Source organism: Psychroserpens sp., from assembly GCF_047633235.1.
In the GTDB taxonomy this organism is placed as follows: domain Bacteria; phylum Bacteroidota; class Bacteroidia; order Flavobacteriales; family Flavobacteriaceae; genus Psychroserpens.
Window position 1 is genome coordinate 1 of the sequence record NZ_JBLIET010000008.1, and the last position, 57,671, is coordinate 57,671.

Sequence of the window (57,671 nt, forward strand, 5' to 3'; positions counted from 1 at the left end):
ATCAGTAACACAAGATTCAAGAGTAGCAATGTTAATCGCATTCCAGTCATTGGCTAATTTTTCGTTGTCGTCACCAGAACATTCAATAAACTCATCTTTTACAGAACAGTTATCTAAGTTAGGAGCTTTTGTGTCTTCTAAAGTTAATGTTACGTTTAAGGTAGTTGTATTGTCACAATCGTCAGTAATAGTATAGATAACAGCAATCGTACCAACTTGACCACACGTAGAAACTAGGTTATTGTAGGTATAATTCGAAGTCACTTGACCGCTAAAGTCTGCATCACAAGTATCAGTAACACAAGATTCAAGAGTAGCAATGTTAATCGCATTCCAATCATTGGCTAATTTTTCGTTATCATCGCCAGAACATTCGATAGATTCATCTATTACAGAACAGTTATCTAAGTTAGGAGCTGTTGTGTCTTCTAAAGTTAATGTTACGTTTACGGTAGTTGTATTGTCACAATCGTCAGTAATAGTATAGATAACAGCAATCGTACCAACTTGACCACACGTAGAAACTAGGTTATTGTATGTATAATTCGAAGTCACTTGGCCGCTAAAGTCTGCATCACAAGTATCAGTAACACAAGATTCAAGAGTAGCAATGTTAATCGCATTCCAATCATTGGCTAATTTTTCGTTGTCATCGCCAGAACATTCGATAGATTCATCTATTACAGAACAGTTATCTAAGTTAGGAGCTGTTGTGTCTTCTAAAGTTAATGTTACGTTTAAGGTAGTTGTATTGTCACAATCGTCAGTAATAGTATAGATAACAGCAATCGTACCAACTTGACCACAAGTTGAAACTAGATTATTGTAGGTATAACTCGAAGTCACTTGACCGCTAAAGTCTGCATCACAAGTATCAGTAACACAAGATTCAAGAGTAGCAATGTTAATCGCATTCCAGTCATTGGCTAATTTTTCGTTGTCGTCACCAGAACATTCAATAAACTCATCTTTTACAGAACAGTTATCTAAGTTAGGAGCAATTGTATCAACTACAGATATAGTTTGCGTGTCTGAAATTGAATTACCGCACTCGTCAGTTGCTGTCCAAGTTCTAGTAATTGTTTCTGTAGATCCGCAAGCATCAACAGAATTATCACTGAATGTTATCGTTACACTTCCACAGGTATCAACAGCTGTTGCACTTCCCGTATCTGCTGGGTCTGTACTTTCGTTACATTCTACGATGACATTTACTGGCATACTCAATGTAGGAGCTTCATTGTCTTCAATGATAATAGTTTGAATTTCTGATACTGAATTCCCACAGTCATCTGTGGCAGTCCAAGTTCTAGAAATAGTTTGAGTGCTACCACAATTTGTAGTAGAAGTATCTGTATAAATTAAGGTGACACTTCCACAGGTATCTAAAGCGGTTGCTGTTCCCGTATTAGTAGGATTAGTGTTTTCTCCACATTCTCTAACTTTATTTGGAGGAATTATAATCGTTGGAGGTGTTGTATCTACAACAGTAATAATCTGGGTGTCTGTTGACGTGTTTCCACAATCATCTGCAGCAATCCAAGTTCTAGTAATTGTTTCTGTAGATCCGCAAGCATCAACAGAATCATCACTGAATGTTATCGTTACATTTCCGCAGGTATCAGTAGCAGTTGCACTACCAGTGTTTGTAGGGCTTGTGTCATCATTACACTCAATATTTGTATTTGATGGTACTGTTAGGGATGGAGGTGTTGTATCTTGAATAACGATACTTTGTACATAAGAATCTATAGTCACTCCACATTCGTCTGTAAATGACCAAGTATTTGTATAAGAACCATTACTAGGACAATTTGTCTCTGAAACAAATGGCCCAGAAGTTTTAATTAATGTAAAATCACACTTATCAGTATTGGGTTCTAGGTTTTGTGCGTCATTGATAGCGTCAGTAGTAGAACAATCAATAATAACATCTAAAGCATTAGGTATAGTTGCCCAATTGACTTCAGGTTGAATTACATCAATAATTAAAGGTAATAGGTCTCCTTGATTACAATCTCTTATAGATGCAGAACTAAGGGTTGTTTGAACATTTGGATTTTGAACACCTGTATACGATGCTATAAACTGAATCTCAAAATCTAAGTTACAATCCGTTTGTAAAAAATAGCAGTCGTCTTGAATTTGAAGATCGAATAGAACTTCCAATATATTATCACCTACATCTAGCATGCCATCATCAAAAGAAAACACAGCTTCTCTTGTATTAGTATCATAGTCAAGTGTAATACCCGATGGTAAGTTATTTGTAGTGATACTCGTTATTTGTGGAGGTAGAATACCTGAAACTGTTAGGTTTTGAGCACTATCATTTCCTCTATTGTACATATCAAAACTAAAACCTAGAGTTGAACCTGGTACTGCAGGACTACTCCCAGACTCTAAAACTAAATCAATTGGAGCAAGATCAGGAGCCCACACTTCAATAGATAGACCTAAAAGGTATAAGCCATAAGTTTCTTGGTCTGATGTTAATCTAAATGTTGCTGAAGATTGATTGTTAGCAATTGCTGTATTTAGAGTGTTGTCTAAGTTAAATATGCTCGCATCAAAGCCTAAAGTATTTAAACTTGCTGGATTTCTGTTAATAAAATTGATTCCTCTATCAGTGATTTTACTATTAAAGAAGTTTGTTGAAAGTCGTTGAGTAGTAGAAATATCTTGGTAGACTCCTAAAACATTTCTTATTTGCAGCATGTCTCCACCTAAATCCCTATCTCCTTCTAAAGCGCCAATTAAAATATCTGCATCGACATTGCCATTTGGTACAGTTTGAAAACCGTCAAAGACAATATCAAAGTTATTATTTGATGCTGTAACTTGAGCATAACCGTCGTATAAACTAATATTTTTTGAAGGTAATTTTGGGCTTTCATAAACAAAGACAATTTGCCAACCACCAGAGGTGCCAATGTTTGTGAAATCATGACCTGTAAGACTACCAGTTTTGGCTTCTACGTTTGCAACCTGATATTTACCATATGCAGATCCTAAGTTTTGTACTTCGTTAGTAATATCTTTAAAACAAATATAGGGATCGTTATCAATATGAGTAGCTCTATCTCTTCCTCTATACACAATCTCGTCAGCTGTAATAGTAGTATATGTGTTTTGTCCTGGTAACATTAACTTCACATCGTTATAGTTCCAGTTAGGTTGATTTTCAGAATTAATATTATTAGTAGGTTCTCTATCGGCAGCAGCCCAATATAAATAGACTTTATACATTGATAAACATGCGAGATGAGGCTCAGGATTAACAAGGTTTGCACTACTAGAATTAAATGTAGTATTGTCATTATCAATATCTACAAATACATTATTGTTAAAAGAATGATTTCCTGAATTACCGTTATAGTTTTGTGTAGAAGTTCTAGAAAGCACATTGTTAGCAATCATGCAAACATCACCTTTAACAGTTTCATTGAGACGCGCTTCAAAAGAATCTAACACTTGCGCATTTGCAAAAAGACCAAAGCATATAGTAAGTATAGCAATGAGATTTTTGAAGGTATTATGATTAATAGCAGTTTTCATAAATACATTTTTATTTTACTTAACCATCTCTAGTTAAATTTGGGACTTAGTTTTAATATTTTTGTTACATCGTTCATAATTTTCACAAACGATTATATATGACTTTGTAATTTACTTTTGACGCTTACTTGACTTCATTACATTTTGTAACTCTACAAGTTAGTGCTTTACCGTTGGTACCGAACATCATTAAGATGTTAAAATACGCTGTCATGCGATTTAAAAAATAAATATAACTAATAGGAGCCTTATCGGCCATAATTAGTGGTGTAAAATATTTTGAGGGAAGAACATTGTTAATCAATGCGTGTTAAATGGATATATTAATATATTTTTGATTTGGGTTTAATAGAAACTAATTTAACTCTACAAATGAACTAAATACTAATTCGTTTGACAAATTTAAATGATAAAGGTGGCAAAATACTCGTTAAAACGGAATAACACAACATTTTATCGATAAAAAATGTATTTAATCGAATATAGATGAAAACACTTATACTAGTTAGGCACGCCAAATCATCGTGGAAACATAACGTTGACGATAAAGAGAGACCACTAAAGAACAGAGGGAATACTGATGCAGAATTAGTGTCAATAGCTCTCAAATATAGAGATTTAGAGCTAGATCAGATTTATTCAAGTCCTGCCAATAGAGCTCTCTCAACGGGTAAAATATTTATCAATAATTTGAATATTGAAAATGATAAAATTATAATTGAAAATAATTTGTATGATTTTGGAGGAGATCAAGTCATTAGTTTTATTAAAGAGTTAGACCAAAATTATCAAAATGTTATGATTTTTGGTCATAACCACGCTTTCACATCTATTTGCAATATATTTGGTGACTCTTTTATTGATAATCTTCCTACAAGCGGATTAGTCGTCATTGATTTTGATGTTAATTCATGGGCTGATATTAATAAAGGATGTACTAGATTTACAATTTTTCCAAGAGATTTAAAACAATGACAAAAGATAAAAACAGTTATATAAATAGAGAGTTAAGTTGGCTTCAATTTAATGATAGAGTATTACAAGAAGCTGCTGATGAAAGTGTCCCTCTAATTGAACGTTTTCGTTTTTTAGGGATTTTCTCTAATAATTTAGATGAATTTTTTAAAGTACGTTATGCAACCGTAAAGCGAATTGACGAAGCAGGAAAAGGCGGTAAAAGCGAGTTAGGTATGAAAGCTTCTGAACTTCTTGAAATTATCACTCAAGTTGTTATAAAACAACAAAGTACAAGTTTAGATATACTGGCTAATATTGGTGAAAAGCTAGAAAAGGAAAGGATTTTTATTGTTGACGAAAAAACAATTAAAAAACACCATCACGACTTTATAAAAGACTATTTTATTCAACAGGTGAGTCCTGCGTTAGTTACAATAATATTAAATGATTTATTAGAACTTCCGGTACTTAAAGATATTTCTGCTTATTTGGCAGTAAAAATGGAGCTTACCAGTGGAAAAAAACAATATGCTCTTATTGAAATTCCTAAATCAATGGACCGTTTTATTGTTTTACCCTCTGCAGGAGATAATAGCTACATAATGGTTCTGGATGATTTATTGAGGTACTGTATGGATGACATTTTCAATATCTTTAATTATAATAGTATTACTGCTAATATGATTAAAATAACAAGAGATGGTGAGTTAGATTTTGATAGTGATTTGAGTAAAAGTTTTATTGAAAAATTATCTGATAGCGTAAAAGACAGACAAATTGGTGATCCAGTTCGCTTTGTTTATGATAAAACAATTGATGAAGAAACATTAGTATATCTTATGTCTAAAATGGGTATTGAATCTAAGGATAGTGTTATTCCTGGAGGTCGTTATCATAACAGAAGAGATTATATGGGGTTTCCTAGTCTTGGAAGAACAGATTTACTGTATGATAAAATAATGCCTTTACCAGTAAAAGGGTTAAGTATTCAAAACAGTATTTTTAGTTCTATTGCAAAAAAAGATTATTTGCTCCATACTCCTTATCAAACATTCTCTTATGTTGTTAAGTTTTTACGTGAAGCAGCTCTTGATCCTCAAGTTAAATCTATTAAAATTACTATTTATAGACTGGCACAAATCTCACATATTGCGAGTTCTTTGATTAATGCTGCAAAAAACGGAAAAAAAGTAACTGTTGTTATAGAATTAAGAGCACGTTTTGATGAGCAAGCCAATATTGATTATGCGGAGCAAATGCAGGATGAAGGTGTTAATTTACTATTTGGTGTTCCAGGATTAAAAGTTCATAGTAAAATTTGTGTTATAGAGCGAGAGGAAGAAAACTCTATAAAACGTTACGGATTTATAAGTACAGGTAACTTTAATGAATCTACATCCAAAATTTATACTGACTTTACTTTATTTACAGCGAATCAAAAAATATTAAAAGATATTAGTATGGTGTTTAATTTTTTTGACACTAATTATCGCATATATAGATATAAACATATTATAACATCTCCTCATTATACAAAATCAAAGCTATTTACACTTATTGATACAGAAATTGACAATGTAAAGGACGGAAAACCAGCATTTATTAAACTTAAATTAAATAGTATTTCAAGTTATAAAATGATTGATAAGTTATACGAAGCAAGTAGAGCGGGTGTTAAAATTCAAATGATAGTGAGAGGTATTTGTTGTTTAGTTCCTGGTGTTACAGGAATGAGTGAAAACATTGAAGTTATTAGTATCATTGATAAATTTCTAGAGCACACTAGAATGTATGTTTTTTGCAATAATAATGATAACAAAGTTTATATTTCTTCTGCAGATTGGATGACACGTAATATAGAAAATAGAGTAGAAGTAAGTTGCCCAATTTATCAAGATGATATTAAAAAAGAATTGTTAGATGTTTTTGATATTTGTTGGAGTGATAATGTAAAGGCTAGAGTAATTGAAAGTTCTCAAAGTAACGAATATAGAAAAGATAGTAAAGTTAAAGTTAGAGCACAATTTGCGCTTTACGATTATTTTAAAGAAAAACTGAATTCATAGTATGTTAACCATTAAAAAATATGCAGCAATAGATATAGGATCTAATGCCGTTAGACTTTTGATTGCGAGTATTATAGAACAAAAAGGACAACCAGTTAAGTTCAAGAAAACATCTCTAGTTCGTGTTCCAATTAGACTTGGAGCTGACGTGTTTTTAAATGGAGAGATTTCCGAAGACAATCAAAAACGCATGTTAGATACCATGACAGCCTTTAGGTTATTAATGCAATCACATAAGGTTATTACCTATAAAGCATGCGCTACTTCTGCAATGCGGGAGGCAGATAATGGAGTTGAACTTTCTAAACTAATCTCAAAAAAAGCAAAGATTCATATTGATATTATTGGAGGAGAGGAAGAAGCAGCTATTATCGCTGCTACAGATTTAAATTCATATATAAAAGAAGATAAAACATATTTATATGTAGATGTTGGTGGCGGTAGTACAGAGTTTACTGTGATTCACCTTGGTAAAACAGTGGCATCAAAATCATTTAAAATTGGAACCGTAAGGCTGCTAAATGATATTGTTAAAAAAGAGACTTGGCAAGAGCTTGAGAGTTGGATCAAAACAAACACAAAAGGTTATGATGTAGTCGATTTAATTGGTTCTGGTGGTAACATTAATAAAATATTTAAAATTTCTGGTAAAGCAATGGGTAAACCGTTAACTTACTTTTATTTAACGTCGTATTATAATAAACTTCAAACGTATTCTTACGAGGAACGTATTACTGAGCTCGAACTTAATCCTGATCGTGCAGATGTTATTATTCCTGCTACAAGAATCTATTTATCTGCTATGAAGTGGAGTGGAGCAAAGGATATGTATGTGCCTAAAATCGGGCTTTCAGATGGAATAATAAAAAGTGTTTATTTTAAAACAGTATCAAGTATTGATTTATAAATAAGTTGACCTTGAAACCATTTTAAGCCCTGAAAATAAATATTTATTTTTTATTTTTAAATTTCATCCTATATTTACAGTCTCAAATCTTTGCTAAAAGCTAGCCTAATTTTGAGGTTATTCTCTTAAAAATGAGAAGCCTAATTAAAATATTTATGCAAATGAAATCATTATTACTTACTCTATTATTTGTGACAGTAACAACGTTATCTTTCTCACAAGAAGTTAGTTATGGTATAAGGGGAGGATTAAATATCTCAAATTTAGATTTTGATCCCGATCCAACATTTAGTAACCAGCATAGAAACGGATTTGCCTTTGGAGGATTCGTTGATTATGGTGTGACTGAGCAGTTTTCTATTCAATTAGAGGTGCAATATTCCGGAGAAGGAGCAAAAGCAGATGAGTTAAGAGCAGATTATATTCAAATGCCAATCATGGCACGCTTTAGTTTGGGTGAGAAATTCACTGTTGGTATAGGACCCATGGTAAGTTTAAAATCTTGGGAAGAGCAAGACGTTTTCTCAACGTTTACTTTTTCTGGTGTTGGAGGAGTAGAGTATATGATTACAGATGAATTATTCATAGATGCTCGTCTTCATTATGGCTTAAGTAATATTCTTGATAAAGATTTAACAAATCTAGAAGCACAAAATACAACGATACAATTTGGATTCGGGATTAGAATTTAACTACAATATCATACAATAATAAAAAAAGCTTCAATACTGTATTGAAGCTTTTTTTATTATCCATGTATGGTCTCTGTTTTACTCAAATCCTTCATAATATCTGCTTCATAATCAAGTAGCTGTTGCCATTTTTCATCCACGTCTTTACGGTCGCCATATTGTCTAGCAAATCCTAAAAACATCGTGTAATGATTAGCCTCACTTACCATTAATTTCCTGTAAAATTCTGCGAGTTCTTTGTCTTTAAGCTCTTCAGATAGCAGTCTAAAACGCTCACAACTTCTTGCTTCAATAAGTGCCGCATATAGAAGTCTGTGTACCAATTGCGTTGTTCTACTGCCGCCTTTTGGGAAAAACGTAATTAGTTGAAGCACATAATCATCTTTACGATCACGTCCTAAAACCCAACCCTTTGCTATAATTTTATCATGTACCATTTTAAAATGACTAATCTCCTCCTTTACGAGCGCAGTCATCTCAGTAACGAGATCTGAATATTCTGGGAAGCTTACAATTAATGAAATCGCTGTACTTGTGGCCTTTTGCTCACAATACGCATGATCTGTGAGGATCTCTTCAATGTTTTTCTCGACGATATTGACCCAACGTGGATCTGTAGGTAATTTTAATCCTAACATAATTAACTGTGGTCTTTTATTAACGTTAAATGTTCGTTTCCTGATCTGTCAATCAAGATTTCATATAATTTAAAGGCATTATTCTTTGGATTCACTATAGATATACCCAGAGATAATCTTTCAGTATCAGACTGTTCTTGATTCACCCAAACATGTTCTAGTGTGGCATTATTCCAGAAATCTGTGGATTCAAAATCTCTAAATTTTTCTACGGAAATGTGCTTACTATAAATAATTTTATTTGCAACAGCAACAACGATATCAGATGCGAAAACACGATGAAATTGAGATGTTTTATTTAAGTTTTTTATAGACTGGTGGATTAATATTTGGTGATCCATCAAAGTATAATTCTTAACACTGACTTTAAATGTTTTATAAATTATAGAATCAGTTTTAATTTCAGTATAACTTTCTGGATAATAATATTTTAAGTCAATTAACTTCTCTTTTTTATTAAAGTTTGAAACGGCATCATTTATACAGTCAATTTTACTTTTTCTACGATCACAAGACGTTAAGATGACTAGTAAAATTAAAGGAATAAAAAGAACTATTTTTTTCATGTTGAATGTTCTAGATATCTAAGCCAAAAGTTTGTCTTAGTAATTCAATATTTGGGTTTTTTTCTTTGAGTTTTTCGTATTTATCTTCGGCTGTAAAGGCATATTTTTTAGAGATCTCTTCGTTAACAGTAATGACTATTTTTAAATCGAAATTCCGCAGTGTTTTCTTCACAAATTCCATTAAAGGATATTGAGATCTCTCTAATTCTATTTTTAATGTTTCATTAGGATAAGCCAGATGTATATCTGTGCCTTTTAGTTTTGGTGTATCCATTTCTAATATGGAAGCCATTATTTTTTCCCCTTTTTTATGAAGTGTGGCAATGTAAGTATTCCAAGTTTCAAGAAACTGTTCTTCTGTAAATTCTTCAGTAGGTAAATCGTCAACGTCAATAACGACTTCCATTTGTCGTATTTGATGTTCTTTTTTTGCTCTAATACTTTTTAATGATAATCCAGATGTGCGATGATCTTTCTTTAAATCAGTTTTAGCTCGAGGTTCTTCAGCTAAAACAGGAGTATTAACAACTTTTTTATCTTCCTTTGGACTGCTTTGCTCTGTAGATCGGTCCTGAGAAACTTTTGAAACGTCAATAGACTTTTCTTTATGGATCGTAACAGGAATAGGAGTAATCCCTTTTGCCTTGAAGTAAGATGCCGGAATTATGTAATGTTTGCTATTTTTTTTTTCTCCATCAAAAGTGATAGAGGCAAGCTGCATGAGACAAAGTTCAACCAGAAGTCGCTGGTTTCTACTGCCTTTATATTTTAAATCGCAATCATTTGCGAGTTCAATACCTTTTAGAAGGAAATTTTGGGATGATTTTTTAGACTGCTCTAAATATTTAGCTTTTGTGTCATCGCCAACTTCAAGGAGTTCTATAGTTTTTTCATTCTGGCAGACTAGCAAATCTCTAAAATGAGACGCCAATCCTGAAATATAATGATGACCATCAAATCCTTTTGAAAGCGTCGTATTAAATTGAACTAATAACTCAGGGATCTTATTTTCTAAAATATAATCTGTACTTGTAAAGTAAGTTTCGTAATCGAGAACGTTTAAATTTTCTGTTACAGCTTGTCTAGTGAGCTCTTTTCCGGAGAAACTAACCACACGATCAAAGATAGAAAGTGCATCGCGCATGGCACCATCTGCCTTTTGAGCAATAATGTGTAAAGCATCATCTTCTGCATTGATGCCTTGCTCTTTAGCAATATATTTTAAATAGTCTTTAGCATCTTTTACCGTGATACGTTTGAAATCAAAAATCTGGCAACGTGATAAAATAGTTGGGATGATTTTATGTTTTTCTGTTGTTGCTAAAATGAAAATACAATGTTTCGGTGGCTCTTCCAAGGTTTTAAGAAACGCATTAAAAGCTGCTTGTGACAACATGTGAACCTCATCAATGATATAGACTTTGTATTTCCCTACTTGTGGCGGAATACGAACTTGGTCTGTTAAACTTCTAATGTCATCAACAGAGTTATTTGATGCAGCATCGAGTTCAAAGATGTTAAAAGCAAAATCTTCATCTCCAGTTTCATTACCATCACTATTAATCATTTTTGCCAAAATACGAGCACATGTTGTTTTACCAACACCTCTAGGGCCAGTAAATAAAAGGGCTTGCGCCAAATGATTGTTTTCAATAGCATTCAATAACGTATTCGTAATAGCTTGCTGCCCAACAACATCCTTGAATGTTTCGGGTCTATATTTACGAGCGGATACTACGAAGTGTTCCAAATTAGCTGAATTAATTGTAACATCAATTTGATGTTCATTAAACTAACAACAAAGTTAAAAAATCAGTCCATAAAACAGAAATACTGAGGTCAGTTTTGAAATTAGTTATTAACAAAAAAGAGGCTCTTAGGGCCCTTTAAAATTAGTTTTAGCACTTTATTTTAAGTAACTAATCAAATCTTTAAATTCTTTTAGTTTTAATTTAGAGGCTTTAAACATATCTATTGGTGTGGATACTGTGATTTTTCCTTTAGGTTGAATAAATTGAAGTACCATATCTCCTGTATCTGCATTAAAAACTATACCGCCATGGATATAAGAAATTGACTCATCATTATTCGTTACAGCATTATCAATTTCTTCTTTTGAGACCAATTTGTATTCATATTTATAAATAGAAGAAATTTTATCTTCTAATTTTTTTTCAATATTGTCTTTATCAATATACAATGTTTGTGTTTTTAGAATTTTGGCTTTCTCAGTTTGTTGGCCATAAGCAGCTTTTATATCCTTCATTGACATTTTTTTGTATTCGTAATTTGCCATTGTAGAAATAAAATTATTGGCCTTTTGTATTTTTTTAAACATATCTCCTAATGTAGTTGAATTAGTGAACTCAAAAGATTCAGAAAACACAGCGTATTTATCCTCAAAACAGCCTACAATTATACCTTCAACAAAACTATAAGTATCATTTATGTTATCTTGATTTATTTTTGTTAAATGAACTATATAAGCATAATCTTTACTGTTTTCCTTTTTTAAGGATTTGTAAGTTTTAAAGTCTACATATTCAATATCAATATTGATTGTCCACTCACTTACTATTGCCTTCTTAATATAGTCATTATAGGCTTTGTTTTTATCATTTGTTTCTTTTTTCAAGACTACAGCTAATTTTTTCTGTATGATGTGTTGAGCTTGAGCTTTTAGCTTTTCCATCTGCTTCTTTTGAGCATTGGCTGTAGAGAAACAAAAAATAAAAATTATTAATACCGATACTATATTCTTCATGGTTTATATTTTTAATTGAATTACAATAATAATAATAATAAAATATAAGTTTAATAATTATAACTTTGCCTTCAAGTAAATCGCCTTATCGCTGTTTCGATTTATCGAGATGGAGGAAAGTCCGGACACCATAGTGCAATCATAGTGGTTAACAGCCATCCATCGCGAGATGAGGAAAAGTGCAACAGAAAGTATGTACAGGTCATGCTGTAGTGAAACCAGGTAAACTCTATGTGGTGCAATGTCATGTAAACTAGTGCTTGAGCGTACACGCGCGATGCTAGAGGGTAGGCAGCTAAAGTTTGCTGGTAACAGTAAACGTAGATAAATGATAAGGATGCTGACATGATTTATCATCGTTAGTATACAGGATCCGGCTTATAGATTTACTTAAACATAAAAAACCCTTTACAAGTTGTAAAGGGTTTTTTGCATTTATAATTGATTGGTTAGTTACATAAAACGTTAGTTAGATATAGTTTCCTCTGCTGCTGCTGCTGCTGCTGCTGCTGCTGCTGCCAAAGCTTCCATTTCCTTATTCATTTCTGTTCCATCGAAATAGATATGTTCTTCTACAATTTTGCCTTCTATAAATTGCACAGCTAAATGCACAGGAAAAGATATGTCTTTGTTATTAGCAGCTAATTTTCCATTGTGTGTCGCCCAATAATACACCCAAGTTTCTTTTTCTTTATCCAAAACCATTTCGGTATATTCTTCTTCTCTATCAAATCCGTATGATGAAAAGACAGAAGTGGATTCTTGCAAGCCTTTCACTCTTTCATCAACAGAAATATAATCTTTAGAATTTACATAAATTTTAGCGGTATCGGCAAAATGGCTTCTCCATGTGTTCCAATCTCCAGATTCATAGGCATCAATTCCAGCTTTTAAAGTGTTAATTTCTTCAGAATTGGGAAAGTAGCGTTGTTCGGTTTGCTTTTGACAAGCTGTGAACAGAACAATAGTTAGTGTGATTAAAATTATATTTTTCATAATGAATTAATTATTTGATGGATTATAACTTAAATCAGGTCTTATTTCAGCTTCAACTTGATCATACCTCTTTGCTAATTTAATCACGTTAAACAGTGTTGCTTGGCCTTCATCACCCATGGCTTCTTTATTCGCTAAACCACTTTGTGCGACTTCAATATCATCTTTTCCAGATATGACAACCATATAGTAGTTTTCTTCACTACCAAATCCGCTATGAAATACGTCGTAACCTGTCTTGACGTTTTTAGATTGAAATAGTGCTTTAACATTTGCCATGGCTTCTTTCATAGCTTGTCCATCTTTTGGTGCATAATATAGGAGATGGTATTCTCTGTGGTTTTTTCCTTCTGTATTATATCCATCAGGCATGAAAGATAATTCAGCTATGTGATGCACTACAGAATCGCTGTGAGAGTCATAGCATTGATCCATTTCTCCTAACATTTCTTTTACAGCTTCTGCTCCCATTTTTTCAGAAAGACTGCCCATAGGATTTTTGTCGAGATCAGCCATACTGCTAATTGGCGTGATATATACATAGCGGCCGTCTTCAATACTTATAGCGGTCCAGTTTGCATCGGCAATTTTGTGCCGTAAACACGCTTCTTTCATTTGCTTAGCAAGTGACTCATATTGAGGCATCATTTCAAATTTGACATTGTCTGTATGCACAGCAAACATTGTTGGCCTGTCTTGTGAATTTGCCAAATTAAGAGCAAATACCAGTGTGCATAGGAGTGTTAATCCGCGTTTAAAAATTCTCATAATTAATTGATTTTAGTTAATATATTGATTGCTTAATAGCCAATAATTAAACATATAAGAATAGTGCACTGTAAATTGGAGGACAATGTATAGGTGTTAAAATGAGTTAAAACTCAGATTTTAAGCATTATAAAGATATAAAAAAAAAATCATTATTAACACCACAAATAAATTTATGATTCGACGTTCAAAAGAGAGCAGCTATACTGATAATGAAAATCAGATATATTTACTTGAAAAAGCTAAACATATTACCGCCATAGCTCTTAGAATGGGAGTAGTGATCTAGATGAGATAAATCTGTGTATTTAGAATGTTCAACGATTAATAATCCGTCTGTTTCTAACAATGAATTTTGAAAGACTAACTGGGGGATTTTAGCAAATTCTTCAATAGGAAAATCATAAGGAGGATCTGCAAAGATTATAGTATGCTGTTGTTTAGTTCTTTCTAAGAATTTAAAAACATCACTTTTAATAGTTGAAATAGACATTTCAAAACTCTCTGCCGTTTCGTTAATAAATTTAATACAGCCAAAATTCATGTCAACTGCAGTAATCTGTTCTGTGCCTCTAGATGCAAATTCATAACTGATGTTACCCGAACCAGAAAATAAATCTAAAACAGAAATATCTTCAAAATAATATTGATTGTTAAGGATATTAAACAGAGACTCTTTAGCCATGTCTGTAGTTGGCCTTATTGGTAATTTTTTTGGTGCAGTAATTCTACGTCCTTTATATTTTCCTGATACTATACGCATTAGCTAAAGCTGTTTAATAAAGTGAAATCACTATGATTATAATCTAAATTATTTTCAGTAGTGTAAGTGTAGTTAGGTTTGGAAAACTCTACAAACCTTATGTATTTATAAATAATTTTAAAAAGTTCATCATCCTTATTAATAGTGCCAATTAGACCTGTTTTGATAGTTTCGGGATCTAGTTTTAATTGTTCTAAAGTGAATAAAATATAATAGATAAAGTCTTCTTTAGTACTATATTCAAACGTATTGTAAAATATAAGGTCTTGGTTTTTAATAGCAATAATCTCAAAAGAAGAGCTATTCACATTAATATGTAATGTAGTCGCTGTATCGTTTGGTGTTATTTGCAATAATGTGTCAATCAACACCGTAGAGGAATGTTTGTAATCAAAGCTGCCAAAGGTTTCAAATATGTAGTTATTAATATTCATCAAAGGCACATAAACATTTACACTGTCGATAGCAGTTAAACAATCATAACTTATATAGTCTGTTTTTAAAATCTTCGCATTGAATTTTAAGTAGTCTGCCATATTATTTGCATCAAATAATTCTTTTGGTACAAGACAGGATAATTCATTTTGATAAATACAAATAACAGAGTCGAATGATTGTTGAAGCTCTCCATTCGATTCAATTGAACTTTTCAGATCATTTAATAATTCATAAGGTGTTGCCTTTTTTTCTAAATGAACATGTTTAATAAGCTCAATAGTTTTATTAGAGCGATTTAAAATACAAAAAGAAAGCCCACTCAAACGAATTTGAATGGACAATGCTTTTATACTGTTTAGTTTCAAATCTTTAGTCGTTGTTACTTAAGTTTTTAGGCCAGTTACCTTTGGTGTCTGCTTCTTGCATAGAACCAACTTGTAATTTAGGACCTCTCACACCGTCTACAGACATGACTTCCTTTTCTTTTGCTACCAAGTTTTTATCTTGATCAAATAAAATAATGTCTTTATCTACAGACGCTTCAAAAATAGGAATATTAGTTGCTGGCAAAATCCCGGCTTTTAAGTTGATTTTAGTTCCAGATTCCCCGATGCCTTCAGGAAGATTCATCATCGTTTTGTAGCGCGTATCTGCACCAAACAGAGAATCTTTCACAGAAACATAACCTAATGTATCAATTAAAATTAATGATTTAGTCATTTCTACACCACCAAATCGTTTTGTTAATTCTTCATCAATAACGGTTGTGTCTCTACGTTGAGTAATTGTGAATTTCCCTATTTCTATGAAACTAACAAGTTTACCATAATCATCAGTAAACTTTCCAGTCACGGTTTTGTGAGCTAATTCAGAATCTCTAATATCTTTTAATTTCGCAATAACCACTTTATAACGATCATCTTTAAGCTTATTAAATTTAATCTCGCCATATACAGACATGAATGTTAAATACCCTAAAAAGACAATTAATACCCAAAGTGCTATATTGAGTACTGGTTTTAGTTTTTTAGGTACAAATTTATCGATGAGCCAAACGATACCAATTGTTAGTGCAATTAGGCCAACAACTACAAGAATTACTTTTAACATAGTTAGTGTTTTTTTATTTTGTTAAGGAGTGTTACAAATCTACAATTTTTTTTTAATGGTTAAAACATTGTAGAAAAAATTCAATTAAGGTTGAAAGATATAAAATAACTTTCATAATCTATAACAAAATTTGTATTGTGAAGTTATTAAAACACTTCAGCATTAAACCTTATCTTGCAATTTAATTGCATATCAATTCTTTAGATGATCGCATCAGATTTTTATAAACTACTTATTCATAAGTTTCCATTTAAGCCAACATTAAAACAAACTATTGCTTTAGAGCAGTTATCAAACTTTATATTTGATGATTCTCCCAATGCATTATATCTTTTAAAAGGGTTCGCAGGAACAGGAAAAACGAGTATCACAGGTGCTTTAGTTTCTAATTTATGGGAAACGAAAAAAAGTGCTGTTCTTTTGGCTCCAACAGGTCGCGCTGCTAAAGTGATCTCAAATTATTCTAAAAAAGAAGCCTTTACAATTCATAAAAAGATTTATTTTCCGAAGAAAGATCAAGGCGGAGGTGTGAAATTCGTTTTGCAGCCTAATAAACATCGCAATACTATATTTATTGTCGATGAAGCTTCAATGATTCCAGATGTACCATCAGATTTTAAAAACCTTGAAAGCGCATCTTTATTAGATGACTTGATGAGTTATGTGTATTCTGGTCATAATTGTAAGGTGTTACTTATTGGCGACAAAGCGCAGTTGCCTCCTGTGAAATCAGATTTATCTCCAGCACTAGACCAACGATTACTGGAGTTAAACTATGATAAAAACGTAACTAGTATTGAGCTTGACGAAGTGGTGAGGCAAAATCAAGATTCTGGCATTTTAAGTAATGCCACTAGAATTCGTGAGGCTATTGAGCATGATTTTTACGAGTCCTTTACATTTAACTTAAATGGTTTTGATGATATTGTAAGACTTATAGATGGTCACGAAGTCATGGACGCTATTAATGATTCATATGGTCAAAATGGTCATGAGGATACAGCAATTATTGTACGAAGTAATAAACGAGCTAATTTGTATAACCAGCAAATAAGAAACCGTATCCTATTTAACGAAAATGAACTTACGGTAGGTGACTTTTTGATGGTGGTTAAGAATAATTATTTTTGGGTGAAACCAAATTCTGAAGCTGGATTTATTGCCAATGGTGATATTATTCAGGTATTAGAAATTTTTTCAATTTCAACATTATATGATTTTCGCTTCGCAGAAGTAAAAGTTCAAATGGTTGATTATCCTAATATGAAACCCTTTGAAACCGTACTTTTATTAAATACTATCGAAGCAGAAACGCCATCATTACCTTATGAAGAGAGTAATAGGTTGTATCAAGAAGTTCAAAAAGATTATGAAGATGAAACGTCTAAGTATAAAAAATTCTTAAAAATTAAAGGCAATAAACATTTTAACGCCTTACAAGTCAAGTTTTCTTATGCGATTACATGCCATAAATCACAAGGTGGGCAATGGAATACCATTTTTGTTGAGCAACCCTATTTGCCAAATGGAGTAGATAGAGATTATATGAGGTGGCTCTATACCGCTGTTACAAGAGCTAAAGATAAATTGTATCTAATTGGCTTTAAAGACGAATTTTTTGAAGAAGACTGATCATTAGTCGCATTTCTATAGTCATCAATAAATGCTTTATACGATGTTCTTCGGAAATTGTAAAATTTTAACTTTAAAATTTTAAAGAGTTAAGACCTAATACTTCACAATAGACAATACCATAAGCATATGTCTATGCATTGCTTTATCGAAATAAGTTAATTTGCGAGTATTTGTATACGTGTTAGCGCTAAGTCTCACCGCTTATTTTAATTGATGTGAATTACAAAGCTTTTTAAATTTGATTTATAGTATCTAGCTCTAAAAAGAGGGCCTTTTTTCTTTTTATTTTAATATAACAAGAAACTGTAACTTATGAAGACCACCTAACTGCAAGTCAAGCTGAAATTTATTTTTAGTTTTGTATAAAGGAAAAAACCATCAATTTATTTTACAATGATTTCAGCAGTTAAACGGTATTAAAGTTTTATTTTTGAAACTCCACTAATTTTGTTCAAATGAAGATAATTTCTATGATTCCTGCACGATACAGTGCGTCACGTTTTCCAGCTAAGCTTATGCAAGATTTAGAAGGGAAAACTGTCATTCTGAGAACTTATGAGGCTACTGTAGCAACCAAGCTTTTTGATGAAGTTTATGTGGTGACAGATAGTGATATTATTTTTGATGAGATTACTTCAAATGGAGGGAAAGCTATTATGAGTATAAAAGATCACCAATCTGGAAGTGATCGTATCGCAGAGGCTGTTGCCTATTTAGATGTTGATATCGTTGTAAATGTTCAAGGTGACGAACCTTTTACAGAGCGAGAGAGTTTAGAAAAGGTTTTAAAGGCATTCACAGACGATCATAATAAAGAAATTGATTTAGCGTCTTTGATGGTAGAAATTCATGATTGGGATGAAATCAATAACCCAAATACGGTCAAGGTTATTGTTGATCAAAATAACTTTGCTCTGTATTTTTCTCGTAGTCCTATTCCATATCCAAGAGATAAAGAGGCTGGTGCTAGATATTTTAAACATAAAGGTATTTATGCATTTAGAAAAGAAGCTTTGCTAGATTTTTATAAACTCCCTATGCAGTTTATTGAAGCTACCGAGAAAATTGAGTGTATTAGATATTTAGAATATGGTAAGCGAATCAAAATGGTCGAAACTACGGTTGAAGGTGTTGAAATTGATACACCTGAAGATTTAGAACGCGCAAAAAAACTTTGGAAATAATTGAATACAAATTACAAACATATAAAAGTCATCGGTTTTGATGCAGACGATACACTTTGGGTGAATGAAACCTATTTTCGTGATGCCGAATTAGAGTTCGCTAAATTAATGGCGCCTTATGAAACCGCTAACAAAGTTGAGCAAGAGCTGTTTAAAAAGGAAATGGAAAACCTTCCTTTATATGGCTACGGAATTAAAGGTTTTGTGCTCTCAATGGTTGAAATGGCAGTTGAAATTTCAAATAACTCAATGTCCAATGAGACCGTTACCAAAATATTGAATATCGGTAAAGATATGCTGGATGCACCCGTAGAGTTGTTAGATGGTGTTGAAGATATTTTAAAACATATATCACAAGATTATAAATTGATAGTGCTAACAAAAGGAGATTTATTGGATCAAGAACGAAAGTTAAAAAAGTCTAATTTAACTGCATATTTTCATCATATTGAAGTCATGAGTGATAAGCAAGAGGTCAACTATTCTAAAGTGTTAGCTCATCTGGAAATAGCACCTTCAGAGTTTTTAATGATTGGAAATTCTTTAAAATCAGACATTTTACCATTAGTAAATATTGGAGCAGAAGCCATCCATATTCCTTTTCATACCACATGGTTACACGAGCAGGTTAGTGAGCAAGAGACTAAAAATAAAGCATATAAAACGATAACGAGTTTATTAGAATTAAAAAGGATTTTAAATTAGTGGAGATTATCGATATAAATACTTGGAAACGTAAGCAGCATTACAATCATTTTAGAACACTAAAAGACCCTTATTTTGGGATTACTTTTCCAGTTGATGTTAGTAGGGCATACGATTTCGCAAAGACTCATGATGTTTCTTTCTTTGGAAAGTATATGCACGATTGCATGAAAGCAATCAATGACATAGACGAATTAAAACTAAGAATAAAAGACAATCAGGTTGTTAAATATGAAACCATTAATGCGTCAGCAACATTAATCCGATCTGATCAAACGTTTGGGTTTTCATACATTGAATTTGGTAAAGAATTAGACCAGTTTTTGGAACATATAATTTCAGAAAAAAATAGAATTGAAACCACTGGAGCCTTGTTTCCTCTGCGTAATGATTTAGAATGTATTCATTGTTCAGCAATGCCCTGGGTTAATTTTTCGGGTCATAAAGAACCAGTTTCTGGATATGAAGATTCCATACCTAAATTAGCTTTTAGTAAAGCTGTAAAGGATTTTGAAGGTCGATTAATGATGAATGTGTCTATAAATGTAAACCATGCGTTAGTAGATGGTTATCACGTTGGATTATTTGCTGAAAAATTCCAACATTATTTAAATAAATAAAGATAAATCCAACTATGTTTTTATTTTTGTTAAAGAAGAAGAATAAATGAGTTATAAAAATTATCCTATGGTGTCCAGAGTAGTTTTTGGACGAGGCAGTTTTAATCAATTGGGTGACATTATTGCACCTAAACGAGTAAACACGACTGCTCCATTTATATTTCTGGTGGATGATGTATTTAAAGGTAATCCTTTAATCACATCTAGATTACCATTGGCTTATAATGATCAATTGGTCTTTGTGTCGGCCAAAGAAGAACCTAAAACTTCTCAGGTGGACGACATGGTTGAACAAATTATATTAAATCATAAAGATAGACCTTCTGGTATTATAGGTATCGGAGGAGGTACTATTATGGATTTGGCTAAGGCAGTAGCTATAATGCTTACTAATGAAGGTGAAGCTCAAGATTATCAAGGTTGGGATATCGTAAAGAACGCAGCTATTTATCATGTAGGCGTGCCAACTATATCTGGTACAGGTGCCGAAGTATCTAGAACAACCATATTAACTGGACCAGAACGAAAGTTAGGCATCAACAGTGATTTTACACCTTTTGATCAAGTGATATTAGATCCAGAATTAACAGTAGGCGTTCCAAAAGAGCAATGGTTTTATACAGGTATGGACTGTTTTGTCCACTGTATTGAATCTCTAAAGGGAACCTATTTAAATGCATTTAGTCAAAGTTATGGAGAGAAAGCACTGGAGCTTTGCCAAGAAATATTTTTAGAAGATACCTTGTCAGATGAAGATTCTCAAGATCAATTAATGATGGCTTCTTGGCATGGTGGTATGAGTATTGCTTACTCACAAGTCGGAGTAGCGCATGCTATGAGTTATGGGCTAGGATACTTATTAGGTATCAAGCATGGGATTGGTAATTGTATTGTATTTGAACATTTAGAGGAGTATTACCCAGAAGGCGTTGCGATGTATAAAGCCATGAGGAAAAAGCATAATATTTTCATACCTCAAGGGATTTGTTCAAATTTAGGAGATGATGAATTTGATATAATGATTGATGTCGCATTAAGTTTAGAGCCTTTATGGGAAAATGCTATTGGTGAAAACTGGAAACAGATTATAACAAGAGATAAGTTGAAAGCTTTATATCAAAAAATGTAATATGAGAGGGATAGCTCGGTTTATATATTTTACGATACTAGGTTGGAAAATCATTGGAAATTCTAATTTCTCAAAAGATACAGTCAAGAAGGCGGTTATTATCGCTTTTCCTCATACAAGTTGGCATGATTTCTTCATCGGACTTTTTCTTCGGAAAATAACAGGCATCAAAACTAATTTTGTTGGTAAGAAAGAATTATTCAATTGGCCTTTTGGTTATTATTTTAGAGCCATTGGAGGTGCTGCCTTAGATAGAACCTCTGGTCAAAATAAGGTTGAAGCCATTTCAAAATTATTTGATGAAAAAGATGAATTTAGGTTAACGCTGGCTCCAGAAGGTACTCGTAAAAAAGTCGAACAGTGGAAAACTGGCTTTTACTACATCGCCAAAACTGCAAATGTTCCCATAATCATGTTTACTTTAGATTTTAAAAAGAAGCAAAATAATATTTCAGAGCCTTTCTATCCTACAGATGATATCGAGGCCGATTTTGCTTTTATGAAAGCATTTTTCAAAGGGGTTATTGGTAAAATACCAGAGTATTCTTAATCATGTTTTAGACTAAAATCATCACTTTGGCATACCTTTTGAATTACATAAAGTGTAATTAGTACTGAAACATAAAGTAAACATAAGGTCCCTAAAAAGAAACAGAATTAATTATTACAGAAGCTACTTAGTTTAATTGAGTGGCTTTTTTGTATGTAACACTTTAAATACAAAAAACTACAACGGTATATTCTCAAATTTTGTGAGTAGTTGATTGGTTTGTTGATGGATTTTTTTCTTAAAAAACAAAGTGCCTCCTAGCAAAAAACCTTTTATACCAAAGGCTTGTTTTGACCAACTATGCAGATTAAAATAATCTGTATGCTTTATGATTTTACCCTCTTTAAACTCAAAATGTGCTGCTATTTTATTATGAACAGGTCTTCCCGTTTTGCTGAAATTATAACGTGCTTCCCATTTGGCATTCCCCACAGACCCCTGAGTGTTGATCTCTGAGTATTCAATTTTAAAATCTTTGCCTTTTTGAGAAGCAATTAACATGCGCCACATATTTTTAGCATGTTCACCTTTCAAAATTCCAAATGCAGCATCTTCAAAAATAATATCATCGTGGTAATAGGCTACCATAGACTCAGCATCATGATTTTTAAATGCACTGTAAAAATTTTCTATAATTGAATTCATGAATTAAAGTTAGTAATTATTAAACTGCTAAAATTATATTCTTACTATTTACGTAAATAAAGAATAAGGGATTAATCCCTTATTATTAGTATGAAAACACAAAAAGACCATCAGTAATGATGGTCTTTTTGTGTTTTCAGTAGGAGAATAAATTAATACATACTCTTAATTTTCCTCAATTTATCTTCCCATGTAGAAAGACTCTTTTTCTGATTATCAACGTTTTTAAAGACTTCTTTAACTAAAGGATTGCTTTCATCAACATTTGAGAAAAATTGCATGTTATTTTCCAATTGAATGATTTCTCCTTTAATATCACTTATCTTCTTTCTGATGAAGTTTTGTTCGTTGTCTAGTAATCTATTGTCACCTGGTTGTGCTAAACTCTCAAGCTTATTTTCAAACTTAATCATGTCAAGCTTTGCTCTATCCATATCTAATTTACCAAATAGACCGTCAAGCGCTTTATTGAACTTTCCATCAATATAACGTTTGTTAGAAGGTACATGGCCTATGGCTTTCCAGGTGGCAATCTTTTCTTTAATGGTCACGATATCCTTTGTGGAATCACCAGACAATTCTAAAGCATTAACCTCTGCAAGCATTGTGCTTTTTTGTTCATAAGCGACCATGAGCTCTTTATTAGCCTCATCTCGTTGTGAATTTAATCTATCAAAATAAGCATTACAAGCACCTCTAAATTGCTTCCAAATTTTGTCACTATCTTTTCTTGGAACATGACCAATTTTTTTCCAATCACCTTGAATTTTCTTCATCAAAGGCGTTGTAGTTGCCAAATCCTCACTGTCCTTATTGTCTAAAGCAATTTGAATTAAAGCTTTCTTCTTCTCTAAATTATCATATTGGTCCTTCTTGAGACTCTTATAGAAATTATTTTTCTGACGATTAAAAGTTCTAACAGCATCTTTAAATTTAGACCAAGTCGCTTCATTTGATTTTTGGGGCACTTTACCAGCATTAAAAAACTCTTCCCTTAATGCTTCAACAGATTTTATTTTCTTTTGCCAAGCACTGTGTGCGTTAGAAGTGTCTCCCGATACCTCCTTAATCTTAGTGATAATCTCTTCTTTTAATTCTAAGTTTTTCTCACGAACTTTATCTAAGCTTGCGTAATAACCTTGACGTTTATCATGTATGATTTTAGTTGCGTTACTAAAACGCTCCCAAACTTCATCACGATATTCTCTAGAAACAGGTCCCAATTCTTCTTTCCAAAGTTTGTGTAGTACCTGTAACTCTCTAAATGAACGATTGATATTATCGTCTGCAGCCAATTCTTCGGCACGTTCTATAATTTTAGTTTTTTGATCGAGATTATGTTTGAAGTCTAAATCTCTTAAATCACGATTTAAATGTAAAACGTCATAAAAAATCTCAACATGGTGATGGTAAGAATTCCAAGCGTTATTGTAGCGATCTCTTGGTATTGGACCTGCACCTCGCCACTGCTCCTGTAAGTCTTTAAAAGTTTTATAAGTGGTGTTTATATTTTCTTCATCATTAACCAAACCTTTTATTTGCTCAATAATTTGCAATCTATTTTCTAGATTAGCCTTTAGGTTATTTTCACGTTGCTTATAATAAGCCCCTAAATTATTTCTATAGGTTTTAAAAACGTCGTTAAACTGTTTCTTAATAGGAGAAGCGTAGTAGAAATCAATTTCGTTACCTCCGTCACTTAAAAACTCTTCCTTTTTTTCGTCTAATAACGCATCAAATTTGGCGTTGAATTCAGATTTGATATCGTCAACTTGAGTTTTAATATTTTGTACTTTATGATTTTCTACAAGCTGACCAAATTCAATTGATAGCTGCTCCATAGACATCATGTGGTAGTCTTTAGATTCTAATGTATGACGCTCTGCATTTTCTTCGTCTTCTGCGTCTTCTGCATTGGACTCTTCAATTTCTTCAACATGTGCATCTGCTTTTTTAGTATCTTCAGATGGTTTTAAAACTTCTTTTACATCCTGAGTAATTGTTTCTAAAGTGTCAGCTGCTTCTTTAACTGGTTTTTCAGCAACCTCTTTTACCTCTTCAGTAATTGTTTCTAAAGCGTCAGCTACTTCTTTAACGGGTTTTTCAGTAACCTCTTTTACATCCTTTGTAATCGTTTCTAAAGTGTCTGTTACGATGTCAATAGGTTCTTTAGTAACCTCCTTCAAGTCTTCAGTCACTGTTTTTAAAGTTTCAGCTACTTCTTCAACAACCTCTTGAACATCTTCGGTAATCTCTTCAACAGTTTCTGTCACGCTCTCGCCAGTGTCTTCTGTGGTTGTTTTGATGTCTTCGGAAATAGTCTCACTCGCATCAGATGAACTTTCTGGAGTTTGAGGCGTTTCAGTAGATTTTAATTCTTTGTTTCCATCTGCTTCTTGCAGGTTATCATTCTCAGACATTTTTCAATGTTTTTATATTAGATTGCTAATATACTAACATGAGGTTAATTTACAAAAAAGAACTCGTTGTTTAGACCTGTTAAAAGGTTGCATTCCATATTTTCCAAGCCTTTTCTGCTTGATATTCTAACATTTTTAGTCCATTGCAAATTTCAGCACCATGTTCCTTGCCTAATTTTAAGAATTTTGTTTCAGTGGGATTGTAGATTAAATCAAATAATAAGTGTTTATTGGTAATCCCTTCATAAGGAATATCTGGACAGTTATCAATTTTAGGATGTGTGCCAATTGGTGTACAGTTTATAACAATAGTATAATCATTTAACATTTCAGAAGTTAGTGTCTCATAAGTAAACATGACCCCTGGTTTTTTTGTTCTAGAGACATAATCAAACGTGATATCTAAACGCTTAAGAGTATAAGCAATAGCTTTTGAAGCACCTCCAGTACCTAATATTAAGGCTTTTTTATGATGTGGTTTTAAGAAGGGTTGTATGGATTTATTAAACCCAAAGCAATCTGTATTATATCCTTTTAATAGTCCCTTTTTATCGACTGTTATGGTATTCACAGCACCTATTTCTTTAGCTTTTTTATTTAAGCTATCTAAATATGGAATAATGTCTTCTTTATAGGGAATAGTAACACTAAATCCTACAATGTTATGTTCTTTAGTAAAGAGTTGTTTAAATTCTGAAACATGATTCAAATCAAAATTCTCATAAGTAAACGGTAGTTTTTGTGCTTCAAACTTTTTGGTGAAGTAGCTTCTAGAGAAAGAATATGAAATGTTTTTACCTATTAAACCTAATCTATTCATATGTTTTTTATTGTGCGTTGACCATAGCGTTCTAAGGCAAGTACAACGATGATACCTAAGATAATATAACCAATAGCAATGTAAGTTTGTGACTCATTTTGAGGTAATAAACGCTCATAATTTAATATGATTTTTTCACCTCTAGAGTCTAAAATAAAGTTACCATTATCCTGAACTTTAAAAATTGTTTTTTTCCAAGGCCAAACAACACCTAATGAACCAACGATAAAACCAATAATTGATGCCGTTGTTATGCTTTTGTAATGTTTTAAAACATAGCTTAATACATGAGAGAACGAAACTAAGCCAACGACAGAACCTAGGGTAAAGATACTAAGCACCTTTAAAAGTCTTAGTCGCACTTCATTTTGTACGAAACTAAAATCTCCAGTAATGAGCTCTGAAAATGTATCGTACAGTGCATTTACAGAATCAACAAGTAGTAAAATATAGTTGCCTAAAAGTATGAGAATAAATGATCCGGAAAAACCAGGAAGTGTCATACCAGAAACACTTATTATTCCGCAGAAAAAAACAAAGAAGAGATTGTCATTTTCTACTGCAGGATTAAGAAAACTTATGGCAATACCTAAGCTAATTCCAATACCTAGAGACATAATACTCTTAAAATTCCAGTCTTTAAAATCTTTATTAATGTAATAGATAGACCCTATAATCATTCCAAAAAATAAACTCCAAACATAAAGCTCGTGGTTTTTAAGAAAATAGTCTAAAACTTTGGAGACGCTAAAGTAACTCACAATCATTCCAAGGAATAATAAACTCAAAAACCTACCATTAATGTATCTGTAAAAACTTTTAAGTCTACCATTTACTAGCAGTTTTAGCGCAGTTTTGTTAACACGTTGAAGCGAATAGATAAACTCTTCATAGAAACCAGCTACAAAGGCAACTACACCTCCAGAAACACCCGGTACTTTATTGGCAGCTCCCATGCTAAGTCCCTTGATGACTAAGAAAATACGGTCTTTAAGGGTTCTTGTGCTTTGCATTACACGGTTTCTTTTTTCTTTCCTAAGCTTTCAAGAATAAGAATTAAAGCAAAACCAACAACGATAAATACAACAGCTAAAAGTATTTGATTATCTCCAACGTAGTGATTAGGGAGAATACTTTCATCTAAAAGGGTAACTTCTAACCCTTCAGAATTTATTCTAGTTTTCGTAATTAATTTCCATGGCCATATTTTGTTTAATGATCCAATCATAAACCCAGTTAGAATAGCTAAAGTTAGGTTTTTATGTTTTTTAAACATCCAGTTTAAAATTTTGGAGAATACTTTGAGACCAATTATAGCACCGAGGCCTAATAAAAAGAACTTCAATAAGGCATCCTTTAATAAATTTAAGTTCATGGAGGTCAGACCTTCAATTAAATTATTTACAGTATTAATTGCGGTTTCGTAAGCGCCAAGAATAAGTAATATAAATGCTCCGGAAACACCTGGTAGAATCATAGCAATAATAGCAATAAAGCCACAAAATAATAAATAAAAAGGACTGTCTGGCGACGCAAAAGGTTCTGCAAGTGTTATAAAATAAGAGACGATAGATGTTAAGATAATAGCTAATATAATTATAGGAGACCACGAGTTAATTTGCTTTCCTATATATAAAATACTGGCTAATACAAGACCAAAAAAGAAGGACCACAATAATATAGGCTCGTTGAGCAACAAATGTTTAATAAGCTTGGCTAAGGATAAGATGCTAATAGCGATACCAGTGAATAGTGCAAGGAGGAAAGAGCCGTTTATAGAATTCCATGCTGCTTTAAATCCGTCACGTTTACATAATTTGAAAACTCCAAAATTAAGGTTATCGATACTGTCAATTAATTCTTCGTAAATACCAGAAATAAAAGCAATCGTACCACCTGAAACTCCTGGTACTACATCTGCAGCACCCATTGCTATTCCTTTAAGAGTGACGAAAAAGTAATCTTTAAATTGTCTTTGCATAATTGAATTAGAATAACAGTAGTAAAGGTATGAGTACTAAATATTTTTTTAAATCAAGAAAAAAACAAACTACTTTTTAGCTTCTAGAATAATTCGTCTGACCGTAGGTTTTTGCATTACTTTTGGGAATAATTCTTCCATGATGTACTCAAATTCGTGATTTAAAAGCACTGCGTTTTTAAGGTGATAATGACCTTTACTATGCTCATGAAGTGTGAAATTTAAACCAGCCAAGCGAAATTCAATTTCTGCTGTTTCCGGATGAAATTCTGCTGCTTGAATTAAATTTAAAATAGCAGCTTCAAATTCACCCAAAGCAATAAGAATATCAGTTCTAGATAACCATGTTTTGAGTTCATAATTGCCTAAATCTAAAGTTTTTTTATAACCGCGTTCTGCTTCTTCAAGAAAGTTAAGACGCCAGTTAATTTGGGCATAAAGTTTCCAATAGACAACATTTTCACTATCAATATTTATTGCTTTATTAATATAAAATAATGCTTTTTGGTAGTTCTTTTGTTTATTGTAGAATTTGGTAATTGCAATCCAACCTTTATCCAATAAAGGGTCTTCATGTACAGTTTTGTAATAGTATTGGACAGCTAAATCATATTTTTCTAATTTGTCGTAACAGTAACCAATTCTAAGCAAGGCAAATGACGTTGGCTCATCTAAAGCCAAGGTGATTTTATAATTTTCTATAGCTTCGAGATATTGTTTTTTCTTTTCTAGAACCTTACCCTTCTCAAGATAAGCACCAACAAAACTATCATCTGAGATAATAGCAAATTCAAAAGCTGCTAGCGCTTTGTCTAATTCTTTTACAGTTACATATTGGCGTCCTAATTGATGCCAAGCGACTTCACAATAGGGGTTTTTATCCAAGTATGCATTTATAAATGTAATAGCATCCTCGTTCTCATCCAAAAAATCGTAACAATAGATAACGTTATATAATGCCGAATAATCTTCTAAGTCTATATCTAAACACTTCTTGAAATATATTTTAGCATTTTCAAATTGATCTAAAAATAAATATTCCATGCCTATTAAAGCGTATAAATCGCCAATACCTTCATCATCATCTGGAGCTAGATCTAAAGCAATCAATAAGGTATTTACCGCTTTTTCGTGCTCATCCTGTTTTGATAGTACATTAGCTTTTTGAATATAAACTTCTTCATTAGTAGGCTCTAAAATATGAAGTGCTTCAAGTGTCTTATTAGCTTCCTCAAATTTGTTTTCTAAGACAAAAATTTCAGTCTGAAATAACTTTAAGTTTATAGATGTGGGATGCTGGTCAAGACCTAATTTAATAGCTTTTTTTGCCAACGCTATTTTTCCTATTTCTAAATAGTGATGAATAATGTTTTCAAATTCATCTGAATCAAAAAACAAAACAGTATTCGTTTTGAGCATCGATTCAAACTTTTTAAGCGATATATTATTGTTGTCTTCTGGTAGACCAAACTCCATAAGCAAGTAGAATTGTTTATTTAATTAAATGTACTGTTATCACCGTTGGGTTTTGTTTTTTTAGTTTAATGTTTTTAACAAAATAGTTAACAGTTGTACTAATTATTAAAGTGTTGATATTTAATATACTGAAAATAATAGTATTAACCTACCTATTTTAAGTGATATTTTAGAGCGAAATACAATCTAAAACACGAGTTATTATCATACATCCTTTGATGATTTCATCATTTGAGATTGTTAAAGGTGGTGATATTCTAATAGCTTTAGGTTCAAAAAGTAACCAAAATAAAATTAAACCTTCATCTTTGCATTTTAAAACGACTTCATTTGTGATGTCTGCAGACTGAGTAATTGCAGCTAACATTAAACCGCGTCCGCGAATTTCTGTAATCAAAGGATGTTTTAAATGTTGACGAATCAAGGCCTCTTTTTCCAAAGTTTGAGACATTAGATTACTCCCGGTAATTTCTTTTAATGTTGCTAAAGCAGCCGCCGCAATAACAGGATGACCACCAAACGTTGTTATGTGACCAAGTTTTGGGTTATCTTGAAGTAAATCCATATATTTTGAAGACGATGTAAATGCTCCAATTGGCATTCCGCCGCCTAGTCCCTTACCAGTAACCAAAATATCTGGAACACAGTTGTAGTGTTCAAAACCAAATAATTTTCCTGTACGTCCAATACCAGGTTGAATCTCATCTAATATTAACAAAGCACCAACAGCATCACATTGTTTTCTCACTTTTTCTAAATAGCCATCTTTGGGTTCTATAAAACCAGCACCACCTTGAATAGTTTCTAAAATAACGGCAGCTGTTTTAGTGGTAATTTGTGATAACTCTTCTTGTGCATTAAACTTTATAAACTTCACATCTGGAATTAATGGTCTAAATACTTGTTTGCGTTCTTCAAATCCCATAACACTCAAAGCTCCCATTGTATTGCCATGGTAAGCGTGATGTGCAGCAATAATTTCACTTCTGCCAGTGACGCGTCTAGCAAGTTTTAATGCGCCATCAATAGCTTCTGTCCCAGAATTCGTTAAATATGTTTTCTCTAATGGCTTAGGGAGATGACTCGCCAATAATTTGGTTAATTCTACTGCAGGTTCTTGGATGTATTCTCCATAAACCATCACATGTAAATACTTGTCCAGTTGATTTTTAATAGCCTCAATAACTTTTGGATGTCTGTGCCCTAAGCTGCACGCAGATACGCCTGCAACAAAATCTAAATACGCTTTTTGATTGGTATCATAAATATAAGAACCTTCTGCATGAGATATCGTCATAGCCAACGGGTGAGGTGTGGTTTGTGCTTGATATTTGAAAAAGTCTGACGTCATTTAATTGTCTTTTTTAATCAAAGGTTTGTTAAATGTTCTATTCACCTTTTGAATGGATTTCGCTTTTGTTTTAGATGTACTGAGCGGTTTTGGGAGTTGTCTAGCAGCCTTATTGACTTCATCTTTATCTTTTTTACCTGCTTCTTCAATACGCTTTAATAGCGCTTCATCAATAAACTTTTCATCTTCAATATAAGGTTCTAGTCCCTTTATTATGGGGAGAATCAGCGGTGGATCATCACTAAATAGGTCTTCAACACTTTTGGGTTGCTCGTCACCTCTCCAATCAAATCCTCTAAATAGTCTGGCATTCTTCGGGAATTGAGATTCTGGATAGATCTTGCCATCTACCTGTTTAATCAGTGTTATTATTTTATATGGTCCATCAAATTGTAGATTGATGCTTCCAGATTTAGATTTATTAATTCCAACTAAGGTGTCGTTGTCATCTCTACTGTAGAATATGATTTCTGCATTTTTGATAATATCAACATTATAGAGTTCATTATTTTCAAATAAACCAATTAAACGCTGACCTTTAATTTGGTTAAAACCATTACCTAAAGAGTCTTTGCTAATTAGAAACGCATTATTGAATACTTTTAAAGAGTCTACTTCTTCTTTTTCTACATTAGAAATTAGGTGTATAGAATCTCCAGACATTTGATTCCCTAAATTCCAAATCAAAGGTTTTCTTTTGATTGAAAAGGCGTCACCAGTATTAAATCGCTTGAGATTAATAAGCTGTGTCAAACCAGATTCATGATTTGCATGAATAGAATCTGCTTTACCACTCATATCACTTTTAAACATCTTCGCATTGTAATAAGCTCTTGTAATCCTATGCTGGGGATCGCCTGTAACCATTAGTTTATCTGCATGAATGTATAAAGAATCGTTTTCTTGAATGGTTATTACTAAAGCTCGTTTTGTTATAAACAAAGAATCTTTATCTCTAAAGACTTCACCATGGTGGCCTTTGATAATGGTTTTATTAACAGTATCAGTAATTGTAATATTATTATCAGCAGAGGCAAAGCTTCGATTTCTATCAAAATATAAACTATCACCTTCTATTTGAAGGTTATCATAGTCAATTTTAGAGTTTTTTATAAAATGCCCAATATCGTTGTTAGTGTCGTAAAATCCACGTTCTGAATAGACTTTACTAGCCTCACCAATAATAGTCGAAGGGCCATACATATAAGCGTGTCCATTTTCAGAATAAAAATCGAGCTGATTTGTTTCTAGAGTGTATTCAGGATTTACCAGCACCACATCTTTAAGAAAACGATATTTACTTTGATTCATATAATATCGACCAATTTGACTCGTAATAGTACCCGATGAATCTCTAACCACTTTCCCCTTACTATTATAAAACGCTTGCTGTGTGAAGCGATTAAAGTATAGTGTATCTGTGGTTAACGTAGATTTTGGTTCCGTTAAGACCACCTTTCCAGCTGCAATTGCCAATTGTGTAATACCACTATATTCTAAATAATCTGAAGTCATATTGATCGTATCACCTTGCTTCATTCTCACATTACTATACGCTTCAATGAAGTCTTCATTTTGATAATACAAGGCTTTGTCACACCACATGTCTATCCCTTCGTGAACGATATGAATTTGACCTTGATTACTACGAACAAAAGTGGTAACGTTTTCTCCTTTTAAAGAGTCTCTAACCGTAAAACCAGAATATTCTATAAAAATTTTCTTTGGTGGCTGCGCATAGGAGAGTGCTGTTGAAAAACAACATATAATGAGTAGTATAAATCTAAGCGTAAGATGCAAGGTCATATAATTTACTCAAAAATAACTATTATCTCTTCGGAAATATCTGAGTTAACAGATTTTTAGTAGATTATTTTGATGTTGGCTGGTTGTCGCGTTTAGAAACACTGAGCTTTCACATAAAGTTATACATGATTTTTAATTAAAGTGTTGTATACAAACTGGTCTACGAACGGGCAGGCATTACAATTGGAAGCTCATAATTTATTTAGAATTCATAAGCGTATAGACCACTACTAATTCGTGAAATCTGTTATAAAAAAAGAGATATTATTTTACTAATATCTCTTACTTATTATATTTAATTTTAAATACTATCGATTAATAGTCTGAGTTCTATCTGGACCTACAGAAACTATGGTAATAGGAATCTCTAATTCTTTTTCTAAAAATGCTATATACGCATTCAATTCCGAAGGAAATTGAGACACCTCACGCATTTTTGTCAAATCTTCTTTCCAGCCTTTAAAATCGGTATAAATAGGAGTGACGTTTTCTTCTTCTATATTGAATGGTAAATGTGTAATGGTCTCCCCTTTGTATTTGTAAGCAGTACACACTTTCAAAGTTTTAAATCCAGAAAGGACATCCCCTTTCATCATACTTAACTGTGTGACGCCATTAATTTGACAAGCATATTTAAGGGCAACTAAATCTAACCAACCGCAACGTCTTGGTCTTCCAGTAACGGCACCAAACTCACGACCAATACGAGCCATTTCTGCACCAACCCCGTCAAATAATTCAGTAGGAAACGGGCCAGAACCAACACGAGTTGTGTATGCTTTAAAGATGCCAAATACTTCACCAATTTTGTTTGGCGCTACACCTAAACCTGTACATGCTCCAGAAGCAGTAGTGTTTGATGATGTAACAAAAGGATATGTTCCAAAGTCAATATCTAATAATGAACCTTGGGCACCTTCTGCTAGTATAGGCTTTCCAGCTTTTAAGGCTTGGTTTAAATACTCTTCGCTATCTATGAATTGTAATTCTTTTAAACGCTCTACAGCCGCAAAGAATTCATCTTCCATTTCTTTTAAATCATATTGAATATCTACATTATAAAATCCAATCATGGCTTCATGCTTATTTGCTAAAGCTCTATATTTTTCTTTCCAATTTGGTAATTCTAGGTCTCCAATTCTAATTCCGTTACGACCAGTTTTATCCATATATGTTGGACCAATACCTTTTAGAGTAGAGCCAATTTTAGCTTTACCTTTAGAGGTTTCTGATGCGGCATCTAATAACCGATGCGTAGGAAGAATTACGTGTGCTTTTCTAGAAATAATTAGATTTGATTTATAGTCTAATTTAAATTGGTCTAATCCGTCTAATTCTTGTACAAACACAACAGGATCGATAACGACACCATTACCAATAACATTCATAGACTCTTTATGAAAAATCCCTGAAGGAATCGTTCTTAATACATGTTTAATTCCGTCAAATTCTAAAGTATGACCTGCATTTGGTCCTCCTTGGAAACGAGCAATAATATTGTATTTTGAGGTGAGTACATCAACAATTTTTCCTTTGCCTTCGTCGCCCCATTGTAATCCTAGTAGTAAATCTACTGCCATTGTGTAATTAGTTTGTTGGTTTGTTTTTTGTTCCGTAGAAATAAAGAGAATGGTTAGAGATAGAAATATCAAAAACTTCCTCTATGGTTTTTTTGATAGATTGAATGCGAGGATCACAAAACTCTATGACTTCTCCAGTATCTGTCATTATAACATGATCGTGTTGTTTGTCAAAATAAGATTTCTCGTAATGCGCTTGGTTTTGGCCAAACTGATGCTTTCTAACCAAAGCACACTCCATTAAAATTTCAATAGTGTTGTATAGAGTAGCCCGACTTACACGATAGTTTTTATTTTTCATTTTGATATATAAAGATTCGATATCAAAGTGTTCTTCACTATCATAAATTTCCTGAAGAATCGCGTAGCGTTCAGGAGTTTTTCTATGGCCTTTATCTTCTAAGAATTTTGTAAAAACGTTTTTTACAATCTCTTGGTTTGTCTGTGCTGTTTTTTCACTCATTTTTAACTCGTGTGGAGTTTTCAATTCATCAAGCCTCAAATTTACACATTTTTACACCAAATAAATTATAAATTTTTGCCAAAAAAAGCACATTGGTTTTTTTGATTTTTAAATTCTACTCACTTTATCAATTCCGTTGATTTTTTTTAAATTATCAATGAGTTTTTTTAGTATAGTAATATTAGGAACAACAACGTTTATCTTTCCTGTGAAAATACCATCATTAGACTCAAAGCTAATACTTTTCATATCGACATGCATATTAGAAGAGATGATTTGTGTTATGTTGTTTACCAATCCTAAATTATCAATTCCCGATAGTTTTATTTGAGTTGCAAACACTTCTTGGGAAGAATCTATCCATTTGGCTATCATGACGCGATATTCATAATTAGATTGCATGCTTAGTGCGTTTGGACAATTTTTTTTATGAACTTTAATGCCGTCGTTAATCGTTAGAAACCCAAATACTGGATCTCCAGGAATAGGATTACAGCAGGTCGATAACTTATAATCTAATTTTTCTTCTTCTTTACCAAAAACCAGCTGGTCATATTTTGATGTAATCTCGTCTTTGTCAAGATCTGGTGCAACAGAAGGTTTACGAATTTTATTCTTAATATAATTCATAAACATATTGCTCTTAGACGACGCGTAGTCTTTTAGCATTGGGTTATCTATAGTGCCAATTCCAACGCGATAAAACAGGTCTAAACTTGTTTTTAATTTAAAATGAGTAACCATTTCATTAACTGATTTCTCATCCAGTGCAATTTTGAGTTGTTTGAGTTTTCGTCTAAGGATTTCTTTGCCTTCTTCTGCAGCGTCTTTTTTATCTGCTTTAAGCGCTGATTTTATCTTACTCAGTGCTCTAGCGGTTGTTGCATAATCCAGCCAGTTCCGGTTTGGTTTTATCGTTTCCGAAGTTAAAATTTCAACTTGATCTCCACTATTGAGTACGTGGCTTAATGGTACGAGTCTGCCATTTACTTTTGCGCCTTTAGTTTTCATACCAACTTGCGTATGCACACTAAATGCAAAATCAAGAGGTGTAGCTCCTTTAGGTAAAGATTTTATATCTCCTTTGGGTGAGAATACAAATATTTCTTTTGAATAGAGATTAAGCTTAAACTGCTCCACAAAATCGACAGCATTCGTTTCGTTGCTTTCTAAGGCTTCTTGTAATTTATTAATCCAGGTGTCCAGAGCATCTTCTGTATTTCCTTCTTTATATTTATAATGTGCAGCGTAGCCTTTCTCTGCAATCTCATTCATTCGTTCACTTCTAACTTGTACTTCTACCCATCTGTTTTTTGGACCCATTACCGTAATATGAAGTGCCTCATAACCGGTTGATTTAGGTGATGAAATCCAATCGCGAAGACGAGTTGGGTTAGGTGTAAAATGATCTGTTACAATAGAATAAATTTTCCAAGCAAGGAACTTTTCGTTTTTAATATCTGATTTATAAATAATTCTAACCGCAAACTTATCGTAGACCTCATCAAAATCTACACCCTGTTTTACAATTTTTTTTCTAATAGAATAAATAGATTTTGGTCGGCCTTTAATGTCATAGCTTAAACCTTCTTTATCCAGAGAATCTACAATAACTTTAGAAAAGACTTTGATATATTCATCTTGTTCCTTTTTACTTTCCTGCATCTTTTCTAAAATGTCATCATAGACGTCAGGCTCAGTGTATTTCATACCGAGATCTTCAAGTTCGGTTTTGATATTATACAACCCTATTCTGTGGGCTAAAGGTGCGTAAATGTATAAGGTTTCTGAAGCAATTTTCTCTTGCTTATCAGGTCGCATCGAGTCCATAGTTTGCATATTATGGAGACGGTCTGCGATTTTAATAATGATGACACGTACATCATCATTAAGGGTCAATAACATTTTACGAAAATTCTCTGCTTGGGTAGACACATCTGTCTCTTTACTCAATGATGAAATCTTTGTTAAGCCATCAACAATGCGAGCAACAGTTTCTCCAAAGAGACGTGCAATATCATTTTTTGTATAATCTGGACTGTCCTCAACAACGTCGTGGAGTAGGGCAGCAGCAATACTTGTGGCGTCCAATCCAATCTCACTAGCCACAATTCTCGCCACAGCAATAGGATGAAAAATATAAGCTTCTCCAGATTTACGTCGCTGGTCTTTATGCGCATCTAAAGCCACTTCAAACGCTTGGCGAATGAGTTTTTTATCCTCTTTTGTAAGTGTTTGATAACTTACTTTAAGGAGATTTTTGTAGGCTTTTGCAATCTCTGCATTTTCTTTTTCTATAGCTTCCTCTGTCATAGAACTAAAGTAAGAATAAGATATGTAATGTGCAATGAGTTTTTAGGGTTTTGTTTAAACTAAAAAGCAAATTTATTTTTAGTTTTTCTGAAATATAAATATTTGGGGTTTTTAGGAAGTAGATTTTGAGTTTTCGCTAATTTAAATAATATGAGTCCGTTTCTATGATTTGTATGAGTCGTTAGCGAAGTTGGAGGTTTTTTTTAAGTCAATACGTAGTTCTACGTGTATTTTTAAAAATGTTTGGAAGACAATAATGTTACTTATGGCTTCTCTTTTTTGAACTTTGAACTTCTAAAAGTTTTGAGCATTTCATTTTTATTTCCTTAAATTCTTAACCCGCTCCAACAACGTAGGATGAGAATAATGCATGAACACATAAGCGGAGTGAGGTGTCAAATTACTCAAACTATTTTTGGATAATTTTTTAAGAGAAGAGACTAAAGGTTCTGCACTGTATGTGTTTTTTGCATAATCATCTGCTTGGAATTCAAATTTACGTGAGAGTTGATTCATTACTAAACTTGTGAGTTCAGAAATAGGCGAGTAGAGCAACCCAAAAGCAATTAATCCTACATGAAAACTTGGGATCTCAACACCAAGAGCGTTTGATAATAACGGATTAGAAATAAACACAGACAATACATAAAGTGTTACCCCTGTCAAAGCTATAGATGCCAATAAATTAAAAACAATATGCTTTTTTTTATAATGTCCAACCTCATGGGCTAAAACAGCCACAATCTCTTCTTCGTCTAAATCTTTAACTAAGGTATCATAAAGTGTCACTCTTTTTTCACTTCCAAAACCAGAAAAGTAAGCATTGGCTTTTGTACTGCGTTTAGAACCATCAATGATAAATATCTTATCGAGATTAAAACCAACCGATGTTGCATAAGCTGAAATTTTGTCACGCAAAGTGCCGTTCTCTAAAGGTGTTTGTTTATTAAAAAGCGGTACAATCAATTTAGAATAAAACAGATTCATGAGTACTGTGCAAAGTGTCACAATTCCCCAAGTATAAAGCCAAAACAACTCCTGTGTTTGCTGGTAAAACCAAATGATGAGTGCTAGAATCAGCCCACCTAAAATAGCCATCATAATCAAGCCTTTAATCTTATCAAGGACAAATGTTTTTTTAGTGGTTTTATTAAATCCGAAGCGTTCCTCAATAACGAAGGTTTTATAATAACTAAAGGGTGTAGACATCAAATCACTGGCAAGCATAATTATTCCGAAGAAAATTAAAGCAACGCTAACTGGGTTTTCGCTATAACTTCTAACGATGTTATCTACGTATTCAAATCCGTCTAAAAAGAGAAACCCTAACGTGAGCACTAAAGAAAATAAAGAACTCCAAAGACCAAATTTATAATTGGTCTTTTTATAGGCTTGTGATTTTTTATATTCGGTATCGTCATAGACATCTTCTAATTCACTAGGCACTGGATTATCGTAATTTTTTGCATTGAGGTAATCCAAAACCTTGTCAATAACGAAATTGATACTAATTATAAAAATGATGATGTAGAAAAGAGTGATGTAAGTCATGTTGATGTTTTACGATTGTAAATATAATAGCTATTTATCTTACTGCTCATTACTAAAATGAGAATATAGTTTCATTGAAAGTACCTAGTGAAATTAACTTCTGAAAATGGTAATATTAATAAACGAATTTTCAAATAATCAATAGGGAAGACTACTCGAAACCACGTTGCCTTTTAACTTCAAAAATCAAAATCCCTGCTGCCACAGAAACATTCATGCTATCAATCTCACCTTGCATTGGAATTTTTATGTTTTGAGTAGAAGCTTTTCGCCATGGGTCACTTAAGCCATCGGCTTCTGTGCCGACCACAATTGCAGTAGATTGTGTGTAATCTTGCTCATGATAATTAACAGCGTCTTGTAAAATGGCACTATAAATAGAAATCTTATGGTCTTTTAAAAATTCAATAATCTCACTCGTCTCACCAACTGCTATTTGATTCGTAAACACGCAACCTACGCTAGATCTTATAATATTTGGGTTGTACAAATCACCTTTTGGGTTAGCAATTATCACAGCATCTACATGAGCAGCATCTGCAGTGCGAAGAATGGCTCCAATATTCCCAGGTTTCTCCGGAGCTTCGGCAACGAGTATTAAGGGGTTTGTCTTCGGAAATTTTAAATCTTGTAGTTTATGCTGTTTCATTTCAGCAATAGCTATAATGCCTTCTGTAGAACTTCGATAAGCCAATTTTTCAAACACGTCTCTAGAGATTTGGATGCGTTCAATTTCAGAAGAAATTAAAGAATTTAAATCCTCATTAGAAACCAAATCTGGATAAAATAATATAGTCTTAATCGTATAATTAGCCTTTGTGGCTAGTATTAATTCGCGCCGACCTTCAATAATAAATAGACCTGTTTTTTTACGCTCACGAGATTTTTCTTTTAAAACATGAATTTGTTTTACTAGTAGGTTTTGTGTGCTCGTGATTTCTTTATACTGCATTATGTTATAATTCAAAATGTTTTGAAGAGAACAAATTTACATTTTATCAAACATATACTACGTTAATCTATAAATAGAATTACTGTGTATTAATCAAAGGGTAGGAAAATCAAGAATAAAGCTGTTATAATAATATACAAATTTTTATCAATCGTTTTAGATTTGTAATTTGTAACGACCAATCAAACACATGTTTATGAAATCAAAATTACATCTTCTGCTATTTGCCCTTATTATTTCTTTTTTTACTAATGCTCAAGAACTCGTCATGCAAAATGGGGCTTGGACAGAATGTGATTTTGTACTAACCGATTCTGGAGGCTCTAATGCTAATTACGATAGTAATGAAAATCTCACATTGACTTTATGTCCGTCAAATGATAACGAATTAGTGTCTATTGAATTTTTAGAATTTTCAACGCAGTTTAACACAGATTTTCTAAGTATTTACGATGGTGATACCATAAATAGTCTGTTAATTGGTTCGTATTCTGGAGTAGATAGTCCAGGGTTTGTAACAGCAGAAAATTCTTCTGGCTGTTTAACTATTACATTCATTAGTAATGCTGTTGGTACAACGACAGGTTGGACTGCTGAAGTTCTTTGTACTGCTCAAGAGTTTGTAATCAATCAACCTACAGACTATATGGTTTGTGATAATGATTTAGATGGGTTTTATGAGTTTGATTTAACAGTAAAAGATCAAGAAATTTTATCTGGTTTAAGTCCTAGTAATTTTCAAGTAACGTATTATGAGACACAGCAGAATGCAGATTCTATGGTGAATCCCTTGAGTAGCCCTTATACAAATATTACAAACCCTCAAACCATCTATGTGACGGTTATTAACAATACTACAGGTAATATAGAGCAAGTCTCTTTTAATCTTATAATTGACGTATCACCATTACCTAACTTATTAGATGTTTATGAAATTTGTGATGGATCATCAATTATAGTTGATTCTGGGTTAAATGATCCAAGCTACTTTTACAATTGGTATTATGATGGATTTATTCTTCCAGACGAAACAGGACCTTCATTGCAAGTATCCCAAACAGGTTTTTATACATTCTCAGTATTTACAGAATCAAATTGTTCTTTTTTTACAGATTTTGAGGTTATTATAAGTGATTTTAGTGGTATTACATCTCCAACACCTTTAGTTGTTTGTGATGACGATGATGACGGTTTTGCAGCTTTTAATTTAGAAGACAAAGTAGCAGAAATCACTAATGGAGTTGATAACGCAACACTTCTAGTTACATTTTATGAAACAGAAAGCGAGGCTGTCAATAATGTTAATCCATTAGTTTCTCCATATAATAATATTACACAATCAAATCAAGTCTTGCACGTTAGAGTGTCTCCTTTATTTGGAGATTGTTTTACAGTAGTTCTACTTGAGTTGATTGTAGATGTCAATTGTATTTCTGCGACATCAGTAACTACAAGTATTTGTGGAGATAATCCTAATGTTCCAATTGATATTGATTTGACAATCAATGAAAGTGATATGGTTAATGATCAAAATACTACAGATTTTAGCTTTGAATATTATCTATCACAAGCAGATGCAGACGCTCAAAATAATCCATTAACAAATCCAGAAGCTTATACAGTAAGTGGAAATTCATCTACGATTTTTGTAATAATTATAGAGAATTCTTCTGGAAATCATGTGATTGTGAACATATTTGTGAACTTTAATGTGACTCCGGAAATAATTTTTGAAGAATTCTATGCCATTTGTTCTGGACAAGAAGTAGTGTTGACACCTTTTGTAAATGGAACATCTGGAGGAAACCTAACCTATGTATGGAGTAATGGTCAAACTGATCCTGAAATTGTGGTTTTTGAAGTTGGAACTTATTCGGTTACCGTGACAGATACCATGACCGGTTGTTCAAATTTTGCAGAAGTATTTGTTGAAGAAGGAGAATCACCGGTAACTACTCAACCAGACAATATCAATTCATGTGAAGCAAATGGTGTTTTTGATTTAACATCTGTCTATCCTCAATTATTAAATGGAGAAGATTCAACCAATTTTAATTTTAGTTTTCATTTAACAACTAATGATGCTTTTAATCAAACTAATGCTATTGATATACCAGAACAGTATACATCATCGTCAAGTCCTGAAATGATTTTTGTTGTTGTGCAAAATATTAGCAATTCATGTTTCTCAATAGAGATTTTTAATATCATATCAGAAAATTGCCCAATAGATATTATTTGTGGTGATGATGCAGTAAATAACACGTACTGTTACGAACTTAACTCTGCAGACGAATACACGTATACAAGTACAGATGGTTCTCCTGTGCAAGTGGTTTTTAATTCTGGTCAAGTAGAAACAGATTGGGATGAACTCACAGTTTTAGATTCTGACGGAACATTATTATACTCTGGTTACGGAAACGATGGAGACCTTGCTGGATTAACTTTTATGTCTACAGGAGACACACTTACAATTTATGTTGATTCTGATGACGTTTTCGCCTGTGCAGATCAAAACTATATACCTATTAATTATGATGTCAATTGTGTTGACTTTAGTGCAGTGCCAAACTGTGTATCAGTTTTAACAACACCAATTAATGGTGCAATTGATGTGAATGAAAACGACAATCTAAGTTGGACAGCAGCTTCAGGGCTGTTGGTAGGTTATAAATTATCTCTTGGTATTACCTCTGAAGGAACAGAAATTTTGGATAACCAAGACGTAGGTAATGTTTTAACCTATGATGTTGGAACGTTAGCTTATGAAACAACATATTACGTAACTATTATAGCATACAATGGTAATGGTGACGCTTTAGATTGTAACGAAGAAAGTTTCACAACAAGAGCTAATCCAAATCAAACTGTGGTTTGTGATGATGGAGCTGTAAATACAGTGTATTGCTACGATAATAGTGATACAACAGAGTTTAGCTTTCAAAGCGATAGTGAAGAACCATTAACTATTTTCTTTAATGCAGGAACTACCGAAGTCAATTTTGATGAAATCACCATATTAGATTCAGATGGTTCTGTAATGAATCCTGCGTTACCTTATGGAAATGATGGAGATTTTTCAGGTTTGACTTATACATCTTCTGGAGGTACTATTATAGTAGCTTTTGATTCAGATAATACGGTGAGTTGTGCAGGCGGAAATGATTGTTGTACAGTTCAGTTTGATTTTGATGTGTATTGCTCAACTTCTTTAGGAATAATTGAAGTAAACGCGTTCGCAGATGCTAACGGAAATAACGTTTTTGACACATCAGAGCCAAGTTTCTATAACGGTTATTTTACTTATGAAAAGAATAACGACGGAACTATTAATATCGTAAATTCTTCAACTGGCTCATTTCAAATATTGAGTACTAGTGAAACAGATCTTTATAATGTTACATTTAATTTATATGAAGAGTCTTTACCGTGTTATGATATTACTACTAGTACATTTGATAATGTTAGTGTCGCTAATGGCACTTCTGAAGTTATAGATTTTGCAGTTGTAGAGGAACAAAGCTGTGAAGACTTAGCGGTTTACATTATTAACTATGGAGTACCACCAAGACCAGGATTTAATCATATTAATTACTTATTACTTGAAAATTTAGGCCTTACAACAATAGTTTCTGGTAGTGTAGAATTTACTGCAGATCCGCAACTTATTTATAATGGAGTAACATTTGTTAATCCTAACTATGTTATTAACACTACAGTAACAGGTTTTATAGTAGATTTTGTAAATCTTCAACCTGGAGAGGTAGAGTTTTTACAGATTTCATTTACGTGCCCTGCAGAAATAGAATTAGGTGAAATCGTAACTAATACTGCAAACTATGTTACAGATACTAATGATTTAGTCGCTAGTAATAACTATTCTACATTATCTGAAGTTGTTGTCGGGTCTTGGGATCCTAACGATAAAAGAGAATCTCACGGCCCTCGAGTTAATTATGACGACTTCGCAGCATCAGATCAGTGGTTGTATTATACCATTCGTTTTCAAAATTTAGGAACATTTCCAGCAACATTCATTAGAATTGATGATGCTTTAGATAGTCAATTAGATGAGTCTACATTCCAGATGTTGAGGTCTAGTCATGATTATGTCGTCACAAGAACAGACACTGATTTAGAGTGGTTCTTTGAAGATATCAATTTACCAGCAGAGCAAGATGATGTAGAAGGGAGTCAAGGGTTTGTATATTTTAGAATTAAGCCAAATCCAGGATATGGTATTGGAGATATCATCCCAAATACGGCATCAATTTTCTTTGACTTTAACGCACCAGTGATCACTAATAGATTTGATACAGAGTTTGTTGAAGACGCACTATCTGTAGAGGATTCAAACTTCATAGCGTTTGATATGTTCCCAAATCCCTCAAAAGACAGCGTAACGATTAGATTGAATGCTAATAATTTCGGAAATGTAACTATTAACATCATTGACCTCCAAGGAAAGCTCATCTTAGAAGAGCAAATTTCCGAAGGAAATAACCTTGTATTGGATATTGCAGATTTACAAAGCGGCCTTTATTTCGTGAAGTTAAATGCAAATAATAAAAGCCGAGTTAAAAAACTGATTATAGAGTAGTTGAATTTAATTGCTTATAAAAAGCCTCAGAAAATTTTCTGAGGCTTTTTGTAAGCAATTCTTAGTAACTTCGTCAAATTCATTTATTAAAAATAATTGTAATCAAAGTAAATAACGACCAATGAAATTAACTAGCGCATTACTCATAGTCCTTTTAGTTTTCACATCTTGTAAAGACAATAAAACGACAGAAACCGTTGAATCTATAGATTATTCCGAAGAAAAACTAGACGTTACAACAAGTGTGTATCCAGGAAATATGACTAATATATTGAATGCACATGGTGGAATTGACGCTTGGAGAAAAATGAATACCTTAAAATTCACAATGTCTAAAGAAACAGGTGATGAAATCACGACTACAGATTTACATAATAGATATTCTATAATTGAAATGCCAAAGCATACTATTGGGTATGATGGAGAAGTAGTGTGGTTAAAAAATAAGGATAAAACAGCGTATGATGGGAATCCTAAGTTTTATTATAACTTGATGTTTTATTTCTATGCAATGCCTTTTATCTTGGCAGATGACGGTATTATCTATGAGGATGTTGATCCATTAAGGTTTCAAGGTAAAGTATATCCTGGAATCAAAATTTCTTATGATAGTGGAGTAGGAGAATCGCCAGAAGATGAATACATTTTATATTACAACCCAACAACAGGAGAAATGGTTTGGTTGGGATATACAGTGACTTTCTTTACTAGTGAAAAAAGCAAGGAATGGCATTTTATAAATTATAGTGATTGGCAAACAGTCAACGAATTAAAATTACCAAAACGTTTGACTTGGTATAATGTTGAAAATAATTTACCAACGACAAAACGTAACGATTTAGATTTCACAAACGTGGTATTAACGGACTCTTCAAAAGGTGCGTCATCCTTCGCTATGCCTTCAAATGCAGAACGAATAAAATAGAGTTAGTTTTATATCTATTGTAACTCATAAAAAAACCTGTGAAGTTTAAACTTGACAGGTTTTTTAATAAATAATTTAATTTTAATTCTCTGTTTCTAGTTTTTTAGAATAACGTTTCCATAATTCGGTTTGGTGTGTCTCTAGACTCAGTAGTCTGCCATCAATAAACGCATGGGTTAAGATATTGGTTCTCATATCTAATGCATCTCCTTCACTAATAAATAGGGTAGCACTTTTTCCAACCTCTAAAGTTCCATAGGTGTCATCAATCCCTAAAATTTTAGCTGGGTTTTGGGTAATGAGCTGCAGTGCTTGTTCTTTAGTTAAGCCATAAGCAACGGTCGTTCCTGCATAAAAAGGAAGGTTACGGGAATTCATACGTTCCATTTGTCCGCTAGTTTCTAAAGCAACAGTCACACCTTTATCTGTTAATAATTTTGCCAATTTAAAAGGCATATCATAATCATCATCGGTTAGATTTGGTCTGCTGTGCACACGTTGTAATAAAACAGCGATATTATTGCGTGTAAGCATATCAGCAACTTTGTGAGCCTCATAACCACCAACGATAACCATTTTAGACACCTTATTAGCATTAGAAAAGTTAATGGCATCTGTTATCCCTTTCTCGTCATCTACATGGATGTATAAGGTTTTAGAACCGTTAAATAATCCGTTAGTAGCCTCATAAGGTAAATGTGTTGCCGATTTATCACCAACTATATACGTTTTTGTAGCGTTAAAATAATCTCTAATTTCAATGACTTGTTCGTCATATTTGTCATTCACTTTCATCGCTGGATCTTCTCCTAGCCACCACCGACCTCTAGAGAAACTGTTTGGCCAATTCATATGAATGCCATCATCTTCCTTTACAACCGCATCTTCCCAGTTCCAAGCATCAAATTGCACGATAGAAGAGGTGCCAGAAATACGTCCACCACGAGGTGTTATTTGCCCTAATAAAACACCATTAGGTCTCATAGATTCAACGATTTTAGATTCTGTATTATAGGCAATTAAACTTCTTATATGTGGATTCCATGATCCAATTTCAGAAGCGTCATCTGTAGCTCTCACGGCACTTATTTCTACTAATCCTAATGTAGAATTTGGTACAATAAATCCAGGATAAACATGTTTCCCATTGGCAGCCATGACTTCCATACCAGAAAGGTCCATTTTAACCAGTGTCATATCAGTAACAGTTTTAAGGGTGCCATCTTCAAAAATGATAATACTGTTTTCAATGACGGTACCATTTCCAATATGAGCTGTAGCTCCTGTTATTGCAATAGTTTTGCTTTGTTTGGGAGCTGGTGTTTGTTGCGCAATACTTAAAGAGAAACTAAGTAATGCAAAGAACAATAATTTTATATTGAGTGTTTTCATATGTCTTGATTTAGTGTTGTGCATGGTCTAAGTAATCACAATGCATTTGATCCTTTTCTTTCTTTTTAATTGGTTGTGTCTTTAAGCCCTTATTTTTAGCTTTCATCATACCATTGATGAGTTCACTTTTCTCTTTTTTAATTTGAGAACGCATCATTTCGTCACGTTTTAAATCAAAATAAGTCACACCTTCAATAATGGTTTTTTCAGCTTTGGCATAAATTGACATTGGATGATCTGTCCATAAAACAACATCGGCATCTTTACCAACTTTAATACTTCCAACACGATCGTCTATGTGTAATAATTTAGCAGGGTTTAAGGTCACAAATTTCCATGCATCTTCTTCACTAACACCTCCATATTTAACAGATTTTGCAGCTTCTTGATTTAAACGTCTAGACATTTCACCATCATCACTATTAATAGCAACAACAACACCAGCATTATGCATAATAGCAGCATTATATGGAATGGCGTCATTAACTTCATATTTGTAAGCCCACCAATCACTAAAGGTTGAACCACCTACACCATGTTTAGCCATTTTATCTGCTACTTTGTAACCTTCTAGGATATGTGTAAATGTATTAATCTTGAAATCAAATTTATCGGCAACAGTCATCAACATGTTGATTTCGCTTTGTACATAAGAATGACAAGAGATAAAACGTTCGCTATTTAAAATTTCAGAAATAACGTCCATTTCAATATCTTTACGATATGGTTTTCCGCCTTTCTTTAAAGCATCATAAGCTTTTGCTCTTGTGAAATAATCTATATATAACTGTTCAACTCCCATTCTTGTTTGTGGAAATCTATTTCTCGCGTTGTCTCCCCAATTGGATTGCTTTACGTTTTCACCTAAAGCAAATTTTATAAATTTTGGACTGTTATTATAAATCAAATTCTCAGCAGATTCTCCCCATTTCAATTTAATAATAGCAGAACGTCCACCAATAGGATTTGCAGACCCATGCAGTATTTGAATAGAAGTTACACCACCTGCAAGGTTTCTGTAAATATCAACATCTTCATCGTCGATTACATCTTCTATAGAGACCTCGGCAGAGGAATTATGTCCGCCTTCATTAATTGAAGAGGCAGCAATATGCGAATGTTCATCAATAATACCAGACGTTAAATGTTTACCTGTAGCATCAATAACTATAGCGTTTCCATCTGAAAGATCTTTACCAATTTTTGAAATCTTTCCATTTTTAATAAGCACATCTGTATTTTCTAAAACACCATCTTTTTCATTGGTCCATACTGTAGCATTTTTGAAAAGTAAGGTTTCTGCTTTTGGAAGTTCTGCAAAACCGTATGCCATATTTGGATAGGTGATAGGCATGATCTCTTTTGCAGTCGCGGATTCGTCACCGTCAACTTCTTTTTCATCATCATCATCAGCATCATCATCATCATCATCATCATCATCATCATCATCAGTATTAGTTTTTCCTTCTTTTTCTTCGGAAGACTTTTCTGGTTTATCCATTTTTTTAGCATAGAATATCAATTCATTACCATCTGGATAGACTGCTTTTCCGTTGAGTGTGTTTTCGTTGAAAGTATTAGCTATTAAGCGAATGAATTTTTGTTCAGTAGAATCTTTTGTCGTCATTGAAATATTGATCCAATCATCGGCATAAGAGACTTTAGATCCTCTTTTTTGTCCATCGCTAATAATTTCAGATTTCAATTTGCTAGGTGTACCTTTTAAGGTCATTTTATAGGCTTCACCTGCTATATTAAATTCATAGTCACCTGTGAGATCCTGAGTATTCATATCTTCAAGAACTGTTTTTTGTCCTTGAACCCAATTTTCATAAAGCTTGGTTTTCTTTTCGAAAATATCACCCGATGTAATTAAGAAATTTGCATAAGACCCTTTTTGGAGTGAACCAATTTCTGAAGATTTCCCTAATAGTTGAGCAGGAACAATCGTTAAGGCTTCTAATGCTTTTTCTTTTGAAAGACCATATTCGACAGCTTTAATAAGGTTAGGTATGAATGTCTTAGGTGACTTTAAATCATGAGATGTAAACGTGAATTTTATTCCGTTCTCCGCTAATATCTTTGCATTTGCAGGCCCCTGATTCCAGGCTTTCATATCACTTAATGATAAAGATCTGCTTAAAAAAGCGTTTTCTACATCGTAAGCCTTTTGAAAATTTATAGGAATGATATAAGATGCATTTGTTGCTTTTACATCTGCGATACGTTCATATTCGTCACCACCACCAAGGATGACATATTGAATCCCGAATGCATCCCCAACCTTATCAGCTCTCATAGCATTCAATCGACTCCCAGCTCCAAAAATTTGAACCAAACTTTTATTAGAGTTTAAGGCTTCCAAAGATAAGTCTTTGGTTTTACTGTTTCCTTTAGCATACCAATCTGCATCATAATACATTTGGCGCAGTAAAGCCATACTTCCCATAATAGAACCAGGATATGATTGCCTAGAAGCAACACTTTTGCTGAATGAAAAATATTGTGCCGACTTTGGATCTATAATTCGAAATCCGTTTCCATCGTCTGGATTAAGAGTCACTAAGGTTCCTGTTCCTCGAACGATACCGTCTTCAATGTGAGTATTCACAACACCAAAACCAGCTTTCATTAATTCTTTTGCTATTTTACCATCAAATTCAAATTTATCACTAGAGCTGTTTTCTGGCATGACGTGATCACTCCAATAAAATCCAGATCTACTTGGGCCATATTGTGGACTTCTACCTTGGTCAGAAGCACGTTCTGGCTTTTTGACACCAAACGTAGAGTACATATCAATAAATGAAGGGTAAATACTGTTACCTTTTAAGTCTACTACAGTCGTGTTTTTAGGGAGACTCACTTCATTACCAGAAGCCACGACTTTACCATCTTTAATTAATAGAGTTCCATTCTCAATAATTTGAGTTGGAGTCACGTAAATTTTAGCATTTGTGAAGGCTTGATAGCTTGTGTTTTTGGTTTTTACACCATCGTTCTTGGGGAAATAGTCTTGTGCAAATAATGCAAAACTGCAAAAGCATAGTACTATTGCGTACTTGATTTTATTCATATAAAGGTGGTTGATTAATAATTCTTTCTAAAGATAAAAATTAACAACATATCAATCGACAAAATATAAAGTTTTAACATTTCCGAAGTTATAGACCACCTCTACTTTAAAATAATCTTAGTAAATAGGGGTATTACTTCATAGGATACTCGTTATGGTAGTTCACTAAAAGGGCAACAACATAACTATAGCTTTCCATACCAGCTGCTTGATTGTTGGTTTTTAAAAAGCTATCATAAGTCGTTTTAAAAATGGGTTCTAAGGGGTTTTCGTAGCCATCCCAAAAGTCTCTTACCTCTTGGTAATTTTTTAAAATTCCTTTATGAAGTTGGGGCAATAATTCCTCGTATATAGTGAGGTCTCGTTTGTATAATTCTCCTAAGCAATGACGCAAAGCAAAAGCATATCCAGAATAATTAAAATAAGCATCTGGATGATGCATTGCAGCCATACTACCAATAAAATTTGCTTCATTCTCGGCTGCATAACCTAATTGATGTGCGACTTCATGGCTTCCCGTTGTTGGGAACTTATAGGCAGGGATCAACCCATCAACTTGAGCTTCGTTGGTAAACGGATTTAAGTATCCAGAAAAACCCATGTATGTTAGCGGTATACTATATAACGATCGTTTAATACTTCTCGGTTGATATTCTAGATATGGAAACTCTTTTGAAAGTAGATCATAACCATCAGGCACCATTTTTAAAATCTTAGTTTTAGAATAGGGTATAACCACTTTAGTAGAATCTGTTTTAGCGAGTTGCAATTGTAGGGTGTTGGTTTTATTTATGAGTTGCTTCGTTAAATTTACCAATTCTACGGTGCTATATTCTTGATCTATTCCCAAAGATTTATGGAGTGGCAAACGGTAATAATTAAAAGCCCACAGAATGTGAAATGCGAAATAACCAATCGAAATTACAGATAGGACATCCAACATCCAACGCTTGGTATCCTTGATAATTCGTTTTCTATTTAAATACAACCATCTCAAAATATACAAACCCAATAGCGTATATAACACATCACCAACCGAAAAAGGTAACCAACCAAAGGCATAGCGCATCGCTTTAGAAATCCAAACATAAATTCCATGACTATAGACAGACTCTACAAAATTAGGGTAGTGCGCTAAAATTTTCAGAAGCATAATCTGAGGAATAATAGAAAAGGCGATGATGAGCTTTTTGTATTTGAGCATGATTCAAAAATAGGTATTTTTTAGAACCTTATCACTGTAGTTTTTAGCGATTTTTTCCCTGCTTTTCGTTTAATCTTTTGTACCAAAAGGATATCACTGCAATCAGGAGTAGCGAGAGTGATTGTTTTGTTTAGTAATCTAATTTCTTGCATTCATTTTTTTTGATAAAAAAACGAACCAAAAAAATCAAAATGGATCCGCATGTTTCTAAAAACTTCTTTCACTTTGGCAGGAAAATAAGAAGTAAGGGTAATTAGATTGATCTTGTCAACACTGTGTATTTTTTAATTTCGAAATCATTTAATCTTGTTACGATTTTTGTTTAACCCTTCGCTTCAATTCATTTTTTACGGAACATATGCTCAGATTAGCTTACTTGTCGACTAATCTCCTACAATAAGATTCTAAAACCAGCTAACTCAAACTAGTCTAGTTGAACTACAATTCGTAACTTTGCCAAATGGATTTTTGAGTTGCTGTTTCCAAAGTGAAAAAACTTAAAATCTTACTTAATTTTAAACTATATATTTTATATGAGTAAAGACATAAGACAACTAGAACCAAAAGCACTTTGGAATAAGTTTGCCGATTTAAACGCAGTTCCTAGACCTTCTAAAAAAGAGGAGCGCGTGATTAAATTCATGAAAGACTTTGGAGAAAGCTTAGGTTTAGAAACGATGGAGGATGATGTAAGAAACGTCATTATTAGAAAGCCAGCGACGGCAGGTATGGAAGATAGAAAAGCAATCGTGATGCAATCGCATTTAGATATGGTGCATCAAAAAAATAACGATACTGTTTTCGATTTTGATACTCAAGGTATTGATATGCACGTTGAAGGTGATTGGGTAAAGGCAAAAGGAACTACACTAGGAGCAGATAATGGATTAGGTGTTGCAACCATAATGGCTATTTTAGAAAGTACAGACATTGCTCATCCAGCTATCGAGGCGTTGTTTACTATTGATGAAGAAACAGGAATGACTGGTGCCATGGGATTAAAAGGAGGTTTACTTAACGGTGAAATTCTTTTAAATCTAGATACAGAAGAAGATGATGAAATTGGTGTAGGTTGTGCTGGAGGTGTCGATGTTACTGCGACTAGAACGTATGAACAAGAAGAAACACCTGAGTTTAAAATTGGTTTTAAAGTCACTGTAAAAGGTTTACAAGGTGGCCATAGTGGAATGCAAATTCACGAAGGTTTAGCAAATGCTAATAAAATCATGAACAGAGTCTTGTTTGATGGTTTTGAGAATTTTGGTTTACGTATTTCTGAAATTGATGGTGGTAGTCTTCGCAATGCGATTCCTAGAGAAAGTAATGCGATAGTTGCTGTTGATTCTATTCATAAAGACTCTTTTGTTGCTGAAATAAATGATCTAGCTAACGAAATTAAAAAAGAATACAAAACCATGGAACCTGATATGGTTATTGAAGTGTCACAAATTGAGACTCCAGAGCAAATCATGGATTTAGGAGTTCAAGAAGGATTGACTAGAGCATTGTATGCAGCTTTAAATGGTGTGCACCGCATGAGTGCTGATATCAAAGATTTGGTAGAAACGTCAAATAATGTGGCGCGTGTAATTGTAAAAGATGGAGCTATTAAGGTTGGATGTTTAACTAGAAGTTCTGTTGAGAGTTCTAAATGGGATTTAGCAAATATGTTGCGTGCTACATTTGAATTAACAGGATGTGAAGTAGAATTATCTGGTGATTATCCCGGATGGACACCAAATATGGATTCTGATATCTTAAAAGTATTAGTGCCAATTTACAAAGACTTGAATGGAGGAGAAGAGCCTCATGTTGCTGCGTGTCATGCAGGATTAGAATGTGGTATTCTAGGGACTAATTATCCTGACATGGACATGATTAGTTTTGGACCAAATATCAAAGGAGCACATTCACCAGATGAGCGTGCACAGATCTCTTCGGCTCAAAAGTATTGGACATTTGTTCTTGAGATATTGAAGAATATTCCAAAGAAATAATAAGTATATCTATTATATTAAAAAAGGCGACTTCAATATTGAAGTCGCCTTTTTTAATATAATGTATGGGTGATCTATACTATTATTTTTTCTCTATCACATCAACCATTTCAACGATAAAGGTTAAATCTGTATTTGGAGGAATACCTCTGTTTCCGCGCTCTCCATAAGCCAAATGTGATGGTAAGTAAAAGAATGCTTTTTCACCAATATTTAAAGTTGCTAAAGCTTCTTTAAAACCAGGTATCATTTGAGCATTAGGACTCACCCACATTGCTGTTGGACCATATTGATTAGCATCTGCACGTCTTTGGTTAAACATACCATACTTTTTTGAGATTTCAACTCTGTCACTATCAAATAAACGACCATCTGTGAAGTACCCTTCGTAATATACTCTTACAGAATCTCCCGGTTTTGGTTTTGCGCTAGTACCTTCTGTTAATACATGTTTTTTAAGACCAGAAGCCAAGGCTATAGTTTTTGTAGTGTACTCCTCTAAAGTTGATTTTGTCTCCGCAGAAGCAGTTGCCATTTTCTCATCGCGCTCTTTTTTCTCCTGCTCAAGTTTTCCTTTTTTATCGTCCTGTATTTGCTTGATTTCTGCTTCTACATTTGGTAATTCTGATTCAAATACCTTCGGAGCATTAAATGACTTTGCAGCAGAACCTTTTCTAATAATAGTCACTTTTAAGATGTAAACATTTTCAAGAGGTTTTTTAGATCTAGGATCAACCGCTACATTTGAAATGGCATCCTGAACTTCAATTCCTTTAACAAGTTCTCCAAAAATAGAGTGACAGCTTACTCTTGGTTGATCACAAGGTTTCAATTCTCCATCGTCATCAAAAGCATCTAAGCTTTGGTAAGGTACTTCTGTTATAAAAAACTGACTTCCGTTGGTGTTAAACCCACCACTATTTGCCATAGATAAAAGTCCGCCTCTATCATGTTTTAATGTAGCGTCAAAATCTGCTGTAAATTTATATCCTGGGTTTCCACCACCTGTAGCAGTATGATCACCGCCTTGAATCATAAACTTATCCATAACACGGTGAAATGTAAGGCTGTCATAATATGGTTTTCCTTTAAATTCGTCACCCATCATTGGGTGGTTACCTTCTGCTAATGCTACAAAGTTTGCAACAGTTACAGGCACTTTGTCGTAAAATAATTTAGCGATCATCGTGTCTTTACTTGTAACTATTTCTGCGTAGAGTCCGTCTTCTAGATCAGGATACTCTTCCTTACATGAGACCAAAGTTACTGCTAAACATAGCATAAAAATTTGGAGTGTTTTGCTAATCAATTTCATTCTAATTACTGGTTTTTTGTGTTATATTATTTATGGTTACTTTTACTATTAGAGGGATGTTTGTTCCAATTCTATTCTTGTCACCATAATAGCCATATGCTTTTTGTGATGGGAATAGAAAGGTTACAGTCTCTGTTGGTTTCATTAGTTTCAAACCTTCGCGTAAACCAGTGAAGATTTCTTGTTTATCCATGACGTATTGTTGTGCTCCTAACTCTTCTTCAGAATAAATGGTATTACCGTCGAGGTCTTTCACATTGTAATTAAAATCAATTACATCTCCAAAACTAGCAGTAGTGGTATCTATTTCTACTTTAGTATGATATCTGTACCAAAACCCGCTATTTGAAGCCACATAATCATATTCAGGGTTTTGAGACATTATAGCTTCGATTTTGCCACTTTCTTTTGCGTTCAACTTTTTACTACGAGCAGCAGACTCTTTATAGAAAGAACCAGATTGAACCGATTCTGGTTTGCGAGCTTCTGGAGTTTTACAACTACTAAATGTAATACTGATTAAGAGAAGAATTATATACTTCATTAGGCTTTGAGGTCTTTTTTATATTGAGGCAAGATACTAATAAATTTGTCAATGGTATCTCTCATATTTAAATCACTTTTTCCGCCTGCAGCATTGGTGTGTCCTCCACCTTCAAAGTGTGATCTAGACAATTCATTAACCGAAAAATCACCTTTACTACGTAACGAGATTTTGATGATATCATCTTGGTGACTTTCAATAAAAATAGCTGCAAAAATAATACCCTTTAGAGATAAACCATAGTTTACAAAACCTTCGGTGTCTCCTTTTTTGAAGTTGAAGGTATTAAGTTCTTCTTGAGTTAATGTAATATACGCCGTTTTGTATTCTGGAATGACTTTTAAATTACTTAGTGCTTTGCCCAATAATTGCATACGTTCATAACTATTAGTATCCATAATATTATTATGAATTTGAGCGTTATTTGCACCTTTTTCAATAAGATTCCCAATGATTTTGTGAGTTGCGCTTGTCGTTGATGAAAATCTAAATGAACCTGTATCTGTCATGATTCCTGCATATAAACAGGTTGCAATATCAGTTTTCACTGTATCAGTGTCATCCAACATAGCAATGAAATTATATACCATTTCACAAGTTGAAGACATGGCAACATCAGAATAGGTATAGGTTGCATAATCATCTGGTTGTTGATGATGATCAATCATAATCTTTAAACCTTTAGAAGCTGTAACGGCGTCTTGCATACTACCAATTCTTCCAAGAGAATTAAAATCTAAAGTAAAAATTATTTCTGCGGAAATGAGCAGTGCATCACAGGACTCCTTTTGATGATCATATTTTAGAATAGAAGATTCTCCTGGCATCCATTTTAGAAAATCAGGGTAATCATTAGGGGCAATTATTACTGCGTTATGATTGTATTGTTTTAAATAATGTAAAAGACCAAGTGTAGAGCCAATAGCATCTCCATCTGGGTTTTTATGAGGAATTATTACAATTTGTTTTGGTGAACTTAAGAGTTCTTTTATACTGTTGATGTCTTCTTTATTCATAGAATACAAAAATAGGTTTTTTCAGTTTAGGTTTCTTAACCTATGTTCGTTTTCCGTGAAAAATGAATAGTTATCCTGCTAGGTTTCAAAAATATTACAGGTGTCTTTAAGACAATCTGGATTTCTTTAAGACTAATTATGTATTTATTTTTAGGAAAATAGGCTTTAGTACGAAGTGAGGTCGTCATTTAATTAAAATATGAATGAGTTCTAACTTTGATTTGTGTATATGAACAAATACCTTATTTTTGCACAAAATTTAAAATATTAAAATGGCTACAAATAGAACATTTACAATGCTTAAACCAGATTCTGTTGAAAAGGGGAATATTGGTGCAATTTTAGAAAAAATCACTGCTTCTGGTTTCAGAATCGTAGCAATGAAATTAACGCATTTGACAACCCAAGATGCTCAAGCATTTTATGAGGTTCACAACGAAAGACCTTTTTATGGTGAATTAGTTGAGTACATGACAAGAGGACCAGTCGTTGCCGCTATCTTAGAAAAAGATAATGCAGTAGAAGATTTTAGAACGCTTATTGGTGCAACTAATCCTGCAGATGCAGCAGAAGGTACAATCAGAAAATTATACGCAGCTTCTATGGGAGAAAATGCAGTTCACGGAAGTGATAGTGATGATAATGCAGCTATTGAAGGCGCATTCCATTTTGCTGGTAGAGAGATGTTTTAATTAGAAGTTTTCTATAATATATTGAAAGCGCAACCCTTGGTTGCGCTTTTTTTGTTCAAGGCTTAGCGGTTCTCAAAAACAATGTAGTCTCAGTATAAAAAACTACTTGATTCCGTAGTCTAAAGCTTTCAGTTTGGGAAATAAGAATATCTAAACAACTAACAAACACATGTTGAATTACTTATTAGGCCAAATCAATTTATTGAAATCAAAGCTAAAATTGCTATTGTCCATCACCCAAAGAGAGGCGGTACCGTTCCGTCGTTTTCTTTAGGTTTTTTGAGAGGGACTGTAACCAATTCATATGATTGGCAATTAAAAAGGCTTCCTGAAGACCGTGAAGTGTTTCAGTATCCAATTCAATGTTACCTTGTCTGATACTTTCATCTCGTAAATTTGATAATTGCTGGTATTTGCTTAACAACTTCTCTTGTGCATTTTCAGCAATTTGTTCAGCGTCTTTTGTCCTTATGTGAGATGGGTCTACACTATCGAACGACATTTGCAGCGTATTAGAAATTTTTTCGATAAGGATATGAAATTCTTTTGAAGCAGGAGTAGTCTTATGATTGATTATAAAATTACCTATAGACGCGATTGCCGAAATCATAGTTTGATTAAGCGTTACAATTTCATAAATGAGCTGAAATTCTTTCTGTTTTGATTTTGGGTCTTGAGTTAAACGTTGGAAGGCAGCATTTAAATTACCAATGGCAAGAAAAGCATCTTTCCTAGCTACATTATAAGAGAGTTTATGTTTAGATGTATCTTGATACAACTCTCGGGTTGCTAAAAGATATTTTCTATTCATTTTTAATGCATTGAGAAGCACCTGAGTTAGATTATCGACTTCCCAACTTGGGAAAAGTACATAGTTCGCAACGACAGCAATAGTAGATCCAATGATCGTATCGATGACGCGATATTGAATGACTTCAAAGGCATTGGGATTGATAAAGGAATATACAAAGACGATACTAATGGTGATTAATGCAGCGGCAGATTTATAATTTTGCTGTATCAGTGAAAAAGCCAAAACCAGTGAACCTATTGCCAATATGGAGTACACCACTACATTTTGAGTAATCAACACAATACCAACTGCAACAGCGGCACCAATGAATGTTCCGATAATACGATCTTTAGAGCGCACTTTCGTTAAACCGTAGCTTGGTCGCATAATTACAACAATGGTTAGCAGAATCCAATAGGTATTTTGTATATCAAAAAAGAAGCCTAGAAGGTATGCGAAGATAATAGCAATGGTAAAGCGCAATGAATGTCTAAATAGTTTAGAATCCAAACTTAAATTTTGAATAAATACATTCAATCTGTATTCTTGGAGCGTTAAAAACTGACTCGAATCTTGTCTTCTTAAAGATATTTTGGAGGCTTCTTTGACATTCTCCATAGCACGTCTAATAGCTCTTATTTCTAGAAGTAATTGTTCTTGATAATCGTATAGGTTTTTTAATAATAAGGCACCTTCACGAGCTTTAGGTA

At 33.2% G+C, this 57,671-nt stretch carries 43 protein-coding genes, 1 other RNA gene and 1 pseudogene (1 of these 45 running past the window's edge); 15 read left to right on the top strand and 30 right to left on the bottom strand.

Translation table 11 applies throughout. The annotated features are described in order from the left end of the window. A pseudogene (locus ACJAZK_RS03995) lies at positions 1–3,558 on the bottom strand (hypothetical protein); the annotation flags it as partial. A gap of 486 nt (positions 3,559–4,044) precedes the next feature. On the opposite strand from ACJAZK_RS03995, the gene ACJAZK_RS04000 reads away from it, so the two are divergent. The 4 genes from ACJAZK_RS04000 (at position 4,045) to ACJAZK_RS04015 (ending at position 8,180) form a co-directional block, all read left to right on the top strand. Further along, on the top strand, positions 4,045–4,533 hold the full coding sequence (locus tag ACJAZK_RS04000; protein ID WP_415222725.1) for a SixA phosphatase family protein: 489 nt from the start codon (positions 4,045–4,047) through the stop codon (positions 4,531–4,533). Next, complete coding sequence (ppk1, locus tag ACJAZK_RS04005) at positions 4,530–6,581, top strand: polyphosphate kinase 1 (protein ID WP_415222726.1); 2,052 nt, start codon at positions 4,530–4,532, stop codon at positions 6,579–6,581. Before ACJAZK_RS04000 ends, ppk1 begins: the two co-directional genes overlap by 4 nt. Position 6,582: 1 nt before the next feature. Next, positions 6,583–7,488 carry a Ppx/GppA phosphatase family protein gene (locus ACJAZK_RS04010; protein ID WP_028872202.1) on the top strand — a complete coding sequence of 302 codons (906 nt, stop codon included), beginning with the start codon at positions 6,583–6,585 and terminating at the stop codon, positions 7,486–7,488. Between the two features lie 161 nt (positions 7,489–7,649). Continuing rightward, complete coding sequence (locus ACJAZK_RS04015) at positions 7,650–8,180, top strand: porin family protein (RefSeq protein ID WP_415222727.1); 531 nt, start codon at positions 7,650–7,652, stop codon at positions 8,178–8,180. A gap of 56 nt (positions 8,181–8,236) precedes the next feature. Here the strand turns inward: ACJAZK_RS04015 and ACJAZK_RS04020 are convergent, their stop codons facing one another. The 4 genes from ACJAZK_RS04020 to ACJAZK_RS04035 all read right to left on the bottom strand — a co-directional run bounded on the left by ACJAZK_RS04020 (position 8,237) and on the right by ACJAZK_RS04035 (position 12,148). Continuing rightward, positions 8,237–8,818, bottom strand: a complete 582-nt coding sequence (locus ACJAZK_RS04020) for a tRNA-(ms[2]io[6]A)-hydroxylase (RefSeq protein WP_415222728.1) — start codon at positions 8,816–8,818, stop codon at positions 8,237–8,239. 2 nt (positions 8,819–8,820) lie between these two features. After that, positions 8,821–9,384, bottom strand: a complete 564-nt coding sequence (locus ACJAZK_RS04025; protein WP_415222729.1) for a hypothetical protein — start codon at positions 9,382–9,384, stop codon at positions 8,821–8,823. A 10-nt stretch (positions 9,385–9,394) separates the two neighbouring features. After that, positions 9,395–11,134 (bottom strand): DNA polymerase III subunit gamma/tau, encoded by a 1,740-nt coding sequence (dnaX, locus tag ACJAZK_RS04030; RefSeq protein WP_415222730.1) that lies wholly within the window; start codon positions 11,132–11,134, stop codon positions 9,395–9,397. Between the two features lie 156 nt (positions 11,135–11,290). Further along, positions 11,291–12,148: a hypothetical protein gene (locus tag ACJAZK_RS04035; protein WP_415222731.1), complete on the bottom strand. Its 858-nt coding sequence runs from the start codon at positions 12,146–12,148 to the stop codon at positions 11,291–11,293. Positions 12,149–12,220: 72 nt separating this feature from the next. Between ACJAZK_RS04035 and rnpB the strand changes: the two genes are divergently transcribed. Continuing rightward, an RNA gene (gene rnpB / locus ACJAZK_RS04040) (RNase P RNA component class A) lies at positions 12,221–12,545 on the top strand. A 68-nt stretch (positions 12,546–12,613) separates the two neighbouring features. On the opposite strand, the gene ACJAZK_RS04045 is transcribed toward rnpB, so the two are convergent. From ACJAZK_RS04045 to ACJAZK_RS04065, 5 genes are all read right to left on the bottom strand, one after another. Further along, positions 12,614–13,144: a nuclear transport factor 2 family protein gene (locus ACJAZK_RS04045; RefSeq protein ID WP_415222732.1), complete on the bottom strand. Its 531-nt coding sequence runs from the start codon at positions 13,142–13,144 to the stop codon at positions 12,614–12,616. 6 nt (positions 13,145–13,150) lie between these two features. Further along, positions 13,151–13,912, bottom strand: a complete 762-nt coding sequence (locus tag ACJAZK_RS04050; RefSeq protein ID WP_415222733.1) for a hypothetical protein — start codon at positions 13,910–13,912, stop codon at positions 13,151–13,153. 229 nt (positions 13,913–14,141) lie between these two features. Further along, positions 14,142–14,675 (bottom strand): RsmD family RNA methyltransferase, encoded by a 534-nt coding sequence (locus ACJAZK_RS04055; RefSeq protein WP_415222734.1) that lies wholly within the window; start codon positions 14,673–14,675, stop codon positions 14,142–14,144. Then, entirely contained in the window at positions 14,675–15,478 is an 804-nt protein-coding gene (locus ACJAZK_RS04060; RefSeq protein ID WP_415222735.1) for a DUF3822 family protein, read from the bottom strand. The genes ACJAZK_RS04055 and ACJAZK_RS04060 overlap by 1 nt, the downstream gene beginning before the upstream one ends. Before the next feature lie 4 nt (positions 15,479–15,482). Next, the gene (locus ACJAZK_RS04065; RefSeq protein ID WP_415222736.1) at positions 15,483–16,223 is read right to left on the bottom strand and encodes a hypothetical protein; all 741 of its coding nucleotides are present in this window, start codon (positions 16,221–16,223) and stop codon (positions 15,483–15,485) included. Between the two features lie 204 nt (positions 16,224–16,427). Between ACJAZK_RS04065 and ACJAZK_RS04070 the strand changes: the two genes are divergently transcribed. The 6 genes from ACJAZK_RS04070 (at position 16,428) to ACJAZK_RS04095 (ending at position 22,046) form a co-directional block, all read left to right on the top strand. Further along, positions 16,428–17,855: an ATP-dependent DNA helicase gene (locus ACJAZK_RS04070; RefSeq protein ID WP_415222737.1), complete on the top strand. Its 1,428-nt coding sequence runs from the start codon at positions 16,428–16,430 to the stop codon at positions 17,853–17,855. Between the two features lie 458 nt (positions 17,856–18,313). Then, entirely contained in the window at positions 18,314–19,042 is a 729-nt protein-coding gene (gene kdsB, locus ACJAZK_RS04075) for a 3-deoxy-manno-octulosonate cytidylyltransferase (protein ID WP_415222738.1), read from the top strand. Further along, a complete protein-coding gene (locus ACJAZK_RS04080; protein ID WP_415222739.1) occupies positions 19,043–19,747 on the top strand; it encodes an HAD family hydrolase in 705 nt (234 codons plus the stop codon). After that, positions 19,747–20,367, top strand: a complete 621-nt coding sequence (locus ACJAZK_RS04085) for a CatA-like O-acetyltransferase (protein WP_415222740.1) — start codon at positions 19,747–19,749, stop codon at positions 20,365–20,367. Before ACJAZK_RS04080 ends, ACJAZK_RS04085 begins: the two co-directional genes overlap by 1 nt. Before the next feature lie 46 nt (positions 20,368–20,413). Then, the gene (locus tag ACJAZK_RS04090; RefSeq protein ID WP_415222741.1) at positions 20,414–21,496 is read left to right on the top strand and encodes an iron-containing alcohol dehydrogenase family protein; all 1,083 of its coding nucleotides are present in this window, start codon (positions 20,414–20,416) and stop codon (positions 21,494–21,496) included. A 1-nt stretch (position 21,497) separates the two neighbouring features. Then, positions 21,498–22,046 (top strand): 1-acyl-sn-glycerol-3-phosphate acyltransferase, encoded by a 549-nt coding sequence (locus ACJAZK_RS04095; RefSeq protein ID WP_415222742.1) that lies wholly within the window; start codon positions 21,498–21,500, stop codon positions 22,044–22,046. Between the two features lie 177 nt (positions 22,047–22,223). Here ACJAZK_RS04095 and ACJAZK_RS04100 read toward each other — a convergent pair whose 3' ends face one another. The 13 genes from ACJAZK_RS04100 to ACJAZK_RS04160 form a co-directional block, all read right to left on the bottom strand. Further along, on the bottom strand, positions 22,224–22,691 hold the full coding sequence (locus ACJAZK_RS04100) for a nuclear transport factor 2 family protein (RefSeq protein ID WP_415222743.1): 468 nt from the start codon (positions 22,689–22,691) through the stop codon (positions 22,224–22,226). A gap of 152 nt (positions 22,692–22,843) precedes the next feature. Then, positions 22,844–25,111 (bottom strand): DUF349 domain-containing protein, encoded by a 2,268-nt coding sequence (locus ACJAZK_RS04105; protein WP_415222744.1) that lies wholly within the window; start codon positions 25,109–25,111, stop codon positions 22,844–22,846. Between the two features lie 79 nt (positions 25,112–25,190). Further along, on the bottom strand, positions 25,191–25,931 hold the full coding sequence (locus tag ACJAZK_RS04110) for a shikimate dehydrogenase family protein (protein WP_415222745.1): 741 nt from the start codon (positions 25,929–25,931) through the stop codon (positions 25,191–25,193). Then, positions 25,928–26,944 carry a DUF368 domain-containing protein gene (locus ACJAZK_RS04115; RefSeq protein WP_415222746.1) on the bottom strand — a complete coding sequence of 339 codons (1,017 nt, stop codon included), beginning with the start codon at positions 26,942–26,944 and terminating at the stop codon, positions 25,928–25,930. Before ACJAZK_RS04115 ends, ACJAZK_RS04110 begins: the two co-directional genes overlap by 4 nt. After that, complete coding sequence (locus ACJAZK_RS04120; RefSeq protein ID WP_415222747.1) at positions 26,944–27,912, bottom strand: DUF368 domain-containing protein; 969 nt, start codon at positions 27,910–27,912, stop codon at positions 26,944–26,946. The genes ACJAZK_RS04115 and ACJAZK_RS04120 overlap by 1 nt, the downstream gene beginning before the upstream one ends. A gap of 69 nt (positions 27,913–27,981) precedes the next feature. After that, entirely contained in the window at positions 27,982–29,388 is a 1,407-nt protein-coding gene (locus tag ACJAZK_RS04125) for a tetratricopeptide repeat protein (protein WP_415222748.1), read from the bottom strand. A 169-nt stretch (positions 29,389–29,557) separates the two neighbouring features. Next, positions 29,558–30,739, bottom strand: a complete 1,182-nt coding sequence (locus ACJAZK_RS04130) for an aspartate aminotransferase family protein (RefSeq protein ID WP_415222749.1) — start codon at positions 30,737–30,739, stop codon at positions 29,558–29,560. After that, positions 30,740–32,545 (bottom strand): OstA-like protein, encoded by a 1,806-nt coding sequence (locus ACJAZK_RS04135; protein WP_415222750.1) that lies wholly within the window; start codon positions 32,543–32,545, stop codon positions 30,740–30,742. Positions 32,546–32,853: 308 nt separating this feature from the next. Further along, the gene (locus ACJAZK_RS04140; protein WP_415222751.1) at positions 32,854–34,125 is read right to left on the bottom strand and encodes an adenylosuccinate synthase; all 1,272 of its coding nucleotides are present in this window, start codon (positions 34,123–34,125) and stop codon (positions 32,854–32,856) included. 7 nt (positions 34,126–34,132) lie between these two features. Continuing rightward, positions 34,133–34,588, bottom strand: coding sequence for a Fur family transcriptional regulator (locus tag ACJAZK_RS04145; RefSeq protein ID WP_028872227.1), 456 nt, complete (start codon positions 34,586–34,588; stop codon positions 34,133–34,135). Positions 34,589–34,696: 108 nt separating this feature from the next. Beyond that, positions 34,697–36,901 (bottom strand): RelA/SpoT family protein, encoded by a 2,205-nt coding sequence (locus ACJAZK_RS04150; RefSeq protein ID WP_415222752.1) that lies wholly within the window; start codon positions 36,899–36,901, stop codon positions 34,697–34,699. 318 nt (positions 36,902–37,219) lie between these two features. Continuing rightward, positions 37,220–38,452 (bottom strand): M48 family metallopeptidase, encoded by a 1,233-nt coding sequence (locus ACJAZK_RS04155; protein ID WP_415222753.1) that lies wholly within the window; start codon positions 38,450–38,452, stop codon positions 37,220–37,222. A gap of 151 nt (positions 38,453–38,603) precedes the next feature. Next, a complete protein-coding gene (locus ACJAZK_RS04160; RefSeq protein WP_415222805.1) occupies positions 38,604–39,404 on the bottom strand; it encodes a TrmH family RNA methyltransferase in 801 nt (266 codons plus the stop codon). 196 nt (positions 39,405–39,600) lie between these two features. Between ACJAZK_RS04160 and ACJAZK_RS04165 the strand changes: the two genes are divergently transcribed. Beyond that, complete coding sequence (locus tag ACJAZK_RS04165) at positions 39,601–44,007, top strand: T9SS type A sorting domain-containing protein (RefSeq protein ID WP_415222754.1); 4,407 nt, start codon at positions 39,601–39,603, stop codon at positions 44,005–44,007. A gap of 121 nt (positions 44,008–44,128) precedes the next feature. Continuing rightward, the gene (locus tag ACJAZK_RS04170; RefSeq protein WP_415222755.1) at positions 44,129–44,932 is read left to right on the top strand and encodes a DUF6503 family protein; all 804 of its coding nucleotides are present in this window, start codon (positions 44,129–44,131) and stop codon (positions 44,930–44,932) included. Positions 44,933–45,013: 81 nt separating this feature from the next. Here the strand turns inward: ACJAZK_RS04170 and ACJAZK_RS04175 are convergent, their stop codons facing one another. The 3 genes from ACJAZK_RS04175 to ACJAZK_RS04185 form a co-directional block, all read right to left on the bottom strand. Then, the gene (locus ACJAZK_RS04175) at positions 45,014–46,324 is read right to left on the bottom strand and encodes an amidohydrolase family protein (protein WP_415222756.1); all 1,311 of its coding nucleotides are present in this window, start codon (positions 46,322–46,324) and stop codon (positions 45,014–45,016) included. Positions 46,325–46,334: 10 nt separating this feature from the next. Continuing rightward, positions 46,335–49,400: an amidohydrolase family protein gene (locus ACJAZK_RS04180; protein ID WP_415222757.1), complete on the bottom strand. Its 3,066-nt coding sequence runs from the start codon at positions 49,398–49,400 to the stop codon at positions 46,335–46,337. Between the two features lie 133 nt (positions 49,401–49,533). After that, positions 49,534–50,604 carry a DUF3810 domain-containing protein gene (locus ACJAZK_RS04185; RefSeq protein WP_415222758.1) on the bottom strand — a complete coding sequence of 357 codons (1,071 nt, stop codon included), beginning with the start codon at positions 50,602–50,604 and terminating at the stop codon, positions 49,534–49,536. Positions 50,605–51,137: 533 nt separating this feature from the next. On the opposite strand from ACJAZK_RS04185, the gene ACJAZK_RS04190 reads away from it, so the two are divergent. Then, positions 51,138–52,601: an aminoacyl-histidine dipeptidase gene (locus ACJAZK_RS04190; protein WP_415222759.1), complete on the top strand. Its 1,464-nt coding sequence runs from the start codon at positions 51,138–51,140 to the stop codon at positions 52,599–52,601. Between the two features lie 82 nt (positions 52,602–52,683). Here the strand turns inward: ACJAZK_RS04190 and ACJAZK_RS04195 are convergent, their stop codons facing one another. From ACJAZK_RS04195 to ACJAZK_RS04205, 3 genes are read right to left on the bottom strand one after another with little or no spacing between them, the layout of a single operon-like run. After that, positions 52,684–53,916, bottom strand: coding sequence for a peptidylprolyl isomerase (locus ACJAZK_RS04195; protein WP_415222760.1), 1,233 nt, complete (start codon positions 53,914–53,916; stop codon positions 52,684–52,686). 1 nt (position 53,917) lies between these two features. Then, complete coding sequence (gldI, locus tag ACJAZK_RS04200) at positions 53,918–54,460, bottom strand: gliding motility-associated peptidyl-prolyl isomerase GldI (protein WP_415222761.1); 543 nt, start codon at positions 54,458–54,460, stop codon at positions 53,918–53,920. Continuing rightward, on the bottom strand, positions 54,460–55,476 hold the full coding sequence (locus ACJAZK_RS04205) for a DHH family phosphoesterase (RefSeq protein ID WP_415222762.1): 1,017 nt from the start codon (positions 55,474–55,476) through the stop codon (positions 54,460–54,462). The genes gldI and ACJAZK_RS04205 overlap by 1 nt, the downstream gene beginning before the upstream one ends. A 272-nt stretch (positions 55,477–55,748) precedes the next feature. Between ACJAZK_RS04205 and ACJAZK_RS04210 the strand changes: the two genes are divergently transcribed. After that, positions 55,749–56,168: a nucleoside-diphosphate kinase gene (locus ACJAZK_RS04210; RefSeq protein WP_028872244.1), complete on the top strand. Its 420-nt coding sequence runs from the start codon at positions 55,749–55,751 to the stop codon at positions 56,166–56,168. Positions 56,169–56,391: 223 nt separating this feature from the next. Here ACJAZK_RS04210 and ACJAZK_RS04215 read toward each other — a convergent pair whose 3' ends face one another. Then, positions 56,392–57,671: the 3' portion of an FUSC family membrane protein gene (locus ACJAZK_RS04215; RefSeq protein WP_415222763.1), read on the bottom strand. The gene runs 976 nt beyond the window's last position; the window shows 1,280 of its 2,256 coding nt (coding positions 977–2,256); its start codon lies off the right edge, out of view — the gene reads right to left on this strand; the stop codon is at positions 56,392–56,394.

Bases quoted from the DNA above. Each gene is read 5' to 3' on its own strand.
- kdsB (WP_415222738.1), top strand. From the start codon at position 18,314: ATGAAGATAATTTCTATGATTCCTGCACGATACAGTGCGTCACGTTTT.
- ACJAZK_RS04035 (WP_415222731.1), bottom strand. From the start codon at position 12,148: ATGAAGAATATAGTATCGGTATTAATAATTTTTATTTTTTGTTTCTCT.
- ACJAZK_RS04015 (WP_415222727.1), top strand. From the start codon at position 7,650: ATGAAATCATTATTACTTACTCTATTATTTGTGACAGTAACAACGTTA.
- ACJAZK_RS04070 (WP_415222737.1), top strand. From the start codon at position 16,428: ATGATCGCATCAGATTTTTATAAACTACTTATTCATAAGTTTCCATTT.
- ppk1 (WP_415222726.1), top strand. From the start codon at position 4,530: ATGACAAAAGATAAAAACAGTTATATAAATAGAGAGTTAAGTTGGCTT.
- ACJAZK_RS04185 (WP_415222758.1), bottom strand. From the start codon at position 50,604: ATGCTCAAATACAAAAAGCTCATCATCGCCTTTTCTATTATTCCTCAG.
- ACJAZK_RS04170 (WP_415222755.1), top strand. From the start codon at position 44,129: ATGAAATTAACTAGCGCATTACTCATAGTCCTTTTAGTTTTCACATCT.
- ACJAZK_RS04010 (WP_028872202.1), top strand. From the start codon at position 6,583: ATGTTAACCATTAAAAAATATGCAGCAATAGATATAGGATCTAATGCC.
- ACJAZK_RS04165 (WP_415222754.1), top strand. From the start codon at position 39,601: ATGAAATCAAAATTACATCTTCTGCTATTTGCCCTTATTATTTCTTTT.
- ACJAZK_RS04195 (WP_415222760.1), bottom strand. From the start codon at position 53,916: ATGAAATTGATTAGCAAAACACTCCAAATTTTTATGCTATGTTTAGCA.
- ACJAZK_RS04045 (WP_415222732.1), bottom strand. From the start codon at position 13,144: ATGAAAAATATAATTTTAATCACACTAACTATTGTTCTGTTCACAGCT.
- ACJAZK_RS04050 (WP_415222733.1), bottom strand. From the start codon at position 13,912: ATGAGAATTTTTAAACGCGGATTAACACTCCTATGCACACTGGTATTT.
- ACJAZK_RS04150 (WP_415222752.1), bottom strand. From the start codon at position 36,901: ATGACAGAGGAAGCTATAGAAAAAGAAAATGCAGAGATTGCAAAAGCC.
- ACJAZK_RS04110 (WP_415222745.1), bottom strand. From the start codon at position 25,931: ATGAATAGATTAGGTTTAATAGGTAAAAACATTTCATATTCTTTCTCT.
- ACJAZK_RS04125 (WP_415222748.1), bottom strand. From the start codon at position 29,388: ATGGAGTTTGGTCTACCAGAAGACAACAATAATATATCGCTTAAAAAG.
- ACJAZK_RS04210 (WP_028872244.1), top strand. From the start codon at position 55,749: ATGGCTACAAATAGAACATTTACAATGCTTAAACCAGATTCTGTTGAA.
- ACJAZK_RS04090 (WP_415222741.1), top strand. From the start codon at position 20,414: ATGAGTTATAAAAATTATCCTATGGTGTCCAGAGTAGTTTTTGGACGA.
- ACJAZK_RS04120 (WP_415222747.1), bottom strand. From the start codon at position 27,912: ATGCAAAGACAATTTAAAGATTACTTTTTCGTCACTCTTAAAGGAATA.
- ACJAZK_RS04180 (WP_415222757.1), bottom strand. From the start codon at position 49,400: ATGAATAAAATCAAGTACGCAATAGTACTATGCTTTTGCAGTTTTGCA.
- ACJAZK_RS04105 (WP_415222744.1), bottom strand. From the start codon at position 25,111: ATGTCTGAGAATGATAACCTGCAAGAAGCAGATGGAAACAAAGAATTA.
- ACJAZK_RS04100 (WP_415222743.1), bottom strand. From the start codon at position 22,691: ATGAATTCAATTATAGAAAATTTTTACAGTGCATTTAAAAATCATGAT.
- ACJAZK_RS04145 (WP_028872227.1), bottom strand. From the start codon at position 34,588: ATGAGTGAAAAAACAGCACAGACAAACCAAGAGATTGTAAAAAACGTT.
- ACJAZK_RS04025 (WP_415222729.1), bottom strand. From the start codon at position 9,384: ATGAAAAAAATAGTTCTTTTTATTCCTTTAATTTTACTAGTCATCTTA.
- ACJAZK_RS04055 (WP_415222734.1), bottom strand. From the start codon at position 14,675: ATGCGTATAGTATCAGGAAAATATAAAGGACGTAGAATTACTGCACCA.
- ACJAZK_RS04115 (WP_415222746.1), bottom strand. From the start codon at position 26,944: ATGCAAAGCACAAGAACCCTTAAAGACCGTATTTTCTTAGTCATCAAG.
- ACJAZK_RS04095 (WP_415222742.1), top strand. From the start codon at position 21,498: ATGAGAGGGATAGCTCGGTTTATATATTTTACGATACTAGGTTGGAAA.
- ACJAZK_RS04000 (WP_415222725.1), top strand. From the start codon at position 4,045: ATGAAAACACTTATACTAGTTAGGCACGCCAAATCATCGTGGAAACAT.
- ACJAZK_RS04175 (WP_415222756.1), bottom strand. From the start codon at position 46,324: ATGAAAACACTCAATATAAAATTATTGTTCTTTGCATTACTTAGTTTC.
- ACJAZK_RS04205 (WP_415222762.1), bottom strand. From the start codon at position 55,476: ATGAATAAAGAAGACATCAACAGTATAAAAGAACTCTTAAGTTCACCA.
- ACJAZK_RS04190 (WP_415222759.1), top strand. From the start codon at position 51,138: ATGAGTAAAGACATAAGACAACTAGAACCAAAAGCACTTTGGAATAAG.
- ACJAZK_RS04020 (WP_415222728.1), bottom strand. From the start codon at position 8,818: ATGTTAGGATTAAAATTACCTACAGATCCACGTTGGGTCAATATCGTC.
- ACJAZK_RS04160 (WP_415222805.1), bottom strand. From the start codon at position 39,404: ATGCAGTATAAAGAAATCACGAGCACACAAAACCTACTAGTAAAACAA.
- ACJAZK_RS04140 (WP_415222751.1), bottom strand. From the start codon at position 34,125: ATGGCAGTAGATTTACTACTAGGATTACAATGGGGCGACGAAGGCAAA.
- ACJAZK_RS04130 (WP_415222749.1), bottom strand. From the start codon at position 30,739: ATGACGTCAGACTTTTTCAAATATCAAGCACAAACCACACCTCACCCG.
- ACJAZK_RS04065 (WP_415222736.1), bottom strand. From the start codon at position 16,223: ATGTTAAAAGTAATTCTTGTAGTTGTTGGCCTAATTGCACTAACAATT.
- ACJAZK_RS04135 (WP_415222750.1), bottom strand. From the start codon at position 32,545: ATGACCTTGCATCTTACGCTTAGATTTATACTACTCATTATATGTTGT.
- gldI (WP_415222761.1), bottom strand. From the start codon at position 54,460: ATGAAGTATATAATTCTTCTCTTAATCAGTATTACATTTAGTAGTTGT.
- ACJAZK_RS04155 (WP_415222753.1), bottom strand. From the start codon at position 38,452: ATGACTTACATCACTCTTTTCTACATCATCATTTTTATAATTAGTATC.